At 61.2% G+C, this 45,652-nt stretch carries 38 protein-coding genes and 1 tRNA gene (1 of these 39 only partly in view); 21 read left to right on the top strand and 18 right to left on the bottom strand.

Annotated features, from left to right (window positions below):
- Positions 1-111, top strand: a 111-nt coding sequence (locus AC2FNL_RS15290) for an EF-Tu C-terminal domain-related protein (RefSeq protein ID WP_480428719.1), incomplete at its 5' end; no start/stop codon positions are given.
- 158 nt (positions 112-269) lie between these two features.
- A complete protein-coding gene (locus AC2FNL_RS15285; protein WP_093964425.1) occupies positions 270-551 on the top strand; it encodes a hypothetical protein in 282 nt (93 codons plus the stop codon).
- On the opposite strand, the gene AC2FNL_RS15280 is transcribed toward AC2FNL_RS15285, so the two are convergent.
- Positions 552-1,256 carry a lysophospholipid acyltransferase family protein gene (locus tag AC2FNL_RS15280; protein WP_093964426.1) on the bottom strand — a complete coding sequence of 235 codons (705 nt, stop codon included), beginning with the start codon at positions 1,254-1,256 and terminating at the stop codon, positions 552-554. It abuts the gene before it with no gap.
- Positions 1,257-1,400: 144 nt separating this feature from the next.
- Between AC2FNL_RS15280 and AC2FNL_RS15275 the strand changes: the two genes are divergently transcribed.
- The 8 genes from AC2FNL_RS15275 to lptF all read left to right on the top strand — a co-directional run bounded on the left by AC2FNL_RS15275 (position 1,401) and on the right by lptF (position 14,119).
- Positions 1,401-1,476 (top strand) — tRNA-Trp (locus tag AC2FNL_RS15275).
- 204 nt (positions 1,477-1,680) lie between these two features.
- A complete protein-coding gene (locus AC2FNL_RS15270; protein WP_496834173.1) occupies positions 1,681-4,995 on the top strand; it encodes an adenylate/guanylate cyclase domain-containing protein in 3,315 nt (1,104 codons plus the stop codon).
- Between the two features lie 123 nt (positions 4,996-5,118).
- A complete protein-coding gene (locus tag AC2FNL_RS15265) occupies positions 5,119-6,678 on the top strand; it encodes an FAD-binding oxidoreductase (protein ID WP_496834172.1) in 1,560 nt (519 codons plus the stop codon).
- Positions 6,679-6,722: 44 nt separating this feature from the next.
- Positions 6,723-8,423: a hypothetical protein gene (locus AC2FNL_RS15260; protein WP_496834171.1), complete on the top strand. Its 1,701-nt coding sequence runs from the start codon at positions 6,723-6,725 to the stop codon at positions 8,421-8,423.
- The gene (locus AC2FNL_RS15255; RefSeq protein WP_496834170.1) at positions 8,416-10,173 is read left to right on the top strand and encodes a ferritin-like domain-containing protein; all 1,758 of its coding nucleotides are present in this window, start codon (positions 8,416-8,418) and stop codon (positions 10,171-10,173) included. The genes AC2FNL_RS15260 and AC2FNL_RS15255 overlap by 8 nt, the downstream gene beginning before the upstream one ends.
- A complete protein-coding gene (locus AC2FNL_RS15250) occupies positions 10,170-11,477 on the top strand; it encodes a radical SAM protein (protein WP_496834169.1) in 1,308 nt (435 codons plus the stop codon). Before AC2FNL_RS15255 ends, AC2FNL_RS15250 begins: the two co-directional genes overlap by 4 nt.
- 11 nt (positions 11,478-11,488) lie before the next feature.
- Complete coding sequence (gene qhpG, locus AC2FNL_RS15245) at positions 11,489-12,928, top strand: flavin-dependent monooxygenase QhpG (protein ID WP_496834168.1); 1,440 nt, start codon at positions 11,489-11,491, stop codon at positions 12,926-12,928.
- A 51-nt stretch (positions 12,929-12,979) separates the two neighbouring features.
- On the top strand, positions 12,980-14,119 hold the full coding sequence (gene lptF, locus AC2FNL_RS15240) for an LPS export ABC transporter permease LptF (RefSeq protein ID WP_170339511.1): 1,140 nt from the start codon (positions 12,980-12,982) through the stop codon (positions 14,117-14,119).
- A gap of 2 nt (positions 14,120-14,121) precedes the next feature.
- Here lptF and AC2FNL_RS15235 read toward each other — a convergent pair whose 3' ends face one another.
- On the bottom strand, positions 14,122-14,958 hold the full coding sequence (locus AC2FNL_RS15235) for a LysR family transcriptional regulator (RefSeq protein WP_496834167.1): 837 nt from the start codon (positions 14,956-14,958) through the stop codon (positions 14,122-14,124).
- Between the two features lie 104 nt (positions 14,959-15,062).
- On the opposite strand from AC2FNL_RS15235, the gene AC2FNL_RS15230 reads away from it, so the two are divergent.
- The gene (locus AC2FNL_RS15230; RefSeq protein WP_093964435.1) at positions 15,063-15,653 is read left to right on the top strand and encodes an HD domain-containing protein; all 591 of its coding nucleotides are present in this window, start codon (positions 15,063-15,065) and stop codon (positions 15,651-15,653) included.
- Here the strand turns inward: AC2FNL_RS15230 and speB (AC2FNL_RS15225) are convergent.
- From speB (AC2FNL_RS15225) to AC2FNL_RS15180, 10 genes are all read right to left on the bottom strand, one after another.
- Positions 15,650-16,492 (bottom strand): agmatinase, encoded by an 843-nt coding sequence (speB, locus tag AC2FNL_RS15225; RefSeq protein WP_093964436.1) that lies wholly within the window; start codon positions 16,490-16,492, stop codon positions 15,650-15,652. The two genes, AC2FNL_RS15230 and speB (AC2FNL_RS15225), sit on opposite strands and share 4 nt — an antisense overlap.
- Positions 16,489-17,658 (bottom strand): carboxynorspermidine decarboxylase, encoded by a 1,170-nt coding sequence (nspC, locus tag AC2FNL_RS15220; RefSeq protein ID WP_496834166.1) that lies wholly within the window; start codon positions 17,656-17,658, stop codon positions 16,489-16,491. The genes speB (AC2FNL_RS15225) and nspC overlap by 4 nt, the downstream gene beginning before the upstream one ends.
- Positions 17,659-17,788: 130 nt before the next feature.
- Positions 17,789-19,000: a saccharopine dehydrogenase family protein gene (locus tag AC2FNL_RS15215; RefSeq protein ID WP_496834165.1), complete on the bottom strand. Its 1,212-nt coding sequence runs from the start codon at positions 18,998-19,000 to the stop codon at positions 17,789-17,791.
- Positions 19,001-19,023: 23 nt separating this feature from the next.
- Entirely contained in the window at positions 19,024-20,913 is a 1,890-nt protein-coding gene (gene speA / locus AC2FNL_RS15210) for a biosynthetic arginine decarboxylase (protein ID WP_496834164.1), read from the bottom strand.
- Between the two features lie 99 nt (positions 20,914-21,012).
- Complete coding sequence (locus tag AC2FNL_RS15205) at positions 21,013-22,101, bottom strand: DUF1513 domain-containing protein (RefSeq protein ID WP_496834163.1); 1,089 nt, start codon at positions 22,099-22,101, stop codon at positions 21,013-21,015.
- A 3-nt stretch (positions 22,102-22,104) separates the two neighbouring features.
- Positions 22,105-23,115 carry an imelysin family protein gene (locus AC2FNL_RS15200; protein ID WP_496834162.1) on the bottom strand — a complete coding sequence of 337 codons (1,011 nt, stop codon included), beginning with the start codon at positions 23,113-23,115 and terminating at the stop codon, positions 22,105-22,107.
- A 3-nt stretch (positions 23,116-23,118) separates the two neighbouring features.
- The gene (locus tag AC2FNL_RS15195; RefSeq protein WP_496834161.1) at positions 23,119-24,666 is read right to left on the bottom strand and encodes a di-heme oxidoreductase family protein; all 1,548 of its coding nucleotides are present in this window, start codon (positions 24,664-24,666) and stop codon (positions 23,119-23,121) included.
- Positions 24,626-25,111 (bottom strand): bacterioferritin, encoded by a 486-nt coding sequence (gene bfr / locus AC2FNL_RS15190; protein WP_149776400.1) that lies wholly within the window; start codon positions 25,109-25,111, stop codon positions 24,626-24,628. Before bfr ends, AC2FNL_RS15195 begins: the two co-directional genes overlap by 41 nt.
- Positions 25,059-25,352 (bottom strand): (2Fe-2S)-binding protein, encoded by a 294-nt coding sequence (locus AC2FNL_RS15185; RefSeq protein ID WP_093964444.1) that lies wholly within the window; start codon positions 25,350-25,352, stop codon positions 25,059-25,061. The genes bfr and AC2FNL_RS15185 overlap by 53 nt, the downstream gene beginning before the upstream one ends.
- Positions 25,353-25,468: 116 nt before the next feature.
- On the bottom strand, positions 25,469-26,740 hold the full coding sequence (locus AC2FNL_RS15180; protein WP_496834160.1) for an imelysin family protein: 1,272 nt from the start codon (positions 26,738-26,740) through the stop codon (positions 25,469-25,471).
- Between the two features lie 284 nt (positions 26,741-27,024).
- On the opposite strand from AC2FNL_RS15180, the gene AC2FNL_RS15175 reads away from it, so the two are divergent.
- Positions 27,025-27,543, top strand: coding sequence for a ZrgA family zinc uptake protein (locus AC2FNL_RS15175; protein WP_496834159.1), 519 nt, complete (start codon positions 27,025-27,027; stop codon positions 27,541-27,543).
- 12 nt (positions 27,544-27,555) lie between these two features.
- On the opposite strand, the gene speB (AC2FNL_RS15170) is transcribed toward AC2FNL_RS15175, so the two are convergent.
- On the bottom strand, positions 27,556-28,521 hold the full coding sequence (gene speB / locus AC2FNL_RS15170; protein WP_170339534.1) for an agmatinase: 966 nt from the start codon (positions 28,519-28,521) through the stop codon (positions 27,556-27,558).
- Between the two features lie 350 nt (positions 28,522-28,871).
- Between speB (AC2FNL_RS15170) and AC2FNL_RS15165 the strand changes: the two genes are divergently transcribed.
- Positions 28,872-32,540: a flavoprotein gene (locus tag AC2FNL_RS15165; protein WP_496834158.1), complete on the top strand. Its 3,669-nt coding sequence runs from the start codon at positions 28,872-28,874 to the stop codon at positions 32,538-32,540.
- On the opposite strand, the gene AC2FNL_RS15160 is transcribed toward AC2FNL_RS15165, so the two are convergent.
- Positions 32,521-33,738, bottom strand: a complete 1,218-nt coding sequence (locus tag AC2FNL_RS15160) for a hypothetical protein (protein WP_496834157.1) — start codon at positions 33,736-33,738, stop codon at positions 32,521-32,523. The genes AC2FNL_RS15165 and AC2FNL_RS15160 overlap by 20 nt on opposite strands.
- On the bottom strand, positions 33,735-37,034 hold the full coding sequence (locus tag AC2FNL_RS15155; RefSeq protein ID WP_496834156.1) for an adenylate/guanylate cyclase domain-containing protein: 3,300 nt from the start codon (positions 37,032-37,034) through the stop codon (positions 33,735-33,737). Before AC2FNL_RS15155 ends, AC2FNL_RS15160 begins: the two co-directional genes overlap by 4 nt.
- A gap of 281 nt (positions 37,035-37,315) precedes the next feature.
- Here AC2FNL_RS15155 and napF point away from each other — a divergent pair, with 281 nt between their 5' ends.
- Genes napF through AC2FNL_RS15115 form a run of 8 tightly spaced genes read left to right on the top strand, consistent with a single transcriptional unit; the run spans position 37,316 to position 43,813 of the window.
- The gene (napF, locus tag AC2FNL_RS15150; protein WP_496834155.1) at positions 37,316-37,828 is read left to right on the top strand and encodes a ferredoxin-type protein NapF; all 513 of its coding nucleotides are present in this window, start codon (positions 37,316-37,318) and stop codon (positions 37,826-37,828) included.
- Complete coding sequence (locus tag AC2FNL_RS15145) at positions 37,825-38,118, top strand: chaperone NapD (protein WP_170356960.1); 294 nt, start codon at positions 37,825-37,827, stop codon at positions 38,116-38,118. Before napF ends, AC2FNL_RS15145 begins: the two co-directional genes overlap by 4 nt.
- On the top strand, positions 38,115-40,607 hold the full coding sequence (napA, locus tag AC2FNL_RS15140; RefSeq protein WP_496834154.1) for a nitrate reductase catalytic subunit NapA: 2,493 nt from the start codon (positions 38,115-38,117) through the stop codon (positions 40,605-40,607). The genes AC2FNL_RS15145 and napA overlap by 4 nt, the downstream gene beginning before the upstream one ends.
- 27 nt (positions 40,608-40,634) lie before the next feature.
- The gene (gene napG, locus AC2FNL_RS15135) at positions 40,635-41,453 is read left to right on the top strand and encodes a ferredoxin-type protein NapG (protein WP_170434149.1); all 819 of its coding nucleotides are present in this window, start codon (positions 40,635-40,637) and stop codon (positions 41,451-41,453) included.
- The gene (gene napH, locus AC2FNL_RS15130; protein WP_170365084.1) at positions 41,450-42,367 is read left to right on the top strand and encodes a quinol dehydrogenase ferredoxin subunit NapH; all 918 of its coding nucleotides are present in this window, start codon (positions 41,450-41,452) and stop codon (positions 42,365-42,367) included. Before napG ends, napH begins: the two co-directional genes overlap by 4 nt.
- A 12-nt stretch (positions 42,368-42,379) precedes the next feature.
- Complete coding sequence (locus AC2FNL_RS15125) at positions 42,380-42,817, top strand: nitrate reductase cytochrome c-type subunit (protein WP_170339556.1); 438 nt, start codon at positions 42,380-42,382, stop codon at positions 42,815-42,817.
- A 30-nt stretch (positions 42,818-42,847) separates the two neighbouring features.
- Positions 42,848-43,543 (top strand): NapC/NirT family cytochrome c, encoded by a 696-nt coding sequence (locus AC2FNL_RS15120; protein WP_170585062.1) that lies wholly within the window; start codon positions 42,848-42,850, stop codon positions 43,541-43,543.
- Positions 43,544-43,555: 12 nt separating this feature from the next.
- Positions 43,556-43,813, top strand: a complete 258-nt coding sequence (locus tag AC2FNL_RS15115; protein WP_093964456.1) for a hypothetical protein — start codon at positions 43,556-43,558, stop codon at positions 43,811-43,813.
- 15 nt (positions 43,814-43,828) lie between these two features.
- On the opposite strand, the gene AC2FNL_RS15110 is transcribed toward AC2FNL_RS15115, so the two are convergent.
- The 3 genes from AC2FNL_RS15110 to AC2FNL_RS15100 form a co-directional block, all read right to left on the bottom strand.
- A complete protein-coding gene (locus AC2FNL_RS15110) occupies positions 43,829-44,299 on the bottom strand; it encodes a phage holin family protein (RefSeq protein ID WP_496834153.1) in 471 nt (156 codons plus the stop codon).
- A gap of 11 nt (positions 44,300-44,310) precedes the next feature.
- A complete protein-coding gene (locus tag AC2FNL_RS15105; RefSeq protein WP_496834152.1) occupies positions 44,311-44,586 on the bottom strand; it encodes a hypothetical protein in 276 nt (91 codons plus the stop codon).
- A 72-nt stretch (positions 44,587-44,658) separates the two neighbouring features.
- Positions 44,659-45,652: the 3' portion of an AI-2E family transporter gene (locus AC2FNL_RS15100; RefSeq protein ID WP_496834151.1), read on the bottom strand. 89 nt of this gene lie beyond the right edge of the window; only the last 994 of its 1,083 coding nucleotides appear in the window; the start codon falls outside the window, past its right edge — the gene reads right to left on this strand; its stop codon occupies positions 44,659-44,661.

Here is a 45,652-nt window from a genome sequence, read left to right as displayed (position 1 = left end):
TTCGGCGTCGAGCTGATCGCCCCGATCGCCATGGAAAACGGTCTGCGCTTCGCCATCCGCGAAGGCGGCCGCACCGTCGGCGCAGGCGTCGTGTCCAAAATCATCGAGTAAGGCGCATCAGCGCATACTGATGGAAAGGGCGTCCCTTGGGGCGCCCTTTTTCTTATTGTGAAGCCGATCAGACTGTTTCAAGTCTGCCAGTGTTTTCGATTTGATGGTGCCGCAACCCTTGGCTTTAGTAATCTTAACCATCCGCCCATCTGCTCCAGATGCTGAATGTCTACGTGATGAGCAACGCCGACAGCGACCTATGCACGCTCGGCAGAATGCCCGAACAGCAGGAGGACGCGATGTTTGGCTTTGAGTTTCTGAACTACGGGGCGCAAATCCTTCACAACAAGGACCTGGAAGATATGCGCGAGGCCATTCTCAGCGATGATGATCACGAAGTCGACTGCACCGTCAGCGATTTTTGTCGGGAACGCAGAAAGTTTGGGGCCAAGCAAACCGGCGCCTTGCGCGGTGACTTTTGCGGAAAGCAGGCGGGCTGATCAGAGCTTTGGTTCCCAAGGAGTGCGGCCGACCATACGATCCGCCTCGGCGGTGATATCATTCATGTGCTTCTCGAGGCTTTGGCGCAGTTGCTCGATCTGCTCGTCCGTGGCCTTGCGGGGTACGGTCTCAGTCCATTCGCGGCACAGAAAGACGCCTTCGTTGCGCCAGGGGCGCGGCAGCAGCAGCCGGTCCCAGGTGCCGGCCTCACGGCCATGGCGGGCCGAATAGGTGATGCCAAAAATGCGTTTGCCCGAGCTGCGCGCCCAGACCAGCGGGACGGTCGAGCACACCCGTTCCGGGCCGCGCGGACCGTCGGCAGCTATGCCGATCGAGATCCCCTGTTTCATCTTGCCCAACACTTCACGCGACAGGGCCACGTGACGCTTGTGGCTGGACATGGCGATGGTGTCCATGCCGAAGAGTTTCTGCACCCGGCCCACCATGCTGCCGGCGCGCGCGGCCGATGTGATCGAGCAGATGCGCCCCTTGTCCAGCGGAAAGAAATAGGGCGACTGGGCCAGCCGCTGGTGCCACAGCACGACGATGACCGGCTCGCCCTGTTCCGCGAGCTTGTCCAACTCATCATAGCCGATCCGCTGCCATTTGGTGTTGCGATGGACCATCCTGATGTAGCTGGCGATGCGGCGCGCGGCCCAGTTCAGGGTTGTCTCGCTGTCGGCAATCTTCTTGCGAAGGCTCAAGGGTAATTTCCTCTCGGTGGGCCGAACCTTGTCTTATAGAACTGCACGACGCACGCAACTTCTTTGTCGATTGCATATGTGTCCGAGAAACTGAAAAAGCCTCTTGAGTCCGTCGCGCCGCTGGCATATCTGATGGCGCACCACAGGGGTATAGCTCAGTTGGTAGAGCGACGGTCTCCAAAACCGTAGGTCGCGGGTTCGAACCCTGCTGCCCCTGCCATTCTCCAAGCAATTCAGCAATGCTGCCTCCACGGTCAACCGTGCTGCGCCGGTTTGGTGCGCCAAACCTCTTGACGTGCGGGTAAAGAACGAAAAGGCTGTTCAGTCAGTTGGATAATGAACGGGCCACGGTTTGCGACGCGCGATCTGCGCGGGTTGGACCGTGCCAAAACAATCCGGCGTTGGACAGGCCGTTGGGGGAGAAATGACGGATATCGCCGCTTTTCTGGAGAAGTTGGGGCTGTCCAAATACGCGCCCGCCTTCGCTGCGGCAGAAGTGGCCTTGTCCGACCTCGTTCATCTGTCCGAGCATGATCTGATCGATCTCGGGCTACCACTGGGTCCCCGGCGTCGCCTGCTTGCCGCAACCGCGCGTTTTGCCCAGGACACGGCCGGTGACGCCGTACACACCCGCCGACAGGGCAAAATCGTGGCCGAGCGCCGGCAGTTGACGGTCATGTTCGTTGATCTCGTCGGCTCGACGGCAATGTCCGAGCGCCTGGATCCGGAAGATCTGGGCGAGCTGGTGCGGCGATTCAAAGAGACTTGCACAACCGCCGTCTCGAAATTCGGTGGTCACATCGCCTGTTTCATGGGGGATGGTGCGATGATCTATTTCGGCTATCCGCACGCGCAGGAGGATGCGGCCTCGCGCGCGATCGAGGCCGGGTTGCAGATTTTGGACGAACTGCCCGCGATCGACCGAAAGGAAGAGCTGCAGGCGCGGATCGGAATCGCCACGGGACTTGTGGTGGTCGGCACCATCTATGGGGACGGGTTGCGGGAAAACGACGTGGTCATGGGGCGGACGCCGAATCTGGCCGCCCGCCTGCAGGGTCTGGCCGAACCAAATTCGCTGATCATCAGCCCCTCGACGCGCCGCCTGATCGGTGGCGCTTTCCGGCTGAAGGATTCCGGCAGGCATGTTCTGAAGGGGTTTGCGGACGAGATTCAGGCCTGGATCGTGGAGGGTACCGCACGGATCGAACGGCGGTTCGAGATCAATCCCGAAGCGGGTTCCGGCCGACTGATCGGGCGCAGCTCTGAGTTTCGCAAGCTGTGTGACAAGTGGAACGAAGCCAGTCACGGGGCGGGTCAATCCGTTCTGATCTCAGGTGAGGCGGGGATCGGAAAGTCGCGGCTGATCGAAGGGTTGGCGCACGAGTTGCAGGGGCAGGATATTCTGCGTCTGAATTTCCAATGTTCGCCGCTGCACTCAAGCAGTGCCTTGTATCCGATCGTGCAGCAACTGGAACGTTCAGCCGGGTTCGCGCCGGCGGATACGGACGCCCAAAAGCTGGACAAGCTTCTGCCGCTGCTGCGGTATCTGACGTCCGAACAACAGCGCCTTATTGCTGATCTGTTGAGCATCGATGCCGATGATGCATTGGGGCCCTTGGACCTGCCGCCGCAGGTCAAGTTGGAAAAGACGCTGGAAGCCGTAACGCAGCAATTGGTGTCGATGGCCCGAAGCAAACCCGTTCTGTTGCTGTTCGAAGACGCGCATTGGGTGGACCCGACCACGCTTTCGCTGACGGATAGGGTAATCGAGCAGATCCGTGACCTGCCGGTTCTTATCGTGGTCACGGCCCGGCAGGGGTTCGACCCCAGCTGGGGGCACCACCACAACACGTTGCACATCCCCCTGACCCGATTGTCGAATGCCGAGGTGGCGGAAATCGTCACGGATGTCGCGGGGGGCAAGCCTTTGCCGGGACCGGTCTGCGACCTGATTGCCGCCAAGACCGATGGGATCCCGCTCTTTGTACAGGAGGTGACGCGCGGCCTTCTGGAATCCGGCCAGTTGCGGCTGACCGAGGATGGCTATGTCCTGCGCGGTCCGCTGCCGTCGCTGTCGGTACCCAGCACGCTCAAGGATTCGCTGATGGAGCGTCTCGACCGCCTGGGTATGGCAAAGGACGTGGCGCAGACCGGCGCCGTGTTCGGGCGACGCTTTTCGGTGGCTCTGGTCGCGGCGGTCTCCATGCTGCCGGCGGTGTCGATGCAGGCCAGCCTGGAACAATTGGCCATGGCGGGCATCATCCAGCGGCCACCGGACGGGGCCGAGGACGAATACCTGTTTCGCCATGCCCTGATCCGGGACATGGCCTATGACAGCCTTCTGCGATCCGAGCGGCAGGTCCTGCACGACCAGGCTGCGGGTGTATTGCTGGACCAGCAACCCTATCTTGCACAGACCCAGCCCGAAGTTCTGGCCCAGCACTATACGCTGGCAAATCGCCCCGAAGAGGCCGTTACTCATTGGCAAAACGCCGGTCAGAGAGCGATCGAGCGGTCGGCCCTGTCCGAAGCACTGACCCATTTGTCCAAGGCGCTCGTTCTTGTCTCAGACCTGCCGAAAAGCCGCGACCGCGACTTGCGCGAGATTGATCTGCAAGTGCTTCGGGCGGGTGTCTTGCGCTCGACTGACGGGATTGCGGGCGAAGCGACAGGCGAGGCCTATGGCCGGCTGCGCGAGCTGTGCCGTCGGGCCCGCGAGACGGAACGCCTTTTCCCGGTTCTCAATGGGCTTTATGCGTTTCACCTTGTGCGGGCCGAGTACCGCCTGGCCGGTGAGGTGGCGGACCAGATCCTGGACCTGGCTGAAGTCAGCGGCCGGACCGAGCACCGGATGGTAGGGCACCGCGCCATGGGGGCCGTACAATTGCACATCGGCAATCTGACGGATGCCCGGGCGCACCTGGAGCAGGCCTGGACCCTTTACGATTTCAAAACACATGGGAAGCTGGCCTATGTCTATGGCACCGACCATGCGGCCATCACAGCTGGCTTCCTGGGGGTCTGTTACAGCCTGATGGGTGAGCCGGCCCGTGCGCGAAAGGTTCAGGCGCAGGCTTTGGACTGGGCCAATGAATTGCAACACGCGCACAGCGTAGCCCAAGTCTTGACCTATACGTGCATGGTCCATCTGTTGCACCGTGATATCGACGCACTGATCGCGACCGTCGCACCGCTGGAGGAGATTTCTCGCGAGCACAGGTTGGCCTTCATGTCGATCACCGCCCGCATGTGGCTCGGTTGGGCGCGGGCGCACCGGACCCCGGACGCCGAGCACATCGCGGCCCTGCGGCAGGCGTCGGATGACTGGTGGTCTAGTGGCGCCGGAAACTACAAAAGCTTCTTTCTATCGCTGATCGCGGAACTTCTGGTGCGTGCCGGGGGGCTCAAGGCCGCCAAGCAGGCGCTGACGCAGGCTGAACTTTGGCGCAAAGATACCGACGAAGGCTGGGCCGATGCCGAGGTTTTCAGGGTCCGCTCGTTGCTTGACGATCATGAGCGGAAAGATCCTGAACCGATACTCAAACAAGCGGTGTCCGAGGCGCGCAAATGCGGGGCCAGCCTGTTCGAACTGCGCGCAGCCGTGGCGCTGACGCGCCACGTTTCCAAAACCGCGGGGAAGCCGGGGCCATGGCTGTCGGATGCCCTGGAACGTTTCGACCCAAAGGCCGACATCCCGGAATTGCTTGAAGCCCGGGCATTGCTTGAAACGATCTCTTGACCGGTACGGAAGCTTTCTGCCAGCTTGGGACGGGCAGAAATGGGTTGATGGAAAGACCGTAAAACGTGCGCGCAGTGTTTTTTCCCTGCGCGTTCTGCATGTTATGCCAAGGGAGCGTCCATCATGCGCAAGATAAGCAAGACTATTCTGGCCAAGGATCGCGTCGCCTCCAGCCGAACGGACCTATCGCTGCAGCGCTATCATCCGATTACGCCCGAGCAGATACGGGAGTTTGAAAAAGGCCTGGTTGGGTCGGTCGTTTTGCCGACGGACCCGAACTACAACACGGATCGCCAACTTTGGAACCCGGCCTTTCAGGACTACCCGGAAATCATTGTCTATTGCGAAACCATTCAGGACGTGCGGGCCAGTCTGGCCTTCGCGCGGGCCCATGATCTGTGGGTGGTCAGCCGATCGGGCCGGCACAGCACGGCGGGGTACTCGGTCAACAATGCGATGGTGCTGGATACCAGCAGGATGTGTTACGTGACGGTCGATCCAGATACCCCGATGGCCTATGTCGGCCCCGGTACCCCGTTCAAGGTCCTGAACTCGGTGCTGGATTCCTATCACCTGCATGTGCCGGGTGGCGCGTGTCAGGATGTCTGCGTGGCCGGATTCATGATGGGCGGAGGATACGGGTTCACGTCGCGCCTGTTCGGAATGGCCTGCGACAATGTCCTGGGCGTGACGGTTATGCTGTGGGATGGCAGTATCGTGATCGCGGATGACACGACCAACCCCGATCTTTTCTGGGCGATCCGGGGAGGCACCGGCAACAATTTCGGGGTGCTTCTGGAAATCCGGTTCAAGCTGCACAACCTTTACGAAGTTTGGGGCGTTCATATCAAATGGCCGCTGGACAGGGCTGCCAAGGCTTTGGAGTTTCTGCAGGCCAACTACATGAAGGACGGACTCTCGGACAAATTTGGGGCCTACATCTTTCTGGCTTATCAAGGAGACCAGAAGGTTCTTTTGGTCTCGGCCCTATATCACGGCCCCGAAGTCGAAGGGCGCCGGGTCATCCAGCCGCTGCTGGACGAACCCATCGGCGGCCACATGGAAAACAGCAAGACAGGAACCTACCAGCAGATCAATTCCTGGCTGTATGACGAGAAATACGACATCCCGGTGGTCCCGGATCAAGCCCGCGAAGACAAGCAGGGCGGGTATATCGCCCGCCAGTTGTCGCAAGATGAATGGCAAAGGGTCGTCGATTATCTGGACAGCACGCCAAACGCCTACGGGGCCGCGGCGATAGAGCCGTATGGCGGGGCGATCAACCGAATGCCGGTTGGCAAACAGGGAAACGCCTTCATTCACCGCGACGTGTCGATGAATTTCTACGTTGACGTGTTCTGGTTGTCCGAGGATGAGAAAGACGTCGTGGTCCCCTGGCTGGATGGGTTCATGCAGATGATGACGGACGAGGGCTTCTTCATCGACCGCTGTTATCAAAATTATCCGCGGCGTACTCAGTTGAACTATCGATGGCTCTATTGGGGCGACAACTTCAACTCACTTCTGTTCGTGAAGCAGAAATTCGACCCCCAGAACTTCTTCCACTACCAGCAGAGCATTTCTCCGGTTCCGGACGACGCGCCGCCGGACATCATTCGGGATAAGTCGACTCCGTTCTTCTCGGACCCGACGATCACCTATCAAAGCTATTCGTACCCCTGAAAACAGGGTGCGGACCGGCATGGCCAAACTGGAGAGGGCCCGGCATGGACACGATACAGGAAATCTTCTTTCTGCCGCCGATGGCCGTTGCCAGGCTTGGTCCGGGGGCGACCCCGCTGGAAAGCTACGAATGGCAGCAGGATCTGGACGCGCATGGCAACAACAAGACGGTCATACGCTCGAACGTGACTTTACGGGAAAACGAGGATGGGAGTGTCTCGGCCTACCTGCCGGACCCGCGGAAGATCCGATTTCGGGATGAAGGCACCGGCGCCCTGCGCCCGGTCGCGCCGTTCTTTGAGCTGTGGGCGCGGATGTTCGATGCTGAAACCGGCGAGGCCTATGAAACTCCTGTCACTCTGAACCTTCTTGAAGGGCAGGGGCTGTCGCTGAAGAACATCCGCTACACGGTCGCTGTGGGCAATCAGAAAGCCGCCCGCCGCACCGGAGATGCAGCCTGCGGGTTTCGTACACGGGTCGAGATCGCGGCCGAGGATTTTACTCCCAAACCTTTGCTGGCCTTCAGTCCGCACACGTCGGAACAACAGCCGCTGGTCTATGAACACAACCCGATCCCGCTGGGCTCGGTGCGGGTTGTCCGCCCGGTCCAAGGGACGGACGAGCCGGTGCCCGGCGAGATGGTGGACCGCAGTCTTCTGCGTTTGCGGTTCACTCCGCCCAAGGGCGAGGTATACGGCCCGCCCGATGCCGCCTTCGGCCCTGCAACCCTTGCTGTGCCGGGATACAAGAATGACCCGCCCAAATCAGAATATGGCCGGATTCATGAGATCGTGCCGGCGCAGAACCGCATCCTGAACCCGGACACGCCCTGGTCGAAATGGATCATGATGTCGGGGTTGTCTGATGATCCCGAACCGCATGACAGTTATGATGGTGCCAGGGTCGGCAACGATCAGTCCTGGGGGGTGGTTGACGACACGTGTGATGGAACGATCGAAGCCACGCTGGCTGTTCGAGGTCAGCGTTTGGTCGCCCGGGCGCGCATCTTCACCGGACCGCCGGATTTCGCACCGGATTGCCGGCCTTTCTACAGTCTCGAAGACGATCTGGCGGATCGCGACATGTCGTTGATCTCGGTCACCGCCGAAAACTACCTTGATGCAAAAACCGAAGTGGTCGACATCTTCCGAAGGGCGTTCGAGACCAACAGCCTGATCAATCTGGATGACATCCGGGCACAGGGCCTCAAGGACAATGCCTCTCTTCAGGCGCAGACCAATATCGCACCCACACCGGGCCTGCCGTCCACCGATGCGGCATCGATGACGGAAAAGGACGCGGTGCCTCCCGACAAAATCGACGAGTTGATCCGCCCACAGCCGGTGTCGGTTTTCTCGAACTCGGTCCCGAATGAACAGCTGCCCTATACGGTCGCCACCAAGTTTGTGCACGAGCAGTTGATCGATGAGGAAAACCTTTTGGATTTTCTACGCCGCAGGCCTGATTTCGTGCGGCGATTGATGCGCCCGCCCTTTGGCGTTCTGGCCCAGTTCGAAGAGGACCCGAACCCTGACCAGACACCCGATCCCGCCTTCCGCGACCCGCGGATCGTGCGCGACATGATGCACGACGCCCGCATGCCGCCCTACATGCGGGATTCAAACTATTTTCCGCTCTCGCTGTCACGGCGGCAGTACCATCTGGTGATGTCTTTCATCGATTACCTCGAGGCGCACCCGCCCGCGCCCGGAACCGAACCGGTAGGAGAGCCTCGGGATGTCTGACAAACCAGCGCCGATCCGCATCAAACCCCGCAATCTGACGGCCCGTGCGGCCTACAAGGTGCCCGGCAACCCTGACAACACTCGGCTGGACGGGTCGGTCGGAAATTGTTTCCCGGGGCTGGAAATGGACGTACGCGACCTTGATCGCCGGTTCTTTCCGGGATTGGTATTCAATGCCGTACGTGTCCCGCTGAACCCGGTTCCGGAAGCACCCGAAAACACGCAAGGGTTTCATCTGGTCTATGTCGACTATTTCTATGACCCGATGTTGCCCGATGACAGTTCGGCACCTTGGGTGCAGGACTTGCTGGACGCCTATCGTGGTGACATCGGCGCCGAGCTGTCCAGCGGCCGGTGGTTTCTGGCCTGGGTCGAGCAAGGCGGTCGACGTATCTCGTTCCGTGATGACAAGGGCAAACCCTACGACGGCATGCTGGTCTGGCGGTTCATCCGCAGCCTTGAATGCGGTGAAGACCATCCGGTGACCATCGCACTGGAGCGGCGCAATCACGACGGTGTCGTCGACGCACCGCCGGTCGTCCTGCACGGATACCGCCGGCAGTACCGCACCGAAGCCGGCGTGTTCGATACGGCCTACGACCCCGGAGAGCTGACCCAAAGTCTGTGCAATCCCTGGTCGCATGACTTTCGGGATTGCGGCTGCCACTACTGGCCATCAAACCACCCGGATGTGGTCACTGCCGAAGTACCGCATGACACCCGGCTGCCCACTGGTGCGCCCGACGATCCGGTTGTGGCCGAAACCTATCTGGATTGGCTGCGTTCGGACAAATCGCCCTCGGGCAATGTGGCGGCGTTGAATACCGTCGAACAGAACCGCCCGTTCCAGATCGACCACTACGAGGTCAACCAGATGTGGAGCGACCTGCCGATCGTCGTCGAGGGACGCGAGACCGGCGAAGTCTATGAGGCCGACACGGACCTGCCCGGTGTCGAACCGTATGAAAGCGTTGCTGCGATGGTTCAGGACTTGCAGACCCGTCTGGCGCCGATGGAGATGACGCTCAGCCTGCAATACCTCTATGCCTATTTCTCGCTGGCCGATCCCGAAACCGTCGATTCCGAGCGCTGGCCAACGCTGAAGGATGATCTGATCTTTGCGCGGCGCGCCCTGCTTGAAGTTGCGATCGGCGAGATGACCCACATGCGCTGGGCCAACCAGTTGCTGTGGTCGTTGCAGGGCAAGGATTACAAGCCAGTGCTGACGCCCGCGCTTGCCCTGCCCATCGGACCCAAGCGGATCATCCCACGGTCATTGCGCCCCTTAACGCCCGAGGCCATCGGCGACTTCATCGAGATCGAACGCCCCGACGGGTTCATCGACCGCGCTTATGCCCAGTGCGTGGCGACACTGGAAAACAAGGCGTTCACCGATCGACGCCTGTATGCTTTGGCCGTGCGGATCGACACCGACGGCGACGAGCATTTTCTGCGGTTCCGCCAGATGAAGGACGTTCTGGCCAAATACCAAACGGGCCGCGGCACACCTACCTATCTGCGCCCGATCCAAGTGGGCTCGGAAACGCAGGCGCAAGAGGCACTGGATCTGTTCCGCCGCATCACCGATGGGCTGGAACAGGCCTATCAAAACGAGGCTCAGAACCGATTTACCGAAGCGCAGGAGTATATCCAGCAGGTGCGCGACACGATGAAAAGCTTTCGGGTCGCCGGTGAAGCCTTGGCGGAAAAGGGTATCGGTATCCCGTTCTGGCCCGAGGTCGAGACATGACCGACCCATCTGCCGAGGTGCATTTTTTCGAATCGACCTTGGGCGAGCACATGCTGGCCGTAGATGGCTCGCGCGTGTTCGACGTGCCCGATGGAACGGCGGATCACTTCGCCCGTATGACCGCCGAAGGACAGCGAGAGTTTCTGACGCAGATGGGTCTTGATGGTGTGCCGTTCATTGACGACACGCCGCCGCGCCGCATGCCTGTCAGGTCTTTGTCGCTGGCGGTCGCGCAGAAATGCAACTTGGCATGCACATATTGCTATGCCTCGCAGGGCAGCTTTGGTGGTCCTGCCCGAAGTATGGAATGGGAGGTCGCGAAAGCCTCGGTCGATCGGCTGATCATGGACGCGGAACCTGGCACCCGGATCAATCTGGCCTTTCTTGGAGGCGAGCCGTTGATCAATCGCGACCTGATCCGAAAAACGACGGTTTATGCTGCCGAACAAGCGCAACTCTACAACGTGGATGTGGGCTTTTCGATCACGACGAACGGCACGTTGCTGCGCCTGGAAGACGCTGAGTTTTTTGAAGACCACGCCTTTGCCGTTACCATCAGTCTGGATGGCGTTGGCAAGGCACATGACCGGCTGCGCCCCAATCAGGGTGGGCGCGGCAGCTACGACACCATTCTGCGCAAGGTGCAGCCGTTGCTGGACAAACAGCATCGCATGCAGGTGGGCGCTCGGGTCACAGTGACACCGCGCAACATCGAACTGCCTGAAACCCTGAGCCATTTCATAGGCTTGGGTTTCCACTCGGTCGGGTTCTCACCCATGCTGGCTTCGCCAACCGGGCGCGAAGAAATGAGCAGCAAGGACATGGCCGAAATGCTTTCGCAGATGATCCGCTGCGGACGCGTTTTCGAAGACGCAGTGCTGCAGGGCCGCCGATTCCCCTTCTCGAACATGGCCGCCGCAATGCACGAGATCCACCGTGGCACGCACCGGCCCTACGCTTGCGGAGCCGGTGGCGGATATTTCGGGGTTTCGGCGGATGGCGATCTGTTCGCCTGCCATCGCTTCGTCGAGGATGACGTGGCCGCGATGGGCAACGTCCATGACGGCCCGGATGCGCGGCGAGAAGCCTGGCTGGCCGAGCGCCACGTCCACAACCAATCGCCGTGCAACACCTGTTGGGCACGGTACATGTGCGGTGGCGGTTGCCATCACGAGGTCATTCATCGTGGCCGCCCGGCATGTGATTATATCCGCGGTTGGCTGGATTATTGCTTGCAGGCCTATGTCCGGCTGTCGGCTGCCTGCCCGGATTTCTTCGGCGACGCTGCCCGCCGTTCGGCCTGAGGGCGCAGCGGATGGCGGCCGAGATTGAAGCCGAGATCTGCGTGATCGGCGGTGGCCCGGCTGGAGCAGTGACCGCGATGCGCCTGGCGCAGCTGGGGCGACGGGTCTGTCTGCTGGAACGCGCCATCTTCCCACGCCCACACATCGGCGAGTCACTTCCTTCCTCCATCTGGCCCATTCTGCGGTTTCTGGGTGTGGACGATGCGATGAAAGCTGCGGGATTCCTGCAATCGTCGGGTTCCGTCCTTATGTGGGGCGGGGCGTTTGAAAGGCGGGGTGAACCAGTCGACGATCCGGGCCTTCTGGTGGATCGCGGCCAGTTTGATGCCATCCTGCTGGACGCTGCACGCCAGTCGGGTGTTCGTGTGTTGCAACCCGCACGCGCTTATCGACCACGGCGCACCTGGGCCGGTTGGGAGGTTCCGATCCTGACGGCGCAGGGAAAAAGCCGGCTGCGCGCTGACCTATTGGTGGATGCGGCGGGCAAGCATGCGGGACTCGGTCGGAGATTCCGCCCGGCCTCAGCGCTGTTGACTGCGCTCTATGCCTATTGGCAAGCCCCTCCGGGTTTTGGCGCGCAGGCCCGCGTGGAGGCTGGTGATGCCCATTGGTATTGGGGCGCAGCACAGCCGGATGGTACGGTCAACGCTTGCGTTTTCATCGACCCGTCGGATTGCACTGGTTTGTCGCCGGCGGCCCGGCGTGATCTGTATCTGAATCTTCTGGCACGATCGACTCTTCTGGCCTGCTGTCTGGAGCAGGTGCGAATGGGCCCGGTGCGCCGGTGCGATGCCAGCAGCCAATGTGAATTGACCCCGCCCGCCTATGATCTGCTGCGCGTAGGCGAAGCGAGTTTCTCGGTCGATGCGCTGTCATCGCAAGGGGTGCAGCTGGCTATGGCGCAGGCCATGCAGGCAGCAGTGGTTGCAAACACGATTCTGAGCCGGCCCAGCGACACCAACATCGCGCTGGGATTCTATTCGGAACGACAGCGCGAACGCGTCGAAACCCACGCCGAACTGGCGGCGGCATTCTATGCACGTCACCACGAGGTCTCCTCTGGGCCGTTCTGGAGTCAGCGCGCGCAGCCGCTGGACTGGCTTCGCCGCCAGCCTGCAGACCTGCAGAATGCGGAGCTGTCCAAGGGCGAGGTGCTTCGCCGGTCGCCGGAGGCGAAGCTGATACAGGGCGGTGTGCAAGGCGACGCATATGTTGTGCGGTCAGAGATTCTGACCCACCCCAATCTGCCGCGCCCGGTCCACTCGCTGGCGGGGGCCGAGCTGGCGCCGTTGATATCCGATCTGCGCGACCCACTCTCTGTGCCCGATATTTTGCAGCGATGGTCGAGCCGCATCGGACCCACCTCGGCGGCACAGGTCCTGCGGTGGCTGTGGCACACCAAAATCCTTGTGCCGGCCGGTGAACTGGGGCGCAATCGCGGTTCCCCTTGACTGGCGAATGGCCTAATGTCCCGCCAGGATAAAACAGCCGAAAGAGGTCACATGTCGCGCTTTGATGGGTATTTCCTGCGGCAGCTACTGGTTCTTTTCGGCTTTTTCACGCTTGTTCTGGTGGGCGTGTTCTGGATCACCCGCTCGGTCAGCCTGTTCGAACACGTCATCAGTGGCGGCCAGTCGGCTATGGTGTTTCTGGAGTTCACGGCGCTGACCCTGCCAACACTTGTCCGAACGGTCATGCCGATGGCGGTCTTTGCCGCCGCAGTCTATGCCACCAACCGGCTGAGCCGGGAAAGCGAGCTGACCGTGATGCTGGCCACCGGGTCCAGCCCATGGCGGCTGGGCCGGGCGGTGTTGTTGTTTGGCCTCGTGGCGGGGCTAATGATGGCGATCGTCAGCGTCATTCTGCGGCCCGCATCCGTTGAACAGCTGGAATTGCGCCAGGCAGAGGTAGCAGGTGACATTACCGCGCAGTTGCTCAACGAGGGTGAGTTCATGCACCCGGCTCGCGGCGTGACCGTCTATATCGGTCGGATTGATCTGGATGGCACATTGCACGAGGTGTTCGTGTCCGACCGTCGCGATCAGGAAAACCCCGCCACATACTCCAGCACGTCCGCCTATCTGGTGAACAACGGATCCGGCGTTCATCTGGTCATGGTGGATGGGGTTGCACTGCGGCTGAACAAGGAAGGCAAGACGCTGTCGTCGACCCTTTTCGACGATGCATCATACGACATTTCGGAGCTGTCTCGAAACACCGACAATGGACGCCGCAGTCTTGAGGCGATTCCGACGATCGAGTTGTTGGGCGATCTTGACGCTGTCGCTGCGGCGGATGGCTACCCGTTGGGGGAATTGGTGGAAGAGCTGCACCAGCGGTTCTCCTGGATCGCGATCTGCATCACCGTGGCGCTGGTGGGGTATTCGACGCTGATGCTGGGCAGTTTTTCCCGGTTCGGCCTTTGGCCACAGATATTCGCAGCATTCACGATTCTTGTCTTGTTGGAAGGTGTGCGTGGGTTCGTGTCTCCGGTGGTGATCAAGGATGCGAAACTTTGGCCGATGCTCTATGGTCCAGCCGTTGTCGGGTTCGCAATATCGGCCGTGTTCCTGGCTTTCGCCGGAAGACCGATCATTCGCCGGCGGGTGAGAGCCGCCGCACCCGCGCCATCCCCGGTCTGAGATTAGCCCCGCAACTCCGACAGGCACTGGTGTAATTCACCCAACAGTTTTTGGTGGTCATCCTCTGCGCGCGAGACAAGGTGGACTGGTAGAATTAGCGGTGCCGCTTCGTCGACCTTGCGAAGCGCGCCATTCGCAAGGTGCGGGGCGACGACGCTGTGCGGGAAAAAACCGCGCCCGCCGCGTTGCAGGATATAGCGCAGTGCCATCATGCAATTGCCCAGAAACACGGTTTGCCCAGCAGACAACCGGGCCAGACCGCGTACATGCTCCTGATAGCCTTCACCAAGTTCGAGGTTGATGAAAACAGGATCGCTGCCGGACTTAGCCAGATGGGGCGTCTCGACAAGGATCAAATGCTCGGGCGGCAAGTCCTGGCACGAGATCCCGGACCGCGATGGCCTCTCATGTGTCAAAGCTACGTCCAGAACGTGCGAAGCAACGGCCTCGACCATGTTCAGCGTGTGGTCATAATTGAGCGTCAACAGAAGTTTGCCAAACCTCTGCTCAAAGCGGACGGCCAGATCGACCAGAAGCGGGTCCCAGATGCTGAGCTGAGCGCCCAGGCGAAGGGCCACACGACCTTGACTTTGGGCCGGCAGGTCCTGCGAGGCGAAGGACCAAAGCGACAGCATCTGTTCGGCATAGGGTTTGAACTGCGCCCCGAAGTCGGTGAGGCTGGTACCGCCGGCACCACGTGAAAACAGGGCTTTGCCCGTGGCCGCCTCAAGCTGGCGGATCCGTGCACTGACAGCCGTCTGTGTCACGTTCATTCGTCGGGCCGCAGCATGGAAACCACCGGCTTCCGCCACGCATAAAAACGTTTCGAGCTCACGCATCTGCATGTGAAACTATTTTTTGATCAGCGTGATAAAATCAATTCATTTTTTCTATTGGGTGGTCGCGACTAGTCTGGCAGTGACCCGCAGCCAAAGGACCCGCCATGCTGGACAAAAGCCACAAACCCACCTGGACCAGTTTCGAAGAGGCCACCAAGGCCGACTGGGACGCCGTCATGGAATACGAAGAGGCCTATAACGCGGCTTTGCCCGACCGGATTCTGGACGCGATCCGGTCCTTGGACGAGGAATGGACACCCTACCCGGTCAACCGGTATCAGCACAGCCTGCAGGCCGCGACGCGGGCCTACGAGGATGGCGCGGATGAGGAACTGGTCGTTGCTGCCCTGATCCATGACACCGGGGACATCCTGTCGCCGTACAACCACGGTGAGCTGTCAGCGGCGATGATGAAGCCCTATGTCAGCGAACGCACACATTGGATCCTGAAACATCACTGCGTGTTCCAGGGCTATTACTACAATCACCATCTGGGTGGGGACCGCAACGCGCGGGACAAATACCGCGACAGCCCCTATTGGGAGGACTGCCGCTATTTTTGCCACGAATACGACCAAAAGGCGTTCGACCCGGACTATCCGACCAGGCCGCTGGAGTTCTTCGAGCCCATGCTGCGTCGCGTCCTGAACAAGGGCGAGGGGCATATGGAACTGAACGAAACCGCGGACGCCTAGCAGGAGGCCATCAGGCGATAGACAATCTGTGCCGCGGTGAAATCCCACGCCGCGTTGCCGTCCGGGGCCAGTTCGACCACGTCGAAGCCCACGCAGCGGCGGCCTTTCAAGGCGTGGTCGACAAGATGCAGCGCCTGATAGTATCCCAGACCGCCCGGAACCGGTGTGCCGGTGGCGGGCATCAGCGACGGATCAAGCCCGTCGACGTCAAAGCTGACATAGACCAGTTCGGGAAAATCCTCAGGTAGGTCGACGGCATGGATGTTGCCGGTCACCAGTTCTTCGGCATCCACATGGAAGACACGGTTCCTCAGACGACTTTTGGCTTCTTCGGTCGAGAAGGCGCGTACGCCGAATTGCGCCAGACGGACGCCTTCCTCGGCCAGCAGATGCATGACCGAGGCGTGGCTGTGTTTCTCGCCCTGATATGCGTTGCGCAGGTCGGCATGGGCGTCGATTTGCACGATGCCGAGGGGCTGACCCAATGCGCGGGCCACGCCCATCACCGCGCCATAGCTCAGCGAGTGTTCGCCGCCCAGCGTGACCGGCACCTTGCCGGCGCGGATCGCGGCCTCGGTGCGCTGGGCCAGACGCTCCATGACGTCCGGCATCGGGCCGGTGCAATCCAGCGAAGGTTCGGTGAAGATGCCATCGACACAGGGTTCGGAATGGCCCGTGATGCGTTCGAGTTCGTTGCTGGCTGCGATGATCGCGGCGGGGCCGCCTGCCGTGCCCGAACCGTAGGAGACCGTGCGTTCAAGCGGCACCGGGATGACACGGAACCGGGCGTCTTCGCTGCGTTCGTCCTCGGTCAGTTCGCTGTCGAGGTAAATGCTCATGATAGCCTCTCTTTGAAGTCGTCGTAGCCGAATTGCTTGATGATCTTCAGATCATCGGTTTCGCTGTTCCAAAGGGCGATGGTGGGCAGGGGCACGCCGTTGAACGTGTTGGTCTTGACCATCGAGTAGTGCGCCTGATCGAGGAAGGCAAAGCGCTGCCCGATCCGCAGCGGCTCGGCCCAGGTGTAGTCGCCTATCACGTCGCCCGCCAGGCAGGAGGGGCCGCCCAGGCGATAGGTGTGGCCCGCCTCGGCCTCGTCCATCAGGGCGGGGCGGTAGGGGGCCTCGATCACGTCGGGCATGTGGCAGGTGGCCGAGATGTCGGTGATTGCCAGATCCATGCCGTTGTGCGGCAGGTCGAGGATTTCGCCCACCAGGATGCCCGCGTCCAGCGCCACGGCCTCGCCGGGTTCCAGATAGACCTCGACGCCGTATTTGGCGCGGATGGCCTTGATGAACTCCACCAGCCCGTCACGGTCATAGTCGCTGCGGGTGATGTGGTGGCCGCCGCCGAAATTCAGCCATTTCAGGCCCTTCAGGAAGGGGGCGAGCTTCGGTTTGACCGCCGCCCAGGTGCGGGCCAGCGGTTCGAACCCCTGTTCGCAGAGCGTGTGCATGTGCAGGCCATCCACGCCCTCCAGCGCCTTGGCGTCCAGTTGGCTGACCGGGGTGCCGAGGCGCGAGCACGGGGCGCAGGGGTCGTATTTCGCAACCTCGCCTTCGGAGTGTTCAGGGTTGATGCGCAGCCCGACCTGCCGCCCGGCGGCCTGTGCCTTGGCCAAGAAGCGGTCTTTCTGCGCGGGGCTGTTGAAGATGATGTGGTCCGAGAGCGCGAGGATTTCGTCGATGTCGGACTCCTTGTAGCCCGCGCAGAATGTGGCGACCTCGCCGCCATATTCCTCGCGGCCCAGCCGGGCCTCGTAGATGCCGCTGGCGCAGGTGCCGCCGAGATACTGGCGGACAAGCGGGGCCAAGGCGAACATGGAAAAGGCCTTGAGGGCGGTCAGGACATGCGCGCCAGAGCGCTCGCCGATATCGGCCAGTACCGCCAGATTTCGCTCCACCGCCTTTTCGTCCACGACGAAGCAGGGGGAAGGGACGCGTGTCAGGTCGAAGTGGCGGAAGGGGCCGGCGTCTCCGGCCTGTGTCTGCATCAGTTGGGTCATGTCCGGCGTCTCCAATTGGTGGATAGGCCGGGGGTGCGACTTGTCGCCATTGTCGCTCGGACCAATGGCGACCCCCCGGGATGTTTTGGGCCAGATGAAGCAGGGCGGTCGCGCGGACCGCCCCGAGGGATCAGAATTCGACCGGGCCGTCGAATTCGTGGACCTGCCAAGGCAGGCCGTGCTTGTTCAGCATGTCCATGAAGTCATCCGGGTCGAGCTGCTCCATGTTCCACACGCCCGGCTCGCGCCAGTTGCCTTTCAGCACCTGGGCCGCGCCAATCATGGCGGGGACGCCGGTGGTGTAGCTGACGGCCTGGCTGCCGACCTCGCGGTAGCATTCCTCGTGGTCGCAGATGTTGTAGATGTAGTAGGTCTTTTCGCCCGAGCCGTCCTTGGCCTGGCCGGTGGCGATGTCGCCGATGCAGGCCTTGCCCTTGGTCTCGGCGCCCAGGTCGCCGGGATCGGGCAGCAGGGTTTTCAGGAACTGGATCGGGATGATCTCGACCCCGTTGTGGACCACCGGGTCGATCCGGGTCATGCCGACATTCTGCAGCACCTTGGCATGGGTGATGTAGGCATCGCCGAAGGTCATCCAGAAACGGGCGCGTTCGATCTCGGGGAAGTGGGTCGAGAGAGACTCGAGCTCCTCGTGATACATCAGGTACATGTTCTTGGGTCCGATGCCGGGGAAGTCGAACTCGACCTTGTGGGTCATGGCCGGTGTCACTTTCCACTCGCCGCCTTCCCAGTGGCGGGCGTCGGCCAGAACCTCGCGCAGGTTGATCTCGGGGTTGAAGTTGGTGGCGAATTCCTGATCGTTCTGGCCGCCATTGGCGTCCAGCACGTCGATCTGGCGGATCGTGTCCAGCTTGTGCGTCTTGAGCCATTTGGCGAAGACGCTGGTCACGCCCGGATCGAAGCCCGAGCCCAGGATAGCGGTTAGGCCGGCCTGCTTGAACCTGTCCTGATAGGCCCATTGCCAGTGGTATTCGAACTTGGCCTCGTCCTCGGGCTCGTAATTGGCAGTGTCGAGGTAGTGGCAGCCGGCCTCGAGGCAGGCATCCATCAGAACCAGGTCCTGATAGGGCAGGGCCAGGTTCACTAGAAGCTCGGCCCCGGTGTCCTTGATCAGCTTGACGGTGTCGGCGACCTTGTAGGCGTCAAGCTCGGCAGTCTTGATGTCGACGCCGGTGCGTTCCTTGACCGATTTGGCGATGGCGTCGCATTTCGCCTTGGTGCGGCTGGCCAGCGTGATCTCGGTGAAGATGTCGGAATTCATCGCCATCTTGTGCACGGCGGCGTGGCTGACGCCACCTGCGCCAACAACCAGTGTCTTGCCCATGGGAAATTCTCCTTTCGCCGGGGTTATTCGTAGTAGGTATAGCCGTTGATGCTGTCGCGGTAAGCGCTCATCAGGGTTTTGCGGTCCTTGGCCTGAAGCGTGCCGGTCGAGATCGCCTCGTCCACCATCTTGCGGAAGGCGGCGATGCAGTCGCTTGGGTCGAACTCGACATAGGACAGGACTTCGCTGATCGTGTCACCCTCTTGTTCGTGCAGCAGGTCGAACCCGCCGTCGGCGCGCAGGTCAATGGTGACCACGTTCGTGTCGCCGAACAAGTTGTGCAGATCGCCCAGTGTTTCCTGATAGGCGCCGACGAAAAATACGCCCATGTAATAGTCGCGATCTTCGGGCAGGGAATGCACGGGCAGGCTGGGCGAGACGCCCTCGGCCAGGATGAACCGGTCGATCTTGCCGTCACTGTCGCAGGTGATGTCGGACAGCACCGCGCGGCGGTCGGGGGGCTGGTTCAGCATCTGCAGCGGCACGATCGGGTGCAGCTGGTCGATCGCCCAGACATCGGGCAGCGACTGGAACAACGAGAAGTTGCAGTGATAGATATCGGCCAACTTTTCCAGCTGGTCGTCCACATCAGTTTCGACCTCGTCCGAGGCCGCCAACGCCTTGATCCGCGCCATCAGCGACAGGTAGATGCGCTCGGCCCGGGCCATCTGGCGCAGGTCCACGTAACCGCGGCGAAACAGGGCGCGCAACTCGTTGCGATAGAAGGTGGCGTCGTTCCAGCATTCCTGCAGGCGGTCGTGGCTGAGATAACCGTTCACCGCCGCCAGATCGGACACCATGTGGTGGTCGTCGGGTTCCACCTCGGGGCCATCGGGCGCGTCATACAGCGTGCTTTCCAGCACGTTGAACACCAGCATCGACGAAGTCGCCACTACCGCGCGCCCGCTCTCGGTCACCAGCGTGGGGTGGTCCACTTCGGCTTCGTCCATGGCATAGGCCACGGTTTCCACCACATTGGCGCAGTATTCCTCGACCGTGTAGTTGATCGAGTTCTCGGTGGCCTTCTTTTCGCCCGTGTAGTCGACGCCCATGCCGCCGCCCAGATCCAAGTGCGTCAGCGGTACGCCTTCGCGGGTCAGCTCAGTGTAATAACGGCAGGCCTCACCCACGGCGCGGCGTACGTCGTTCACGTCGGGCACCTGGCTGCCCAGATGCGAATGCTGCAGCTTCAGGCAATGCAGCAGGCCCGCATCGCGCAGCTTGTCGACGACCGCGACCAGCTGATCGGTGTTCATGCCAAAGGTCGACCGATCCCCCGAGCTTTCCTGCCATTTGCCGCTGATCTGGTTGGTCAGTTTCACCCGCACGCCCAGCAGCGGCTCGATGCCCAGCCGTTCGTAGACCTCGATGACCGTGTCGGCCTCTTTCGGGCTCTCCAACACGATGACCGTGTTGAACCCGATCTTGCGGCTGAGAATGGCCAACTCGATGAACTCTGCGTCCTTGACTCCGTTGCACACGATCAGCGCCTCGGGGGCCAGACGGTGCGCCAGTGCGATCACCAGTTCGGGCTTCGAACCGGCCTCGAGCCCGTAATTGTATTGCTTGCCGAACTCGACGATCCGGTCGACGACCTGCGCCTGCTGGTTCACCTTGATCGGGAACACGCCGCGATAGGACCCCTTGTAGCCGGTGCGCGCAATCGCATCGCGGAAGCTTTCGTTGATATGCGCGATCTCGTGCTCCAGATACGAGCTGATGCGCAGGATCATCGGCGCCTTGATCCCGCGCTGATCAAGGTCGTGCAGAATGCCAGGCAGGCTGATGGCCGCCGCATCGGGTGCCATGGGATTGCGCAGACCGATCTCGCCGTCCTCCGTCACCTCGATGAGGCCCTTGCCCCATTTTTCAACTCCGTAGATGGAATGCGGTGCGACGGGCGTCTGTTTCAATCAAGTCAGTCCTTGCGTTGCAGGCGTGGAAATTTCGCCCGCCAATACGGCAGCCGTTCGATTCTTCCAAGTGTAATCTGTATCGGAGGTTAGCCCAATTCAGATCGCAGGGCGAATGGGAACCAGATGGTTGTCCCAGTGGACCCGAGGATGTGGCGACACAGCCGGGTTTGGCCCGACCAAATGCCCCACATCGCCGTGCCCGGTGGTAAAGACAAAGCCGGATGGCCCGGGGCCCAACCCGCACACGTCGCTGAGCGAATGGGCGCGTTCAAAACGGGCTGCCTCGGCATCAAAGACGTGCAGCGCGTTGCCGCGCGGGCAGGTGATGGCGACCTGCCGCCCCTCGGCGGAAAAGGCGACACTGCCTGCATAGCCGACCAGCGTCGCCTGTATGTCTTCCGGAGCGGACAGAAGGTGGTAACGGTCACTCCGCCGATGCAGCCCCAACAGGGCCGGCTTGTGGGACAGGTCGCCTTGCCACTGCATCGCAAAGGCCAGCAGGCCATCCGCGCGAACGGCCAGATGCCGGATCGAATTCTTGTGCAGCGCCGCAGGCAGTTCGACCTGTTCCAGAACCGATCCGTCGAGGCTGACATAAGTCAGGTTCGTGCGCATGGTAGGCAGGTTCAGCTTGGTGCGCCCGGTATCCGGATGGGTTTCGATGCCGCCGTTGGCAATGGCCAGAGATTTGCCGTCGGGCATCAACACCACGTCATGGGGGCCGACCCCCGCCGAAGAAAACTCGCCCATCCGGGCATAGCCCTTGGCAGCGTCCCAGACGCCGATGACACCGGTGCCTGCCTCATAGTCGTTTTCGGTGGTGAACAACCGGCGGCCGTCGGGCGAAAACGCGCCGTGGCCGTAGAAGTGACGCCCGTCTGGCGCCTCGAGCCGGGCAAGCTGGTCCCCGGTCGCGCAATCGATCACCAGCGCAAACCGCCCCGGACGGCGCGCAAATGCAACGGCCCGCGCCAGATGGGGATGGGCGGCGGCGGCATGCCCGCGGCCGGGCAGGGGGATCGAGAACCGAACCTCCCCTGAAATGGTCAACCCGACCAGGCGGTACGACCCATCGTCGAACAGCGCAGCTGACAGGAAATCGGGCGAACCGACCGCAGCCCAGCCCGGCAGGGGGGCCAGAGTGGCCGCTGCCAAACCGGCCAGAAATCCTCGGCGGCTGGTCATGGGTCAGTCTCCGTCCAGCGAATTGAACCCGGCACTGATACCCAAGGTCGGACCCAACTGCGCGGCGGCAAGGCCGCGGATGTCGTTGATCGACTGCTGCAGCGCCTCGACCCGCAGCCGCCCCTGTGGCTCAGCCACGCCGGCCAGCGCGGGATCGTCCAGCGCCAGCGCCCGGGTGATGCTGCGGGCAAAGGCATCGTCCAGCGAGGCGGCAATCTGCGGGTGGTCGGCCGCCAGCCGCGCCGCCAGATCGCGCAGCGCCACCAGCGACAGTTCCACATGCCGCAGCGACCGCAGCGACCGCCGGGCCTCGGCCCGGTTGGGGCGGGGGCGGTCGAAACTGCCCATCGGGCGGCCCAGGCGCGTATCGGCTGTGAATTCGAGCCCGGTGACAAGGGCCTTGTAGAGCTCCTGCAGGGCTTCGTCTTCCGATCGGTAAACGCTGCCGGTACCGGGCTGGGTCAAGTTCGCTGCATAATCTGCCCAGTCGGCAGCGATCGCGGCGGCATTTCGGTGAATGTCGGACGCAATCGCACGGATCAGGTCGCAGTGATATGCTGCATCTCCCCGCCTGGAAAATTCGGGGTCGTACAACATGAGCTCCAGTGCAAAAAAGCCGCGCCCCGCGATCGATGTTTCGGCAAACGCAACTGCATCGGTGACCGCAGGATCCTGGGCCGAGATCATTCCGGTCAGAGCTTTGGGCGTAAAGCCCTTGGTGTCCGGCCAGAAGGCAAGGGCAAAAGCGCGATCATCGACTTCGGACGGACCAAATCGCAAATGGCTGGCAGAAATCCATGCATCGAACGCCGAATGGAATGCAGCGCGGAGGTTTTCGGAGACCGAAGAACAGTCCTGTTGCGCAACCTCGGAGAGTTCGGTCGACCTTTCGGAAAGCTGTTCAAATCTTGGAAGGATGTGGTTCTGCGCAACGTCTTCAGGAATGGTCGCCCGATCTTGAGCGGCCGCAGCCAAGGGAAACAGAATGGCGATGATCAGGGGGACAAGGCGCATCGGTCATAGGCTTTCAAGAAATTCGATCAGGGCGTCCCGATCTGGTTTTGGCATGGAAACGACCGCATCGCGCGCGGCTTGGGCCTCGCCCCCGTGCCACAGGACCGCTTCGAGCAGCGAGCGCGCGCGGCCGTCATGCAGGAACTGAGTGTGCCCCGAGACCCGTTCGGTCAAGCCGATGCCCCACAGCGGCGCGGTGCGCCATTCTCGGCCCGTTGCGCGGGCTTCGGGGCGGTTGTCGGCCAGTCCTTCGCCCATGTCGTGCAGCAGCAGGTCACTGTAGGGCCAGATCAGCTGGAAACTGTGCTCGGGCCGGTCGGGCAGGCGGTGGGTGACGAAAGCGGGCGAGTGACAGGACGCGCAGCCAATGGTGTGGAACACCTCCTTCCCGCGCAGAACCTGCGGGTCATTCACATCGCGCCGGGCGGGAACGCCCAGGTTGCCGCTGTAGAAGGCCACCAAATCCATGCCCTGCTGGTCGATCTCGAAGCCGCGTTCGTCGCCGTCACCATGCGGGGCGGCCTGGCAATCGGCCTGCGCCGGGGTGCAATCGCCAAAAGGCGCGGGGTAAAGCGGGCTGGAAATGCCGATATCGCCCGCGAAGGCCGCGGCCGACTGTTCCATGATCGTCGGCATGCCCGCCTTGTGCCCGAACCGGCCCAGCATGGGTTCGCCGAATTCCGTCGACCACACGATGTTGGGCCGCCCCGAGATCCCGTCTCCATCGGCGTCGTCCGGGTCGGCCTTGGCCAGGATATCCTCGGCCGGGATCGCCTCGAGCAGGCCCAGACCGATCATCTGCGGCGCCACGCGCGGACTGAGCATCGCGTCGGGGTGCAACGGCCCATAGCCTAGATCGGCCGCCCTGTAGGTAGGCTTGCGCAGCGACACGGTTTCGCCATCGGACAGCTCCACTGGTATTTCCTCGTAGGTGATGTCCAGCCGGTATTCGGCCTTGTGGCCGGGTAGGGCGAAATCCTGCATCTGGCCGCCATAGCTGGGTTCGGGCAGGGTGGCGAGATACCCCTCGATCCCTTCCGGCGCGTCCGCGGGCGTCCCGGGGATGGAAACGCGCAGGAACATCGAAATGGCGTTGTCCTCCGGTCCGGCAGGGGTGTGGCCACGCCCGTCCTTGATGTGACAGCGCTGACACGACCGCGCGTTGAACAGCGGCCCCAACCCATCCGAGGCCAGGGTCGAGGACGGGGACGACACCCAGACCTTCTTGAACAGCCCGTTGCCGACTTTGAAATCCAGCTCCTGCTCAAAGCTCAGGTTGGCCGAGGGTTGCGAGAATGCATCCGCATCGGTCCGGGCGCGCACCGTCGCGGCGCCTGCCGGCAGGTCCTCATAGCGCTGGGGCTGGGTGAAATCCGACGGCGCTGCGGTAACTGTGGCGATCCGTGCCCGTTCAGCGTCGGTTCGGGGGAGGGGGTTCAAATGACTGTCCCGCAGATCTTGAGACAGGGAAGGGGTGGCCGCAAGGACGGCCACCGCCAGAAAACCAGACCTATTCGGCCTCGTCCATTTTCGATGCATTGAGTTGCGCATAATTTGCTTCGCCGAGTCTTTCGTACAGATCGAGCTGGGTTTCGAGGAAATCGATATGGCCTTCTTCATCGGCCATCAGTTGTTCGAACAGCGCCATCGACACGAAGTCGCCGGCCTGTTGGCAGTATTCGCGCGCTTCCTTGTACAGGGCCCGGGCGTCGATCTCGGCCGCCAGGTCGCATTCCAGGGTTTCCTTGGGCGTCTGGCCGATGCGCAGCGGGTCGAGCTTCTGCAGGTTGGGGTGGCCGCCCAGAAAGATGATCCGCTCGATCAGCTTGTCCGCGTGCTGCATCTCTTCGATGCTTTCCTCGCGGCTTTTCTTGGCCATGTGGCCCAGGCCCCAGTCCTCCTGCAGGCGGTAATGCAGCCAGTACTGGCTGACTGCGGTCAATTCATGCCGCAGGGACTTGTTTAGGTATTCGATGACTTTGGGGTCGCCCTTCATCTGCACTCTCCTGTGTAGCATCCACGCGCAGGGCGCGGAGTTGCATGGGTACTTCGAGGTTATCGGTTGCGCGCATCGTGTCCAGAAACAGCGGCATACACCCGCCACAATCCGCCGATTTTCCCAAAGCATGGTAAATCTTGCCCGGCGTGATGATGGTTTGAGGATCTGCCGCGCGCATCCAGTCGATTGCCGCGCGGATGTCGTGATCCGTGATGTTGGTGCAGTGGCAGACGATCATGGCGACTCGGCTCTTTTTAATTCCTAGTCAAATAGTAGGGTATTTGCTTCGGGTCCAGACACAGCTTGCCGCAGGGCCGGGCGCAAGCGGTCGCTACGCCCGGCCGCTTTGGTTCATCAGTGGAAAACGGCGTCGGGGTTGTCGAGGCTGTCGGACCCTTCGAATGCGACATTGCCCAAGCCCAGCACGGACACGATGCGTTCGATCGTCTTGGTCTGATCGATCAGACCTTCGACGCCGCCCATGATCAGCGTTTCGCCACCGACGTTCCCGCGCTCGAGCATCTGATCGTATGCAAATCCGGCCTCGGCTGCGGTTTTGATCTGGCCGAGCGCGTACATTGTGGTGGCCAGCTTGGTCTTCATCTCGGTGTCCAGAGCCGGGTCCGAGGCTGCAACCAGATCCGACAGGGACGGACCCGAAACCGGAGTGCCGTCAATCCGGATATACCGACCCAGATAGACGTTCTGAATCCCCAAACCGTCATAATAGTGGCTGTTGTGCGTGTTGTCCGAGAAACAGTCATGCTCTTCTTCGGGGTCGTTCAGCATCAGTCCAAGACGCATGCGCTCACCGGCCTGTTCGCCATAGGACAGGGATCCCATGCCTGTCAGAATTGCACTGATGCCCGAGTCGGCGTCGTCGGTCAGAGCCGCGCGCGCGGCACCGTCGTCCTGCCATTGCGCGGCCATCCACTCCAGATCCGAAACCAGCAGGTCGGTCGCCGCCACCAGATACTGGGCTCGGCGATCGCAGTTGCCGCCGGTGCAGGACTCGTCTTGCGCATAATCCGTCCAAGGACGGTTGCCGGCGCCCTCGCCGTGACCATTCAGATCCTGGCCCCACAGCAGGAACTCGATGGCGTGATAACCAGTTGCCACATTGGCCTCGATCCCGTCGGCCTCGTGCAGGGTCTCAGACAGCAGCTCGGGCGTGATCTCGGTCGCGTCGACCGGCTGGCCAGACAGCTCAAAGCTGGGTGAGGCAATCACGTTCAGAACCGCAAGCTCGTTTTCGTCCGTCGCGCCGCCATAGGCCGCATCCACATAGTCGATCAGACCCTCGTCCAGAGGCCACGCGTTCACCTTGCCTTCCCATTCGTCGACGATGGGATTGCCGAAGCGATAGACCTCGGTCTGTTGGTACGGAACGCGCGCCGCAATCCAGGCCTGGCGTGCGGCGGTCAGGTTTTCAGCAGAAGGCTGTTCAACCAGTGCGGCAACGGCGGCCTGCAACTTGCGGGCAGCACGCAGACTGTCGTCATATTTTGCTTCGGCAATGTCAGCATAGGTGTCCAGAATGTCGACCTTGGCGGGGGCGTCGCCGGCGGCTGCTGCTGTTGCCATCAGCAAGGCTGCCAGGCTGGTCGTCGAAAATACGCGGGTCATGAAGTTCAGGCCTTCCTGTCGAAATAAATGGGCAAGAGCACCCGGTGCGGGTGCAGAGATGAATATTAACTGAGTGAAATTGTAAGTTATGTCAACCCGAGTCTTTGAGTCGGGAATTAATTGGGAAACACGCCGCTGTTTTGGCCAAATGCGGGTTGGCTGGATGGGTTCTCCGGATCTGTCTAGCCATTTCCGGCGGGGTCAGACGAGGTTGCGCGCCGTTGCCTGGGGATGGCGCGAAGATACAATGATGGTGTGATTCTTGAGTTGGTGGTGGTTGCGTGATGAGATCCCTGGCGTTTGCCCTTTGCGTGTTTCCCGTTGCGTTGGACGCGCAGCAGGAAGAGGCGCCAAAACCCGCAGCACTGGAGATCGCGTTTTTGGCTTCGGGGTACACGCTGTCTCTGTCTGTTCCCGCGTCAGAAATCGTTGACTTTGATCTTCCCGCTTCGAGCGCAGAGGAAAAGGCGAAGGTCGCGGTCGCCATTTCGGACCTGTCACAGCCCATGACCCTGTTCGCGGTCACGGCCGAGGCGGGTTGTGCCACGGCCACGGCGAACGTGGCGCTGGTGGGCGGTGAAGCCGGGTCGGCCTTGGGGTCTGACGATCACCGGCCCGAATTTCAGGCCGAATACACGATCAGGTGCAGCAACCTTCAGGCGCTTGGTGAAATGAGATTTGATTACTTCGACCGGTTTTCGCAGGCTGAACGCGTGGACGTGCGGGTTCAGTCCCCGGGTGGTAGTCACGCCGTCGCGGTCACACGAGAGACCCCGTTGGTTGATCTCTCCGAGTTGATGTGACCGGGGTTTCTTTCATTCCTTGTGGTGAAAGATGAAGCCGATGAAGTTCAGCAACAGCTGCGCGGCAAGGATCTGCGTGCTTTCAGTCGGGTCATAGGCCGGTGCAACTTCTACAAGGTCGATGCCGGCGACCTGCCCTTTCCGGGCAAGGCCCTGCAGGATTTCCAGAACGTCGTAGTACAAAAAACCGCCGTGGCTTGGTGTTCCGGTGCCCGGTGCAATGGATGGGCAAAACGCGTCAATGTCGATGGTCACGTAGTATCGGACGCCCGAGGGGATGCGGTCCAATACCCCCTGGGTCCCCAGGTTGCGGACCTGCCGGACCGACAAGATGTCGGAGCCGCGCGCGCGTGCATCCTCGTAACCTTCTTTCGCGGTCGATGAGACATTGCGGATGCCCAGTTGGGTCATACCCGAGACATAGTCCTTTTCGATCGCCCGCCGCATCGGGTTTCCATGGCCCGCCGTAACGCCATGACGCTCGTCCACAAAATCCAGATGTGCGTCGATCTGGACCACGTGAATGGGACCGTTTCGGGCGCAGTCTTGATCAAAGGCGTTGATGCAAGGAATGTTGACGGAATGGTCACCACCGATCGTCACGGGCAGAGCGCCGGCCTCAAGGATCTTGCGCACCCCGTATTCGATATTCGCGTGGCTGGCTTCGGTTTTGGTGTGGATGATGTCTGCATCCCCCAGATCGACGATGCGCACCTCTTCGCCCAAATAGGTGGCATCGTCCTCGTGATCATAAGCACCTGCATGACCAAAGCTGAACAGAGTCGATGCCTCGCGCACCGCACGCGGGCCGAACCGGGCTCCGGACCGGTATTGGCAGCCGAAGTCGAACGGGGCGCCCAGGATGGCGACATCGGCATCGATCCGGTCCCAATCCTGCACATATGGCTTCTTACCGAATGTGGCGATGCCGACGAATGGCAGATTCAGGCGGCCGGATTCATATCCATGTTTTGACATTGGGGGCTCCGTTGCTTTGAACCGGCCGCGGGTCTGGCGGGTTGCTTGCACGTTGGCGTCTATCACCCGATCAATCAAGGCCGCTTTGCCGCAGCGGCGCATCAAGTTGCGAAGCCGGGTAAACCCCACAATCCCAGTGATTTTTCTACAAATCTGTACTAAGAATGCAGGTATCGCTCGTATTGCCTGTGCAAATTGAGGGGTGGAGTCAGCATTGAATGGCGCCACGCGTCGGGCGGTCTGCCGTTTGTCCGGCGGGGGAGACTGCAAAGTGCAAATGCTGATTTCAGGAAAGTGACCACGAAATACGAAACCATTGCGCCACTGACTTTTTGGGGGAGGAACTGGCCGTGACCACACAAACGATTTCCAATTCAAAACCGATTGAAGCCACATCTGCCGATTGGGAGAAGATATTCGCCGTCTTGCCCGGCGAAAAGGTGCGGCAGAGCGCCGAGCGGCTCAGGCAGCATTTCGATCTGTTCGAAGTTCTTGAGAACACGGTACTACCGCCGCGCGGGATGTATGTGGTTTTGGACGGCATCGTGAAGCTGCGCCAGAACGACGTCGATCTGGCGACCGCCGATACCGGGGACTATTTCTACGAAGAGCATCTGGAGATCCGCGACATACCGGTCAGCCTGCAGGCCGTGGCCTTGCCCGGCACTCGGCTTGCCTTTCTGGCTAGTAACGAGTGGCTGGATATTCCCGCGGAAATTCGACGCGAATGCTACGCCACGCTGTTCGGCGATCTGGTCAGTGTGCATCTTCAGAATTTCCAGCAGCCGATCAACTGCTGCAGCGTGACCGCGGCCGCGCTGAGCATGTCGGCGCTGGGCTTCAGTTGTGAGGTGAACGACATCTTCCGGGTCTGCGAACTGCCCACCAGCTTTGTCGTCAATGACGGCATCTCGCTGGGTGAACTGTTCGACGTGGCCTGCACTTACATTCATTCACAGGGTCTGCGCGACCTTGTGCAGGTCCAAGCCTATTTCATGGACGAGGCGACGACCTCGGTGCCGCTGCTGCTTGAAGCGATTGACGAATCCAACCGACTGGGTGGGGACAACGACATTCTGGTGGCGAATTTTCAGGTTGGGGTCGCGCATGGAAAGCCGACAATGCCCGGAGGTCATTTCGCGGTGATCGCCAAGTGCAACCCCAGCACCGGGTTGGTGCACATGATGGACGTGCATCCCGAAAAATACGGCAAGCTGTGGGTCACCACGATCGACCGCCTGTACGCGGCCATGTCCGACCGTGACGGCACCTCGATGCGAGCGCGCGGGTTGTTGCGGTTTTCCGCGCGCGAGGCGGTCAAGACCACGTTGCAGACTTTCCGGCAGGACTGCAACTATGTGGACAGCACCCGGTATCTGGCCCGCGACCCCAAGAAGCGCCGCAACCTGTTCCGGCGGGCCAGCCCAAACATGAACAGCCTAGGCGTTCTGGCCGAAAGCCTGCAGATACTGGGCGATGTCCAGGTCACCGAAGACAAGCTGCTGATCGCGACCCAGACCTCGTACACCGAGGCACTGAGCCGGGTTTCGACCGCCAAGAAGATGAGCGAGATGGCTCAACGGTATCTGGCTGGAACGTCCGAGGTGCATATCGGCAGCACGTTCCGCAGTTACGCGGAACGACCCGGCAAGGACAAAAGGTCGCCGCAAGACTGGTTCCGCGATCAGCTGCGCAGTCTGAACGAACATGAGGGGCGCCACCTGATGATCAACATCGACTTCAACCGCGTGTTGGGGTTCGAGGTGATCCGGCCGCCCGAAAACGTGTTCCGCGAGACGGCGCTGCTGGAAGAGTTCTGGTGCCTGTGCGTGGCCTATGACGAAAAGGCCGACCTTGTCACCGTCGTCGACATGAGCCCGGCCACATCGCAGGTCTGGCAGGCGCCACGCGGGCATATCTTTCGCGGGCTGCGCGACCTGAAAAGCCCGGCCATGCTGGTGATCGAAGAGACCCAGGCCCCGGAAGACCCCAGCGACGTGGCGCGGATCGTCCGGGAAAACCCGCTGGTTCTGTTCTACGAGGATGAGGACCCGTGGTCGAACATGCTGAAGAACATTCTGGCCAATATCGGCGCGACAGGTCTGAAACTGGTCGATGTCGCCGGACACGGGGCCAACGCCATGAAAATGCGCCGGCAACTGGTGGCCGAAAGCAGCAAGGAAAAGGTGCCTTACCTGTTCTTCCAAGGGAAATGCCTGGGCAAGCGCAGCGACATCGTCGACATGATCCTGGACGGCAGCCTGCAGGAAGACATGAAGAAAGCCGGTCTGCCTGTCTTGCTGCGCCACGAGTCGCCGAGCCTCGACAAGAACATATTCGGATATCCCAAGGGTGGATTGACGGCCCCGCCAAACGGTCGCCGGAACGTTCTGCTGTGCGCCTGCGGCTCGTCGGCTGCGGACAAGGTGCCTCAGTTGGTCGCCCGGATCACCGAGGCAGGTCACAATGTGAAACTGATCCCTTCGGTTTCGGCCGAAAAGTTCTTTCGCGATATTGGGACCGACAAGGCCAGCGAGGCCCGCAAGGCAAAAAAGACCGGGAAGAAAACCAAAACGGTCGACGACTACATCACCCACAACGATTACTACCGCGACGATGACGAGTGGAACTTTCGCTATACCGAGTTCGGGATGCCCTTGCGCGCCTCGCATCTTGCGCTGTGCGACTGGGCCGATTGCGTGATCGTCGCGCCGGTCACCTGCAACACGATGGGCAAGATCGCCAACGGCATTGCCGATAACCTGCTGACCTCGGTCTTTGTGGCCTGGCAATACCGCAACAAGCCGGCGATCCTCTGTCCGGCTTGCAACACCAACATGTGGAACAACGTCACCACCCAGAACAATGTCGAAAAGCTGCGCGATCTGGGGATCGATCTTGTCGGCCCCCGCAAGGGGCGCTTGTCGAACGGGATGATGGGCATCGGCATGATGGCCACGCCCGACCAGATCATGGAGGTGTTGGAAGAAGCCTTCGAAGAGCTGGAAAACCACGAACACAACATCTGCAAATGGGCGCAGGATGCTGCGGCCTCGGATGACTTCGCCCAATGGGAGCCGGTGTTTCAGGCCATAGATGATGGGGTCGCCGGTATCGACATTGTCGATGACCATAATGGCGACACGCTGCTGCACTATGCGGCCGGGGGCGAGGGCGAGCTGACCGAGAACGGGCAAGATCTGGGAAAACCGGACATCGAGGCGGCCAAGGCCCTGATCGCAAGAGGTATCAACGTGAACGCGGTCAATGACCACGGATTTACCAGCCTGCATGTCGCCGTGATGAACAACTCGGCCGAGATGGTCGAAACCCTGCTGGCGGCGGAGAGCATCGATGCAAGCCCTCTGATCCACTTTCTGCAGGATCCGGTGCGGTCCAGGGGCATCAGGGTGTCGGACGAGATCCGCGCGATGTTGGACGAATGGGCCAACACGCACGCCCTGTCAGAACCGGAAGAGGTTGAAGACGAAGACGACCTGATCGATGAACGCGAAAAGACCTACCTGTATTTCACCTACGGATCGCTCAAGAAAGGATTTCCTAACCACGACGCTCATGCGGACGTTCTGGATGATTTCGTTGGACAGGCGGTCACTCGGCAGCCCATGCCCCTGATCGTTCCGAAAGAGCCGTTTTGCGACAACCCCAACTGTGCCTATCTGCACCGCATGGCCACACTGGTGGATCGCAAGGGCACTGGCCGTCCGATCAAGGGCGAGGTCTACCGGGTCACCTCGGGCGGGTTGAAGGAGTTGGACAAGCTCGAGGGCTTTCACGGACCGGGCGCGGCTGACAATGTCTATGTCCGCAAGCGGATCAATGTTCTGATGGATGGGGTCAAAAAACCGGCCTATGTCTACGTCATCGCCAATCCGGAAAAATACCTTGCCGAACTGGAAAGTGGTGCGTCCGAGTTGGTCGACGAATACTCGATCGACATGGCCACCGGGACGCTCAAGCCCGGGTATGAGGCGGCCGCTAGCCGTCCTGATGCGTGATGGCCTCGGGTACATCCCTTGACGGAGGTGACTTGAGGCTGAGGTTGTAGGCGGTGATCGCGATCATGCAGCTCAGGACAAATGGCCAGAACGCGGCCTTTGGAATCAGGTTGTCACGATAGTGGATCAAGCGCAGCGACGGCGCGGACTCGGAGACGAACAGATAGGTGTTCACCGACACCACAAGCAGCATGAAATACATCAGGAAAAAGAACGACTCCATGTAGATCACCGGTGACCCAGCAAAACCCTCGCGCAATTGCACATGCGCCAGCAGGATCACGAAGAACAGGACCGAGCAGGTGCCGATCACGCTTGAGGTGCTGAAATCGTGCCGTTCGACCAGGTTCGGCTTCCGCGTCACCGTCATTACGGCGCCGAACAGAAGCATCGTGACCACGATCAATGGGATCATGTGAACCACGAAGGCGTTCGCAAAGTTGCGTTTTATGACAAAGTTGTAGTGCAGTTCGGGCAGTCTGGTCTGAAACTCGTTCTGGTTGATGCCCAGCGTCGTGTCCAAATCAGACAGCTTGTAGTCAAAATAGGTATTTTCGCGTTCCCAGGTGCCCATGACGATGCGGTTGTCGATCCCGAAAATGTCCTTTGGCCCAGTCGCGGGATAGGCGTCGAAGTCGGGAACCAAGGCGACGTTCACGTTAAATCGGCCCGGCCAGAACCTTACCCAGACGGTTTTGTGGTCGAAAGGATAGCTGGTGTAGTCGAAGGATTGGCGCAGGGTCTGCTCAAAGTACCAGCCGATCACTTCGCCACCGGGTTCTGGCATCCGGTAGGCTTCTTCGATGAGCCCGCTCCCGACATCCACGGACTCGGGCAGAAGGAACCCGGCCTGACCGGGTTCGGGTTTGATCGCATCATGGACGCCGGTTCGATAGTGTTGCCAGACATAGCCCGTGACGTGGATATCGCTTGCATCGACGAAACTGAAGGATTTGAGGAATATTCCCGTCCTGACCCGATAATCCGGCGCGTTCTCCAGCGACTCGAGATAGGTATCGACCGAGGCCTGATCCGGCAATTGGGTCGGGTCCTGCTCGAAATGGTTCAGCGATGCCCAAAGGTAGAACAATACGGCCGTCAGTATCAGCGACACGAGGCCTGACAGGCCCCAGACCATTTTCTCGACCGTCATTCCGCGCCCTGTTTCTTCCTGTTGTTCTATCGTCATGCGGTTCATGCCGTCGGTTGACCGGCCATCCCGGCCACCGGGAAATCCAGATGCCCCATCAGCGACCGCACCACGCCCAGGTCATCGAACTGCGATCGAAGTTCGGGAAACTCGGCGTGGTTAGACAGGGCGAGGCCCTGTTGCCCGGTCGCAGCCAGAAGGCGCGTGTGACGGATGGACAGATCGGCCATCGGCAGCGGTTCTGGGGCGGTGAACTCGGACAAGGCGTCGGCAAAGCGGATCGCGCGGTCCCAATCCTGGCGGGCCAGCATCACGGCGCAGGCATCTGCGTAGAAATGCAAGTGGCTATGCCCAACGCAGCCTTCACCCAGTATCCTGACGCCCTGATCCAACAAATCATCCTGGGCATCCGGATCGTCCAAAGCCAAGGCCAATGCCGACAGTGCCTTGGGGCCGACAAAGTTGCGGCCATGTTCCAATGCGATTTCCACGGCGCGCCGCCCCACCTGTTCAGCCTCGTGCCTTTGCCCGGCATAAACCTGCGCCCGGGCCAGATGTTCCAGCGCCTGAGCCTCGAGTCGCTTGGCACCGACGCGCTGGGCGATATCGGCGGATCGGATGAAGGCCTGCAGCGCGCCGTCCATGTCATCCTGAAAGGTGCACGCGACGCCCAAGCAGGTCTGCGCGACACATTCCGGCACGAAGGCAAAGTACTTCTGCGAGATTTCGATGGCTTCCTGCGCATCGGCCCGGCCCTGCGCCACGTCACCTGAGTAACTGCGGGCAACACTGAGATTGTGAAGGTTGGCGGCCAAGTCCCGGACCAATCCTTTGTCCCGCGCTCTTTCGACGGCCTGAGTGTAGAACCCTGCGGCGGTGCGCATTGCGGCATTCATGAAATTTGCATCGCCAAAGCCGCTGAGCGCGCCGACCTCAAGCCGAACGGATTCCAGCTTGCGCGCCAGCGTCAGCGCTTTTTCGTTGCTTTGCAGAGCATCCGAGACCCGTCCCAGCGGGAAATAGATGTTTCCGCGGACATAGCTGATCTGGGCCAGATCCCGTTCCGATCCTATACGGTCAGCGGCGGCCTCGGCGATGTCGAGGCTGTGCAGCGCATCCTCGTACAGGCTGGCCTGGCGCGCGGCCTGTGCCAGACCGATATGAACGCGGCAGATCTGCGCGTCAGTCTCGGCCAGGGCGGCGGCTTCGTTGAACTCGCTCAGGGCCTTGTCCGACAGGCCCTGAAGGCGATGGGTTTCCGCCCGGGCACACATCAGGTCAAACCGGATACCCGGCGGCGCCGAAAGCTCGAGCGCGCGTTCGATCAGCGGGCTGGCCTCGTCAAACTGGAAGGCCTGGATCAGGTTTTCAGCGGCCTCCAGATAGGCTTCGGCTGCGTTGGAGGCGTCGGCACGGTCCAGGTGTTGGGCGCGCAAGGTGGCGTCCTTGCCTTCGTACCAGCTTGCTGCCTGCCGGTGCAGCCGGGCGCGCTCGGACTTGACCAACGTGGCGTAGGATCCGTCGCGGATCAGAGCATGCGCAAACATCAGATCTGCCCCGGCCTCGCGGATCAGGGCCGAGCGGATCAGGTCGGACGTGTCCAGATGGCCTTCACCCAGCAGATAATTCAGAACTTCGGGCGAGAACCGCTGCCCCAGAACCGATGCTGCCTGAATCGCCGTTCTGCTACGACGATCCAACCCGTCCAGACGGGATTGCACGATGCCTTGGATGCTGCCGGGGACAGTGTCGCGGGTCAGGCCGTCGATATTGCGCAGCAGTTGCTCGAGAAACAGGGGATTGCCTCCGGCGCGTTGCACGCAGGTTTCCAACAGCTCTGGGTCGATGGCGGTGAATTCCTCGACCAGTTTCCGCGCCTGTTCGTCACCCATCGGTGACAGCTCCAGCTTGGATACCAGCGCACCGTCCGTTCCCATCTGCCATTCCCGATCGATCGGATCGCCTTCGACCCGACTGGTCATCATCAGAACGCAAGGCAAGTCCCGCGTCGCGGCAGCCATGTAAGAACACATGGTCAGAATGTCCGGTGGCGCCCAATGGATGTCCTCGACCTGGAGCAGAAGGGGGGCCTCGCGGCTGCGGGCCTGCAGCAGTTCGTCGATGACCTGTCGCCGACCCCGCATGCGTGCGGCGTTGTCCATCGCGGCATAGACTTCGGCCAGCCCGGGATCCTGTTCAAGTTCGAGCAGGGCGCTCAGATGGGCTGAACTGGCGGGGTTGATCCACCCCCGGTCGATCGCGTCATGAGCGGCCGCGGTGCTGGCATCGGAGTTGTCGGTCGGGTCGAGGCCCAGAAGGCTGCGGGCGATGGACTGGATGGCCGAATGTCCCTCGCGTGTGCCGAAATCCATCACCACGCCCCCGTGGATCGAATAGGACCGGTTTGCGGCCAGCTCGGCCACCTGTTCCGAAAAGTGGGTCTTGCCGATACCGGGTTCGCCAAGAATGATGTGAACCTCACCCTTTCCATGGCGCTGGCACCGGTCGAATGTTGCCGAGAACAGCGACATCTCGCGTTCCCGCCCGATGAATTTGTGGCGCCGCGTGCGAATGTTCCGGGCCAGACGGTCCAGACGCCAGATTCCGACCTCCTTGTTAAGGCCCTTGATTGCCTTGGTGCCGATCGCCTCGCCAACGAACAGTGGGCCAAGCGCGCGCTGGATGTCATCCGACACCAGCGTCTGACCCGGCGCAGATATGTCGGTCAGGCGGGACGCAAGATTCACGCCGTCCCCGGTCACGGTGTATTCGGTATGGGCCTCGCTTCCGGTGGTGCTGGCAATGACCTGCCCCGAGGCGATGCCGATATGGCACGACAGGGGCGGGTCAAGTGTGGGCAGCGCGGCGTGAATCTCCAACGCTGCGCGGGCCGCCCGTTCGGTGTCATTGGTGTGCGAGATCGGCGCCCCGAACACCGCCATGACGGCGTCTCCGATATGCTTGTCGATCCGGCCTCCAAATTTCTCGACGGCGCGGTCGACCTTGCGAAAGAACGCATTCAGCAGCGCGTGCATGTCTTCGGCGTCGTGTTCGCTGGACAATTTGGTAAAGCCGGTCAGGTCCGCGAAAAGAACAGTGACCTGACGTTTCGCCGGTTCCAGTTCGACCTCGGGTTCAAACGCGCCGACGGTTTCCGGGACGTCCAGCTCGGATATCGCGCGCAGCAACCGGCGACGGTCGCCGACGGCAGTCACCCCGATCTCGCGCAAATCCTCGCCCGTAAGTTCAGGAAGAATTGCAAAGTCGATTTTGTTTTCCGCGAACGCTTGGGCGTAATCGGACAACCCAAGGGCGCTCAGCCATTCCCTTAGGTCGCCAGACATTGGTGCCCTCAGAAGTATCCACCCGCAGGCAGCCTAGTACAGACCACCGGGTCGAGTCTGCATTTTTTATAGTAATATTCGATTATGACTGCGCAATCCGCCGTTTCCGGTTTTTCGGATCAGCTTTGTGCCGCGCCTTTCCAGAGTTGGATTTCAGGAAGGATTCGTTTGCTCAATCCATGAGCAAATCTGATCAAGATCAAGTCAGAGTTGACTCGTATCCGCTATCCACGCAGCATGAACGGAGTACCACAAATGTTTCTAGAACAGGTGGGCGGCACATGTCTGCAGTAGCCAGCAGGCGCGCGTTCCTGACAGGACGCCTGCCTCGCGAAGACGACAGCGTGAAGCGGCCGCCAGGAGCGGCGCGCGAAAACTTCCACGATCTCTGCACTCGATGCGGCGACTGTGTCTCGGTTTGCCCCGAGGATGTTTTGGCGATGGACGACGCGGGCTTGCCGGTGTTTCAGCCGCAGCAGGGTGGCTGCACCTTTTGTGGAGACTGCGCGGTTGCCTGCAAGACCGACGCATTGAGCCCGGACCGGTTCGCCGAGTGGCCGTGGCGCGCGAAAGTGTCCGACACCTGCCTTTCGGCAAATGGAGTCAGTTGCCGGGTGTGCCAGGACAGCTGCGATCAAGGGGCCATCCGATTCCGCCTGAAAACCGGAGGCCGCGCCGAAGTGAACCTGGACCTGGCATCATGTGTCGGTTGCGGGGCCTGCTCGGCCGCATGCCCGACCGGTGCCGTTTCCCTCGAGAGATACCAGCCCGCCACAGTGGAGGTGCGTGAATGAATATCTGTGGATGCCTGGTGCATGTCGCGCCGGACCAGACCTCAGCGGCACGGTCGGCGATGACCGCGTTCGACGGGGTCGAAATCCATGCCGAATCCGACGACAGCCGGTTCGTTGTCGTCGTCGAGGACACGCCGACACGGCTAGCGTCCGAGATCATCATGGACCTGCACCAGATCCCCGGGGTCGTCTCGCTGACCCTGACCTATCACCATTTCGAAGATCTAGCGGAGACCCGTCCGCGTGCCGAAACTCCCAGCCAAAATTCCAGCCGGAGGCCCTTGTCATGACCATTTCCGAATCTCGCCGTACGTTTCTGAAAGCAACCGCCGCCGCAGCGACAGCGTCCGCGGCCGGTATCCCGCTGGCGACTGGCCAAGCTGCCGCCCAAGTCGCCAATGCCGACATCCGCTGGGATAAGGCGCCTTGCCGGTTCTGCGGCACGGGCTGCTCGGTTCTGGTGGGCACCAAGGAAGACCGCGTGGTTGCCACGCAAGGCGACCCGGACGCTCCGGTGAACCGGGGGCTGAACTGCATCAAGGGCTATTTCCTGTCCAAGATCATGTACGGCAAGGACCGTCTGACCACCCCGTTGCTGCGCAAGTCGAACGGCGTCTATGACAAGAACGGTGACTTCGAACCTGTCAGCTGGGACGAAGCCTTCGACGTGATGGCCGAGAAGTGGAAAGAGGCGCTGGCCAAGAAAGGCCCGACCAGTGTGGGCATGTTCGGCTCGGGACAGTGGACCGTGTGGGAAGGCTATGCCGCCGCCAAGTTGATGAAGGCCGGGTTCCGCACGAACAACATCGACCCGAACGCGCGGCACTGCATGGCCTCGGCCGTGGTGGGCTTCATGCGTACCTTCGGCATTGATGAACCGATGGGCTGCTATGACGACCTCGAACATGCCGACACGTTCGTGCTGTGGGGCTCGAACATGGCCGAGATGCATCCGATCCTGTGGTCGCGCCTGACCGATACCCGCTTGACCAAGCCGGGCGCGCAGGTGCACGTGCTGTCGACTTTCGAGCACCGCTCGTTCGAGCTGGCCGACAACGGTATCATCTTCAAGCCGCAGACCGATCTGGCGATCCTGAACTACATCGCAAACCACATCATCCAGACCGGCGCGGTGAACGAGGAGTTCGTCAAGAACCACGTCAACATCACCAAGACCGCCACCGACATCGGTTACGGCCTGCGCGAGACCAACCCGCTGCAACAGGCCGCTGCGAACCCGGACTCGGGCAAGCTGGAGCCGATCTCGTTCGAGGAATACGCCGCCTCGGTTGCCGACTACACGCTGGAGTACGTCTCCGAGTTGTCGGGCGTGCCGGCGAACCAGCTTGAGCAACTGGCCAAGGAATATGCCGACCCGAACCGCAAGGTCATGAGTCTGTGGACCATGGGCTTCAATCAGCACACCCGCGGGTCCTGGGTGAACTCGTTGATGTACAACGTGCACCTGCTGGTGGGCAAAATCTCCGAGCCGGGCAACTCGCCGTTCTCGCTGACCGGTCAGCCTTCGGCCTGTGGCACCGCGCGCGAGGTTGGCACTTTTGCACACCGTCTGCCCGCCGACATGGTGGTGACCAATGATGAACACCGCAAGATCACCGAGACCAAGTGGAACATTCCCGCAGGCACCATTCCGCCCAAGCCGGGTTTCCACGCGGTTCTGCAGAACCGCAAGCTGAAGGATGGTGACCTGAACGTCTATTGGGTGCAGTGCAACAACAACATGCAGGCCGCGCCCAATATCAACGAGGAAGGCTATCCCGGCTATCGCAACCCAGAAAACTTCATCGTCGTATCGGATCCGTACCCAACGGTGACTGCCGTTGCGGCCGACCTGATCCTGCCCACCGCCATGTGGGTCGAGAAAGAAGGCGCCTATGGCAACGCCGAACGCCGCACCCAGTTCTGGCGTCAGCAGGTCAAGGCCCCGGGCGAGGCCAAGTCGGACCTGTGGCAGCTGATGGAGTTCTCGAAACGCTTCACCGTCGAGGAGGTTTGGGACGAAGAGCTGCTGGCCAAGATGCCCGAGCATCGCGGCAAGACCCTGTTCGACGTGCTGTTTGCCAACGGCAAGATCGACCAGTATCCGCTGTCGGAAACCGCCGAAGGGTTCCACAACGACGAATCCGAGCATTTCGGTTTCTACGTTCAAAAGGGCCTGTTCGAGGAATATGCCAGCTTTGGCCGCGGCAAGGCGCATGACCTTGCACCCTTCGAAACCTACCATCAGGCGCGCGGGCTGCGCTGGCCTGTCGTAGACGGGAAAGAAACGCTCTATCGCTTCCGCGAAGGCTATGACCCGTATGTGCCCGAAGGCTCAGAGGTCAAATTCTATGGCCACAAGGACGGGAAGGCCAAGATCATCTTTGCGCCTTACGAGCCGGCAGCAGAGGAGCCGGACGAAGAGTTTGATCTCTGGCTGTGCACCGGCCGGGTGCTGGAGCACTGGCATTCCGGGTCGATGACCCGCCGCGTGCCCGAGCTGCACCGCGCCTTCCCCGCCGCCGTTGTGTTCATGCACCCCGAGGACGCAAAGGAACGCGGCGTGCGCCGCGGGCAGGAGATCGTGCTGTCCACCCGCCGCGGCGAGGTGATCAGCCGTGTCGAGACCCGTGGTCGCAACAAGGTGCCGCGTGGCCTCGTGTTCATGCCTTGGTTCGACGAGGGCCAGCTGACCAACAAGCTGACGCTGGATGCGACCTGCCCGCTGTCCAAAGAGACGGACTTCAAGAAATGCGCCTGCAAGGTCGAGCGGGCGTAAGGGCAGGGATCGCAAAGGTCGCGTGTAATGTCTCTGGTCGGCAAACCTCTTTCGCCGCAACGGCGCCGGTTCCTGCAGGACTCGGCGCGCGCGGCGGGTGGCTGTCTGGTCGCCGGGTCGGTGCTGGCCTATCTGGCCCGGGACGCCCGCGCCCTGCCAGCCGAGGCCTTGCGACCGCCGGGGGCATTGCCCGAAAATGATTTTATGGGTGCCTGCATCCGCTGCGGGCTGTGCGTCCGCGATTGCCCCTATGACACGCTGAAGCTGGCCGAGTTGGGAGTCGATGCGATGGCGACCGGTACGCCGTATTTCATCGCCCGCGACGTGCCCTGCGAGATGTGCGAAGATATCCCCTGTGTTGCGGCCTGCCCGACTGGGGCGCTGGACAAGGGGTTGCAGGATATCGACGGCGCCAAGATGGGTGTTGCGGTTCTGGTCGATCAGGAGAACTGCCTGAACTTCCTGGGGCTGCGCTGCGACGTGTGCTATCGCGTGTGCCCCGTGATCGACGAGGCGATCACGCTGGAACTGTCGCACAACGACCGGTCCGGCCACCACGCGATCTTTGCGCCGACGGTTCATGCCGACCGCTGCACCGGCTGTGGCGTCTGCGAGAAAAGCTGCGTTCTGCCCGAGGCGGCGATCAAGGTTTTGCCCGCACGGCTGGCGCGCGGCAGTTCGGCCGAGCATTACCGCAAGGGATGGGAAGAAAAGGCCGAAAAGGGCGGGCCGCTGGTCGAAGGCATCATCGACCTGCCCGATCGCCTGCCCGGACCGGGCGCGGACAACCTTGCCGCGCCGGGCGGGTACGAACCGGGCTACAACCTTCCGGGGGCAGGCCAATGACGGCGCGGACACATATGCCCGTCGGGCACGAGGCCCGCGAGGTCAAGGGATGGGTCGGCGCCCATCGGTTCCTGCTGCTGCGGCGGTTCAGTCAGGTGTTCTTTCTGGCGCTGTTCCTGTTGGGACCGTGGTTCGGCATCTGGATCGTCAAGGGCACGCTGGCCGGATCGTTGACGCTGGACGTGCTGCCGCTGACCGATCCGTTCATCCTGCTGCAGGGGCTGGTGGCCGGCCACTGGCCGGAAATGACCGCGCTGATCGGCGGGCTGATCGTTCTGGTGGCCTATGCGCTGATCGGAGGGCGGGTCTATTGCTCGTGGGTGTGCCCGATCAACCCGGTCACGGATGCCGCGCATTGGCTGCACCGTCGGCTGGACCTGTCCAAAGGCTGGCAGCCCAAACGCAGCACCCGATTGTGGATATTGGCGACCGTTCTGATCGTGTCCGCCCTGACCGGCGTGATTGCATGGGAACTGGTGAACCCCATCACCATGCTGCACCGCGGGCTGGTCTTTGGCATGGGTTTTGTCTGGGCGATGGTCGTGGCGATCTTTGTCTTTGACCTGTTCGTGGCCCGGCACGGATGGTGCGGCCATATCTGCCCGGTCGGTGCCTTCTACGGCCTGATCGGCGCCAAGAGCCTGCTGCGGGTCAGCGCGACCAATCGCGCCGCCTGTGACGACTGCATGGATTGCTATGCGGTCTGTCCAGAAAACCAGGTGATCTCGCCCGCACTGAAGGGCAAGCCGGGATCCAGCCCGCTGATCCTGTCGCCCGATTGCACCACATGCGGCCGCTGCATCGACGTGTGCTCGGTCGACGTATTCAAACTTACCCACCGGTTCGATGACGCCGTCGTCGCGCCACCCGATCCAGCCGCCGCGCCAGAACCGCGCGCCGCCAGACCTGCTTAAGGGAGTGCCAAGATGAAAAAATCAATAGCGACAGGCGCAATAGCCCTGATCCCTGTTCTTCTTGTGACCGGGCTTGCCTTTGCGCAATCCGCGTCCGTGACCACGTTGCGAGGCGTGGATATCGATGATCCGGCCATCCTAGATGATGTGCACCGCAACATCGAAGGGCGCATGCAGCGCAACTATCGCCAGCAGCCGCCGCTGATTCCGCACAAGATCGACCAGTACCAGATCGACATCCGCACCAATCAGTGCCTGTCCTGCCACGACTGGACCAAGGCCGGTGAGCGCAACGCGCCGACCCTGTCGATGACCCACTATCTGGATCGCGAAGGCAACGAGCTCGATCAGATCGCGGGCACCCGGTATTTCTGCAACCAGTGCCATGTGCCGCAGGCGGATGCGCCGGCCCTGGTCGACAACCTGTTCCAGCCCTCGGCCGGAAACTGATCCAGCTTTGGACTGAAAGGAGCACCAAATATGGCAGACTCTCCTGAAAAGCGCGGCTTGATCGGCCGCATCTGGGCGTGGATCTGGACTCCGGCCGCCGCGTTCAGCGCAGGCTTTCTGGTTCTGGCGGGCTTTCTGGCCGGCATCCTGTTCTGGGGTGGGTTCCACTGGACCCTTGAGATGACGAATACCGAAGAATTCTGCGTCTCGTGCCACACGATGGAAACCAACCTTGGCGAATACCGGGAAACGATCCACTACAACAACCATTCCGGCGTACGGGCCATCTGTTCCGATTGCCACGTGCCCAAGGAATGGAGCTTCAAGATCGAAGCCAAGATCATGGCAGTGAAAGACGTCTATCACGAGCTGGTCGGCACCATCAGCACGCCCGAGAAATACGAGGATCACCGCCTGCAGATGGCCTCGGCCGTGTGGAAAAAGATGAAGGCCTCGGACAGCCGCGAATGCCGCAACTGTCACAATTTCGAATACATGGACTTCACCATTCAGGAGACGCGCGCCGCAAACGAACACCAGCGTGCGATCGACGAGAACATGACCTGCATCGACTGCCACCAGGGCATCGCGCACAGCCTGCCGCCGGGCTATCTGGAGGAGTATCAGAAAGTGGTCGCCTCGCTGGATCCGGTGACCGGCACCGAGGTGGCGCAGAGTACCGGCGCGGCCGAGATCCGGTCATTTCTGAACAGCACATCCGACTAGGAGTGGCACGACATGCTTGAGATTCTTGGAACAATCGGCGGCAACATCCTGAGCCTGCCCGGCATTCTGGGCCTTGCGGTGGGCATGATGACCCGCCAACTGTGGTTGGCCGCGACCATGGGCGCGGTGATCGGAATACTGGAAACGCTGGCTTTTGCGCATTGGACCTTTGCCAAGGTCGAGCCCATGGAACTGATCATCGGCGTTTTGGTCGGTGTGTGCGCCAGCAGCATTGGTTGTCTGATCCGCCAAAAAGGAGCGACGGTCTAGGGCGGCAGTCGCCGCCTACTCTTTGCGGTTCTTCAGGTGTTTCAGAACGGCGCTTGCGATCATTGTCACCAACCCGGGGGCAATCGTTCCCAGAGGGTCGCGCGAGACGGTTTTCAGGTCGCGAACCGTCTCGCGAGCCTCTGACATCATGTCTTGAACCTCGGCCTCGATATCGCCGATCGCCATGTCGCGCAGCTCTGCTACTGGCGTAGTGTCGGCCTCGGCGCTGACCGAGTTGGCGATGGCCGCGAGTATCAGCGCCACGATCAGGTTGATCATGGCGATGACCAGTGCAGCCAACGGCTTGGTCATCACTGACGCCAGAGCAAGATAGCCTGCGACATTCAGCATGATTATGGCCAACCCGCCCGCCAATCCGGCTGCGGCGAAAAAGCCTGCGCGTTTGGCCAAGACGGTCATGTTCCGCTGAGCGATCAGCCGTTCGGTGCGCAGGATGATGGAAATGTTTCGGGAAATACGGCTCATCTGACTGTCTCCTACCTGGACCGACCGATCAAGTAGCCCAGAGCAAAAACGCCTAGGGCGAACAGGATGGCTTTCTTGTGTGCCATGGCATCCAGCTCGGCCAGCGCGGTCTCTATCTCACCGGACCAGTCTTCGAACTCGGCCGACAACTTATCGGGAATGTCCTGGACGGCCTCTTTCACCTTTTCGCCCGCGTTGCGCGCGCCCGACTTTTTGTCCTCGGCCTGCTCCTCAAGCTGTCGCTTCAACTCAGCGACCTGCTGTTCAAGTTCCGCTTTGGTAACCATTGGCGTTGTCCTTTCGTGAAGCGGCCAGTCGCGCGGGCGATGGGCCGATAATCCGGTTTGGCGGCATCGAGATCAGTCTTTGGGACCCACGCGGCCATCGCCCGACATAAGTATGGCGATGGGGCGTGTGGCTGGAATGTGGGTCAGAATGATCATGATGCAGACAGTGATCGGCACGCTCATCAGCGCACCTGGAATGCCCCAGATCGCGGTCCAGAATGTCAGAGCCAGTATGACCATGAGCGGGGACAGGTTCAGGCTTTTGCCCAGCAAGGTCGGCTCGAGAATATTGCCGACCGAGAATTGCACGGCCCCGCACCCCAACAACACCATCAGGAACGGGCTGAGTTCCTCGAACTGGACAAGAGCGACCAGAGAGGGCAGGGCGACACCGATGATCGAGCCGACCGTGGGAATGAAATTCAACAGAAAGGCCAGAACCGCCCAGGTCTCGGCGAAATCCAACCCGACCGCCCACATGACAAGAAAGCTGCCGAACCCGGTTAGCGCGCTGACGAAAGTCTTGATCCCGACATAGCGCTGGATGCTGGCGGACGTGCTGTGCAGCACGTTGCGAACTTTGTTGGCAAGAGTTGGATCCGAGATCGCGAGGTCAATCTTGGTCTGCATCGGCAGGCGTTCGACCAGCATGAACGGCACATAGAGCAGCACAAGGAAAAAGGCGCTGAGAAAGGCGCCAGCGGACCCGATGATGCTGCCGGCAAAACCCGACAGGTTGATCTGGCTCAGCGCCTTCTGGGCCGCGGCATAGTTCTCGTTGCCGACGAGGGCGACAAGTTTTGCCAGAATACCGGACAGGCGCTCTTCGTATTTCGGAAAAGCCTCGGACACCAGACCGGCCTGGCTGGACAGGATCGACAGGATGATCAGCAATCCAAACAGGATCAGGCACAAGGCCCCAAGATGCGCCATCCATTTCGGTACGGAATGGCCCAGAATGACGATCCGGTGGATCCGGTCAGATGTTGCAGTGAGCAGCACAAACAACAGTATGGCGAAGGAAAGCGGTATCAGAACCGAGGACGCCAGCACCAATGACGCGATG

This window comes from Ruegeria sp. CRTD044, assembly GCF_059613485.1.
Note: the sequence above shows the minus strand (reverse complement) of the source record. Positions and strands in the feature narration are given on the sequence as shown.

Coding starts and splice junctions, on each gene's coding strand:
- AC2FNL_RS15195 (WP_496834161.1), bottom strand. CDS start 24,666: ATGCGCAACTCAATGCATCGAAAATGGACGAGGCCGAATAGGTCTGGT.
- AC2FNL_RS15115 (WP_093964456.1), top strand. CDS start 43,556: ATGCTTGAGATTCTTGGAACAATCGGCGGCAACATCCTGAGCCTGCCC.
- AC2FNL_RS15255 (WP_496834170.1), top strand. CDS start 8,416: ATGTCTGACAAACCAGCGCCGATCCGCATCAAACCCCGCAATCTGACG.
- AC2FNL_RS15145 (WP_170356960.1), top strand. CDS start 37,825: ATGAATATCTGTGGATGCCTGGTGCATGTCGCGCCGGACCAGACCTCA.
- qhpG (WP_496834168.1), top strand. CDS start 11,489: ATGGCGGCCGAGATTGAAGCCGAGATCTGCGTGATCGGCGGTGGCCCG.
- AC2FNL_RS15260 (WP_496834171.1), top strand. CDS start 6,723: ATGGACACGATACAGGAAATCTTCTTTCTGCCGCCGATGGCCGTTGCC.
- speB (WP_170339534.1), bottom strand. CDS start 28,521: ATGTCAAAACATGGATATGAATCCGGCCGCCTGAATCTGCCATTCGTC.
- AC2FNL_RS15270 (WP_496834173.1), top strand. CDS start 1,681: ATGACGGATATCGCCGCTTTTCTGGAGAAGTTGGGGCTGTCCAAATAC.
- AC2FNL_RS15110 (WP_496834153.1), bottom strand. CDS start 44,299: ATGAGCCGTATTTCCCGAAACATTTCCATCATCCTGCGCACCGAACGG.
- AC2FNL_RS15250 (WP_496834169.1), top strand. CDS start 10,170: ATGACCGACCCATCTGCCGAGGTGCATTTTTTCGAATCGACCTTGGGC.
- lptF (WP_170339511.1), top strand. CDS start 12,980: ATGTCGCGCTTTGATGGGTATTTCCTGCGGCAGCTACTGGTTCTTTTC.
- AC2FNL_RS15230 (WP_093964435.1), top strand. CDS start 15,063: ATGCTGGACAAAAGCCACAAACCCACCTGGACCAGTTTCGAAGAGGCC.
- napH (WP_170365084.1), top strand. CDS start 41,450: ATGACGGCGCGGACACATATGCCCGTCGGGCACGAGGCCCGCGAGGTC.
- AC2FNL_RS15215 (WP_496834165.1), bottom strand. CDS start 19,000: ATGGGCAAGACACTGGTTGTTGGCGCAGGTGGCGTCAGCCACGCCGCC.
- nspC (WP_496834166.1), bottom strand. CDS start 17,658: ATGACCCAACTGATGCAGACACAGGCCGGAGACGCCGGCCCCTTCCGC.
- bfr (WP_149776400.1), bottom strand. CDS start 25,111: ATGAAGGGCGACCCCAAAGTCATCGAATACCTAAACAAGTCCCTGCGG.
- AC2FNL_RS15175 (WP_496834159.1), top strand. CDS start 27,025: ATGAGATCCCTGGCGTTTGCCCTTTGCGTGTTTCCCGTTGCGTTGGAC.
- AC2FNL_RS15180 (WP_496834160.1), bottom strand. CDS start 26,740: ATGACCCGCGTATTTTCGACGACCAGCCTGGCAGCCTTGCTGATGGCA.
- AC2FNL_RS15200 (WP_496834162.1), bottom strand. CDS start 23,115: ATGCGCCTTGTCCCCCTGATCATCGCCATTCTGTTTCCCTTGGCTGCG.
- AC2FNL_RS15235 (WP_496834167.1), bottom strand. CDS start 14,958: ATGCGTGAGCTCGAAACGTTTTTATGCGTGGCGGAAGCCGGTGGTTTC.
- AC2FNL_RS15105 (WP_496834152.1), bottom strand. CDS start 44,586: ATGGTTACCAAAGCGGAACTTGAACAGCAGGTCGCTGAGTTGAAGCGA.
- AC2FNL_RS15160 (WP_496834157.1), bottom strand. CDS start 33,738: ATGAACCGCATGACGATAGAACAACAGGAAGAAACAGGGCGCGGAATG.
- napA (WP_496834154.1), top strand. CDS start 38,115: ATGACCATTTCCGAATCTCGCCGTACGTTTCTGAAAGCAACCGCCGCC.
- AC2FNL_RS15285 (WP_093964425.1), top strand. CDS start 270: ATGCTGAATGTCTACGTGATGAGCAACGCCGACAGCGACCTATGCACG.
- AC2FNL_RS15120 (WP_170585062.1), top strand. CDS start 42,848: ATGGCAGACTCTCCTGAAAAGCGCGGCTTGATCGGCCGCATCTGGGCG.
- AC2FNL_RS15125 (WP_170339556.1), top strand. CDS start 42,380: ATGAAAAAATCAATAGCGACAGGCGCAATAGCCCTGATCCCTGTTCTT.
- napG (WP_170434149.1), top strand. CDS start 40,635: ATGTCTCTGGTCGGCAAACCTCTTTCGCCGCAACGGCGCCGGTTCCTG.
- AC2FNL_RS15205 (WP_496834163.1), bottom strand. CDS start 22,101: ATGACCAGCCGCCGAGGATTTCTGGCCGGTTTGGCAGCGGCCACTCTG.
- napF (WP_496834155.1), top strand. CDS start 37,316: ATGTCTGCAGTAGCCAGCAGGCGCGCGTTCCTGACAGGACGCCTGCCT.
- AC2FNL_RS15265 (WP_496834172.1), top strand. CDS start 5,119: ATGCGCAAGATAAGCAAGACTATTCTGGCCAAGGATCGCGTCGCCTCC.
- speB (WP_093964436.1), bottom strand. CDS start 16,492: ATGAGCATTTACCTCGACAGCGAACTGACCGAGGACGAACGCAGCGAA.
- AC2FNL_RS15185 (WP_093964444.1), bottom strand. CDS start 25,352: ATGATCGTCTGCCACTGCACCAACATCACGGATCACGACATCCGCGCG.
- AC2FNL_RS15155 (WP_496834156.1), bottom strand. CDS start 37,034: ATGTCTGGCGACCTAAGGGAATGGCTGAGCGCCCTTGGGTTGTCCGAT.